Here is a 52,470-nt window from a genome sequence, read left to right on the forward strand (position 1 = left end):
GCACCGCCATGCCCACCGCCTCCACCCCCACCGCCGAGCCCCTCTGGCGAAAGAGGCTAAGGAGGATGATCGGACAGGCGCGGCCCAAAGGCCGCGCCGGTTTCGTACTACCCCTTCGCCCCCAGATTTTTGCCGTGGGCCTGCTAGCTCTCGCGGCGCTGTTGCTGCAACCATCCGTGGCTGCGGCACAGGCAACGCCCGACAGCGTGGCTACGCAGATCAAGGCTTCCGCAGACGGCAAGCTCAGGGACTTTTACAGGACCCGGGGCTATTGGCCGCTTTGGGTGCGCGAGGGCAAGGTAGGACCGGAAGCGGACCGCCTTATTCAACTCATAGAGACTTCCAGGCTGGATAGCCTGGACCCTGGCGACTATGATCTGAAAGACCTGCGCAAATCGCTCGAGGCTGCCCGCAGCGGGACGCCCGCCGCTCTTGCCGCGGCGGAAATGGAGCTTTCCCAGACGCTCGCCAACTATGTGCGCGATCTGCGGCGCCCCTCCACCATCAAGATCAGTTATCTGGATCAGGAATTGATCCCTGTGCGGCCCAGCCAGGCCGATGTGCTGCGCGCCGCCGCCCTTGCCCCTTCCTTTCACGACTATGTCGAAAATGCCGCCTGGATGAGCCCAATCTATGTCCGGCTGCGGGACGCGCTCGCCTCCTACCCCGAGCGCTGGGGCAGGCTTCCCCTGGTCGCGATCCCATCTGGGCCCAAAATGCGGACCGGCAGTAAAGACAGCCGCGTCCGTCTGCTGCGACGGAGGCTCGGCTTTGCCGAAGGGACAAAGTTTGACAAGCCGCTGGCGGCGAAACTGCGCGAATTCCAGGCCGATCATGGACTTCAAGCGGATGGCATTGCCGGTGACACGACCGTTGCAGCGCTCAATCGTGGTCCTGCCTATTATACGGGTTTGCTGCGCCTTAACCTGGAACGCGCAAAGCTGCTGCCCAGCGCCTATACCCGCCATATCGTGGTCAATGCGGCAGCGGCAAGGCTGTGGACCTATGAGAAGGGGAAAGAGCAGGACACGATGAAGGTCATCGTGGGCAAGCCCAACGAACAGACCCCCATGCTGGCCGGCATGATGCGCTATGCCACGCTTAATCCCTATTGGAACGTCCCCTCAGACCTCGTGCGAAATCGAATAGCGCCGAAGGTTCTGAACGGAGCGTCCTTTGCAAAGATGAACTATCAAGCACTTGCCGACTGGAGCACCAACCCGCAGGTCATCGATCCAGTGGCGATAGACTGGAGCGCCGTCGCTCAAGGCCGCCAGAATCTTCGTATCAGGCAGCTTCCGGGCAAGACCAACGCCATGGGGCGAGTGAAGTTCATGTTCCCCAATGATCTTGGCATTTACCTGCACGACACGCCGGACAAGGCGCTGTTCAAGGAAAAGCAGCGTTGGTTCAGCTCTGGCTGCGTGCGGTTGGAGGATGCGCCACGGCTCGGAAAATGGCTGTTCGGCAAGCCGATGGCGGCATCGTCTGACGAACCCGAGCAGCATGTCCCTTTGCCGGACGGGGTTCCAGTCTATCTGACTTACCTCACCGCATCGCCCACCGAATCCGGCATTGAGTTCCTGCAGGACGGCTATGGCCGCGATGCGGCACAGATGCGCCGCATCGCCGGTCGGTGAGGTCACGCCCCCAAGCTGAATGCATTTTTATGGCGCTGCTGAACTCGACGCCATCTGGTCGCGCCGCAAATATTCCTCTATCAGCGCAGGCAACTGCTGCTCGACCCAGTGATGAAATTCGATCTTTTCATCGAGCAGGCGCTGACAGGCCGATGCGACCTGCGCGGCGCCGCACGCATTGGCCGCAGCAATGAGGATGCGGTAAGAGGATATCTGCTATGCCGATGTGCCGCCGCCCGTCGCGGAAGCGATGCGGCGCTCCAGATCGAAGGGGGGGTTTCTTCAATCGGTGCATCCGCGATCGCTTCCGCTTCCGGCGGCTCAACTGAGCTTCAGGCGGCGAGAAGTTCGTCAGCCGGGCCGAAGAACTCGTAATGAATGCGGTCGCTCGGAACGCCCGTCAGGGAAAGTGCCGAAACCAGATTTCTCAGAAATGGGCGCGGCCCACAGAGAAAATAGTCCGCTTCAGTGATAGGCGTGTTGGCGACCAGCCAATCTCCGTCAATCAGTCCCGCCACGTCATAATCGCGGCCCTGAACATCCTCCGCGCGCGGCGATTGGTAGAAGAAGGTGGACTTTCCTCCTGGCTGGTTCCCCACCAGCGTGCGTACATGCCGCCCCATTGCATGGGTCGAGCCGTCAAGCGTCCCATGAGCGAAATGCACCGGAACCTGCGGATGCTGCCTGGCAATGGTTTCCAGCATGGATACCATGGGCGTAAGGCCGACGCCGCCTGAAAGAAGGACCACCGGCCGCTCGGGGTGTTCGGCAAGGAAAAACTCGCCTGCGGGAGGTGCAACCTTCAGCAACGTTCCCGGCTGAGCTTCATCATGCAGCCACCCCGACGCCAGGCCATGAGGTTCGCGCTTCACGGAGATGCGATAGGTCCGGCCATTGGGCGCATCGGAAATCGAGTAGTTCCGCTTTACCGGCGGATGCCCAGGAATCTCGAACCAGAAAGTCAGATACTGCCCCGGCCTGTGCTTCACCACCGGGCGGCCGTCGGCCGTTTGAAGCACGAATGAAGTGATGATGGCGCTTTCCCGCCGGACCTCTTCAACCTCGAAGCTGCGCCAGCCGGTCCAGCCCCCTTCAGCACTGGCGAGATCGTCATAGATGCGCCCCTCGCGGGCAATGAGGATGTTGGCAAGGAACCAATAGGCTTCGCCCCAGGCTGCTAGAACCTCTTCGGTTGCAGCGTCGCCAAGCACCGCTTTGATCGCTCCAAGCAGCGCTTCGGCCACATAGGGATAATGTTCCGGCAGGATCTGAAGGCCTACATGTTTCTGAGCAATCCTTTCCACCGCCGGTGCAAGAGCGCCAAGATTGTCGATATTGCTGGCATAGGCGAGGATAGCCGCGGTAAGCGCCCTTGGCTGGGAGCCCGCGTCTCCATGATGCGATTGATTGAAGAGATCGCGGATCGCGGGATTCTGGAACATGCGGGCATACATTTCCTGCACGATGTCCAGACCATGCGCCTCAAGGGCTGGGACGGTGGCCTTGACGAGCGCGATGGTCTGATCGCTCAAATTCTGCATATATTATCTCCGTGTATTGGGTGGTTATCAGCGCGCCTCAGCCCGGACTGGCGGGGCGGGATCAAGTCTGAAGAACAGCGCGAGCTGCAGGCTTTCGGCAATCCGCTTCGCCTTTTCCTGAAGCGCTGCAGCCTCTTCGCCGGGCAGCAGTTCGGCGGTCGTCCGGTTCCATAAGCTCAACCAGTGGTCGAAGAGTTGCGGCGTGATCCGGTCCCGATGCTTCAGGTGCGCGGCCACGGGATTGCCCTTGTAGCTGCCGGTGCCCAGCATCACGGAGCTCCAGAATGTACTCAGTTTTTCAATATGTTCCGGCCAATCCTTGATGGCGCTATTGAAGATTGGGCCAAGCTCCGCATCCTCCCGCACCCGCTCATAAAAGCGATCGACCACAGGTTTCAAAGCCGCCTCGTCCAGTCCCTTCATGTCAGAATCGCCTTAATCATGTATATGAGATGCATCTATATCGGAAATTTGAATGATGCAAATAAAATGCATATATGGCGCAAAGGAGTTTCGATGCGCCTGACACTGTTCACTGATTATTCGATCCGCGTGCTGCTCTATCTGGGAGCGCGACCGGACCGGCTGTGCTCCATCGCCGAAGTGGCGCGCGGCTATGGCGTATCGCAGAACCACATGATGAAGGTGGTGAACGAACTGGTGCGCTCAGGCTATGTAGAGAGCGTGCGCGGCCGGTTCGGCGGTATTCGCCTTGCCCGCGCACCTGAAGAGATCAATATCGGCACGGTCATACGCCATACCGAAGACGGCTTCGATCTGCTGGACTGCGGTAACTGCGTCATCGCGCCGGCATGCGGCCTTACGGGGGTTCTGAAAGAAGCCGTTGGCGCCTTTCTCAAAGTACTCGACGCCTATTCCTTGGCGGATCTTTTGCAGAGGCGGACGGACATAGCGCAGCTCCTGGGCCCAGTCGCCCCGGCGTCTGCTGTCGCCAAAGCCTGACGCAAAAAAATATGGAACTTCCATTATCGATGGGCGTTCTTATTATCCGCCTGATCGAAAGATGGGCGGGAAGATTTTCGGACGAAAGAAAGAAATCTTCACGGGAGCCCCGCCGCCAATGGCGACGGGGCTTACCTGTTAGGGCCGGTCGAGAGGCCATCCAGGATCGGGCAGTCGGGACGACCATCGCCAGCACAGGCGTCCACCAGCGCGGCCAGGGTTCTTGCCATGGCTTCCAATTCCGCGATCTTGTCACGAATTTCCTGGATGTGGCGTTCCGCCGTTTGCCGCACCTCGGCGCTGGAGCGATGCTTGTCGCGGTACAGCGCCAGCAGGTGACGGCACTGCTCCACTGTGAAGCCGAGTGACCGCGCCCGCGCTATAAAGCGCAGATCATGGATGTCCCGCTCGTCATAATCGCGAAAGCCATTGTCCCGGCGAGGCGGCGCGATGAGGCCAATATCCCCATAATAGCGGATGGTTTTTGCGGGAAGGCCGGACTGCCGGCCGGCTTCGCCAATGTTCATCGACCTGCCTCCAGATCCAGCATCCTTAGCCGCAGCGCATTGCCGATCACTGATACCGACGACAAGCTCATGGCCGCCGCGGCTATCATCGGATTAAGCAGCAGTCCCGCGACAGGATAAAGCAGTCCCGCCGCTATGGGTATCCCCAGCGCATTATAGCCAAAGGCAAAGACCAGATTCTGACGGATGTTCCTCGTTACGGCCCGCGACAGACGGCGGGCACGGACGAGGCCGGTAAGATCGCCCCTGACGAGGGTGACCCCGGCGCTTTCCACCGCGACATCCGCCCCGGTGCCCATGGCAATGCCTATATGCGCGCGGGCAAGCGCGGGGGCATCGTTCACGCCATCGCCGGCCATGGCCACAATGCGTCCTTCCTGCTTCAGCCGGTCGATGACGGCATCCTTGTCCTGCGGCAGGACATCGGCGATCACCTCGTCAATGCCGAGCCGTTTCGCGACGGCTTCCGCTGTCCGCCGATTGTCGCCCGTCAGCATGATCAGGCGCAGCCCCTCTGCATGCAGGCGGGAGATAGCTTGAGGCGTGCTTTGCTTGACCGGATCGGCAACAGCCACAAATCCCGCCACTGTTCCGTCCACCGCAACGAACATCACCGTAGCGCCCTCATTGCGATAGCGGTCGGCAGCCGAAGCGAGCGGGGCGGGATCAGCGCCCTCCTCAGCCATCATCGCGGCGTTGCCGATCGCTGTCCGCCGCCCCTCCACCATCGCCCGCAGACCCTTGCCGCTTATGGAAACGAAATCGACAGCTTCGGAAGGTCGCAATCCTCGGTCCTGAGCACCATCAATCACCGCATGAGCCAGCGGATGAGCGCTCGATTGTTCAAGCGCGGCAGCCAGCCGGATGATCTGCTCGCCCGAAAATCCCTCCCTTGCTTCGACGCCAGCCAGTGCTGGCCTGCCTTCGGTGAGCGTTCCTGTCTTGTCGACTACGAGCGTATCCACGCTGGCAAAGCGCTCCAGCGCCTCGGCGTTCTTGATAAGCACGCCCGACTGCGCGCCCTTGCCCACTCCGACCATGATCGACATGGGCGTGGCAAGCCCAAGCGCGCAGGGGCAAGCGATGATCAGGACCGACACGGCCGCAACCAAGGCAAAGGCCATGGCGGGCGGCGGCGCAGAGAAGGACCAGAAGACGAAAGCAAGCAGCGCAACCACCAGCACCGCAGGCACGAACCAGGCCGCGACCTGATCAACCTTCCGCTGAATGGGCGCCTTGCTGCGCTGGGCTTCGGCGACCATCTGGACGATCCGCGCAAGCATGGTCTCGGCACCCACCCGTTCGGCCAGCATGATGAAGCTGCCCTCCCCATTGATCGCACCGCCGGTTACAGGATCACCGGGCCCCTTTTCCACCGGCAGGGGCTCTCCCGTCAGCATCGATTCATCGAGCGATGAGCGCCCTTCCTCAACCGAACCGTCGACCGGGACAGCCTCGCCCGGCTTCACCCGCAGGCGGTCGCCCACACGCACGTGATCGAGCGGAACTGTCCGCTCCTGTCCATTGCTGAGAAGATGAGCGGTCTTTGGGGAGAGGTCCATCAAAGCCCTTATGGCCGATCCTGTCTGCTCCCGCGCCCGCAATTCCAGAACCTGGCCCAGCAGCACGAGGGTGACGATGACCGCCGCCGCCTCGAAATAGAGCGCCACTTCTCCATGTTCGCCCCGGAAGGCAGGCGGGAATAGCTGAGGAGCAAGGACCGCCATCACGGAATAAAGCCAGGCAACTCCCGTACCGATGGCAATGAGCGTGAACATATTGGGATGGCGATTGCGGACGCTCTGCAATCCGCGCACGAAGAACGGCCATCCGCCCCAAAGCACAACCGGCGTGGCGAGTAGAAGTTCGATCCAGTCCAGCGCGCCATGTGAAACTGCATCTGCCAAAGGCGCCCAGCCATGGCGGAGCATCGCCACCACGACCGCGGGCAGCGACAAGATGGCGGACAGGACGAACCGCCGCCACATGCCGCGATATTCCTCCGACGGACCTTCCGGAAGTGCCGCGCCCTTGGGTTCCAAAGCCATGCCGCAGATGGGGCAAGTCCCCGGCCCCACCTGCTCGATTTCGGGGTGCATGGGACAAGTGTAGATGACGTCCTTGCCGGCCGTAGCTGGCGCGACCTTCCTGGAGGCCGGAACGGCGGTCATGCCATGAGCGTGCGAGCGACTGCAGTGATTCTGTTGCATGAGCCTTTTGTGCAGGTTCCAGTAACTGGAAGGTCAAACACTTATTGCAAGCCTGGTGAAGCGCTCCTATTTTCCGCGCCGTGAGCATCAACCGCCTTCTTTCCATCGTCGCCGCGCTTGCGCTGATGATAGCGCCTGTCGCGATGTTCGGCGGAGGGACGGCATTTGCTGCGCCCATGGCGGAGGCAGAAATGTCCGTGGGCCATTGCGCGGGCATGGACAGCAGTCGTGAAAAGCAAAAACCTGCGGCCTCACATGATTGCGTCGCAGCCTGCTCAGCCATTGCGCCAGCCGCCGCAACGTCTGCGGCGGAACCGACTGACGGTCTCATTCTCTATGACACCCTTCCGTTCGCTGCTTTCCACGGCATCAAATCCAAGGCCGAAACACCCCCTCCGCGATTCTCCTGACGTTTTGAACTCATTCAAACCCTTTCGATCAGGAGAATTGATCATGAAGACCATCTGTTCCGCGGTCGCGCTGGCGATCGCGCTTCCTACCCTCGCATTCGCGCAAACCAATGCACCCGCCACCTCAGAACATGAGGGACATGCGATGCCTGCAATGGATCATGACAAAATGGACCATAAGGACATGGACTGCGAGAAGATGAAGGCTGAAGGCAAGAAAATGGACTGCTGTGATAAGCACGCCAAGGACAAGGACAAAGCCAGTGCCGATGCGCATGCAGGCCATGAAGGGCAGCATTAAGAACTGACCGGCTGTGGCTGGTTTTTGGTGAAATGAGACTTTATTTCCGTCGTTCCTGCCCTTCGACTGCCCGCAGGGCGGGCGCTCAGGATAAACTGCGGCTTTCGGCCGCAGGCAGGGACCCCGCTTCTCTTTGACAGGGTTTAAGAAACAGCGGGGCCCCTGCCGGCGCAGGGGCGACGGCTCAGCTTTTCCTCAACACCGCAAAAACCCACGAGCCCAGCCACACTTAGCGAAACCGCAAGGACATCATTCATGAACCAGTTCCCCCCCTTGGAGCGGCGCGATCTTCTCCGCGCCACGGCGCTCGGCGGCCTGGGCCTGGGCCTTGGCGGCCTTTTCCCGGCCTGGGCTCAGGCCGTCAGCCCCGGCATCGCACCTGACATGCCCACCCTTTCCGGTGAAGAAATCAGGCTCGCCATCGGCCACTCCCGCTTCTCCCTGAACGGCAGGAGCGGCCATGCCGTGACCGTGAACGGCACGCTTCCCGCGCCACTCATCCGTCTGCGCGAGGGGCAGAATATCCGTATCGCCGTTACAAATCATATGGATGAGGACACGTCGATCCACTGGCACGGTCTGATCCTTCCCTTCCATATGGATGGCGTCCCGGGGATCAGCTTCCCCGGAATCAAGCCGCACCAGACCTTCCTCTATGAATTCCCCGTCAAACAGTCCGGCACCTACTGGTATCACAGCCATTCCGGCCTTCAGGAAGCGATCGGCCTTTACGGCCCCATGATCCTTGATCCCAGGGATGCCGATCCGGTCGCCTATGACCGCGAACATGTGGTCATGCTGTCAGACTGGAGCTTCATGCATCCGCACCAGATCATGCGGAAGCTGAAGGAGGAACCCGGCTATTTCAACCGTCAGCGCCAGACGCTGTCGGGCCTCGTCGGCAGGGACGATCCCGAAGACAATATGCCGCTGAAGGACCGGATTATGTGGGGCAAGATGCGCATGGATCCGACCGACATCGCTGATGTCACGGGCGCCACCTACAGCTATCTGGTGAACGGTCATGGGCCGGAGGCGAACTGGACCGGCCTTTTCCGTCCAGGCGAGCGCGTGCGGCTGCGTTTCATCAATGCGTCGGCCATGACTGTCTTCCACGTCCGCATTCCGGGGCTGGAGATGCAGGTGGTCAATTGCGACGGTATGAATGTCCGGCCAGTCGCCACCGATGAGTTCCAGATTTCAGTGGCCGAGACCTATGATGTGATTGTCCAACCCAAGGAAGATCGCGCCTATACGCTAGTAGCCGAAACCGTTGACCGATCCGGCATGGCCCGCGGCACGCTGGCCCCGCGTCCCGGGATGCGAGCCAAGGTTCCCCCGCTCCGCCCCCGTCCCACGCTTTCCATGAAGGACATGGGAATGGGCGCCATGGCGGGGATGGACCATGGCGGCATGGATCATGACATGCGAGACAAGTCCCTGGCTCCCGAAAGCATGAAGCTGGGTCCCGGCGTCGACATGATCGCTCCGATGCCGGTGGACCGCACAGGAGACCCGGGCCTTGGCCTCGAAGATGCGGGTCATCGCGTGCTTACCTATCGGGATCTTGTTTCGCTGGCGCCCAACCCGGACAAGCGCGAACCGTCTCGCTCGCTGGAAATTCACCTCACCGGCAATATGGAGCGTTTCATGTGGTCCTTCGACGGCAGGTCATTGAAGGAGGTGAAGGAGCCGATCCGTTTCCAACGCGATGAGCGGGTTCGCGTCACGCTGGTCAATGATACGATGATGCAGCACCCCATCCACCTGCATGGCCATTTCATTGAGATCGTGAACGGACATTCGGGCTATCACCCAATGAAGCACACTGTGAACGTGCTGCCCGGCGGCAAGGTGACTTTTGACCTTACCGCCGATGCGCCGGGCGACTGGGCGTTCCACTGCCATCTGCTCTTCCACATGCACGCCGGAATGTTCAACATCGTCAGCATCCGCCCGCTTGAGGGAGAAGCAGCATGAACAAGGCCCCGATCATGCTCCTCTGCCTTGCCGCAGCATCGCCCGCGCTCGCCCAGCACCAGGGCCATGACATGGGACAGATGCAGACGGAAGAGCCCAAGTCTGACCCTCATGCCGGTCACGATATGGGCCAGATGCAGCAGGAACCAGCCGATCCTCACGCCGGACATGATATGGGAGACCAGGCGCAACCCGAAAATCCGCCGCCTGGACCCGTTCCCGAAGCAGCGAAATCCGGCCCGGCCCATGCCGCCGACGCCATATACGGTGCTTCGGAGATGGCGGCTGCGCGAAGGCAACTGCATGCCGAAGCCGGAAGCATGGGCATTTACAAGGTCCTCGCCGACCGTCTGGAATATCGGCTTCAGGATGGAAGGGACGGATATGCCTGGGACGTTCAGGGATGGTATGGCGGCGATGTCGATAAGCTCTGGCTGAAGAGCGAAGGCGAAGGCGCCTTTAGGGATAAGCCGGAGAGCGCTGAGGTGCAGGCGCTCTGGAGCCATGCCATCGGCCCCTTTTTCGATCTTCAGGCGGGCATCCGTTACGACTTTCGGCCCGATCCCGAACGTGGTCATCTGGTCCTTGGCGTCCAAGGGCTCGCCCCTTACAAGTTCGAACTGGATGCCGCCGCTTTCCTTTCGGAGGAAGGCGATCTCACTGCCCGTCTCGAAGCTGAATATGACCAGCGCCTGACGCAGCAGCTCATCCTTCAGCCCCGCATCGAAGCCGATATCGCGGCTCAGGATGTTCCGGAACTTGGCATCGGTTCCGGCCTGTCCTCAATTGAGACGGGCTTGCGTCTGCGCTATGAAATTGCCCCCGAATTCGCCCCCTATCTCGGCGTCGAATGGGAACGGAAGATTGGGGCCACCGCCGACTTTGCCCGGACTGCCGGCGAGGAAGTCGAGCTCAGCCGGGCGGTGATCGGCCTGCGTGCCTGGTTTTAGACTCGTTCTCCGTGATTTCCGAGCCGCCAGATAATTCCATCTGGCTCGAAATCATCAGCGCCGCTTGAGCAGGCGTTTGACGGGCGCCTGATAAGGCGTTCCTTCGCCATAGGTGTCCTCCAGGAATTTGCGGATGCCCTCCAGTTCCTGCTCCGTCAGATGCTCGATGCCGATGAATTCATTATGCGCGGGCTCCGTGGCCCGGATAAGCTCGTCGAGCTTCGCCTGAATGGCGCTTGCGTCCCGGTTCTGGGCATTCTGGATGAGGAACACCATCAGGAAGGTGACAATGGTGGTCCCTGTGTTGATGATCAATTGCCAGGTATCGGACCACTGAAAAATGGGGCCCGTAAGCGACCAGATCAAAACAATGGCCAATGCCACCAGGAATGCTTCCGGCCGCCCCACCAGCATTGAGACATTCTGGGCAAAACGGCTGAAGAAATGGTCCATCGCGCATCCTCCTGATCGTGGATGAGATGAGGATGTACCAGTCTCCACCGCTCGGCAAGCCAGGGCGCTACTCCACGACAATCCGGCCTTTCATGCCGAAACCGCTGTGCAGGAAATGGGTGCATTTCAGCTTATATTGTCCCGCGGCCGGGGTGAGGGTCAGATCAACCGTGGCGCCCTTCCTCACTTCCACCTTTCCCTTTCTGATGAGCGGCGCGCTGGCTGGATCAATCTGAGCCTTCTGGAAAAATTCGGGAGCCGAAAAATTATGTCCTCCCGAACCCTGATTGATGAGGCGTAGAGTAACCTTCTCACCTTCATTCAGGCGAATGGTCTTCGGCGAATAGCTGAAGTCCGCCAGCACCACATCGGCATGAGGCGGAGCGGCAGCCTGGACTTGGGCAATCCCACATAGCATCAGCGGAAATGCGGACGCGACGAGCAAAATACGCATGGCCCGGTCCTCCTGCCGCAACATTAGCACGCCCGCGGGAAAACGGCATCATGCCTCGTCGGCTTCTTGCCCTTCCTCAGCCGGCGCACTTACCGGGCGATCCATTCCCGGGCGCTGTCCATTTCATCGAGCCGGAATGTGGCGACCTCGCCCGGCATGACGCCCGACATCGTGTGTACGATGGGCGTGAGCCAAGCTTTGTCAGTGACCACTGCTAGCCGGCCTATGTCCTTCAGATGCCGGAAAGACCAACCGAAATCCTCCCACCAGATGCCGGGGCTGACCCAGCCAATGTCCCTGACGATCTCCAGCACCGATATCTTTCCATGCGCCTCTATCTGGGCGTCCATGTCTTTTACAAGCGCGCGATAGCTTTCACCGTCTGCCGCGCCATCAATGTCGATTTCAACGATGCCCCTGTGCGGATCCAGCCGGTGCGTCAGCATGCTACTCTCCTATAATATTTTTTGCCTTTCGTGCCGATCCCGATTCGCGCGGCAATGTGGTGCAATGACAATTTTATCTTTTATTTACAAAACGTTACTTCGTTGTGCCACGTTAAGGCGATACCATTCAAAATGTCATCGTCGTCGGGGAACAGATTAAACATAATGAAGGGAATATATAATGCGCACTATCATGCTTTCGCTTGCTGCAGCCTCCTTGGCCATACCAGCGGCGGTGGCTTTTCCGTCCAATGACGCGCAGGCGAGGGATTATCGCTACAAGGAATGGCGCGGCCGGGACGGACGGACTTATTGCCGCAAATCCGACGGAACCGTGGGCCTGGTGGTCGGCGGGGTGGCAGGCGCTCTTGTGGGCAGGTCCATCGACACGCGCGGCGATCGCGCCACCGGAACCATCCTGGGCGCCGCAGCAGGCGCACTGGTCGGGAAGGAAATCGACAGCAAGCGCCGCTGCCGCTGAGCTTAACCATGGTGTGGGGTTCAATCCAAGGTACGCAGGTGAGCACCGGCGGGACCAGATATGGATTGCATCCCCACAGTCCAAAAGAAAAGGGCGAACCCCCGGTCCGCCCTTTCGCATCGCTCTGCCACACCCGCGGGTCCGGCAGAGCTATTGCCATGAGGATCAACGCATTGAGAGCTTTGCGCCAGAGGCGGCTCCCCGTGCCTCTTCAAGGCTGAACTTGACATCCAGACCGTTGGATGTGCCTTTCACCTTGCCCTCGCTGACCTTCAGCGAAAATGGGACGCTCCCAGGATAACGGCGACCCGAAATGACCTGACCTTCCCCCTTCTGCGTCACCTTGTAAACATAGGTGTAGCCTTCATGCTTGAAACTTCCCGTTTCGAGCGGTTCAGCGGCGGCCGGAGCGGCCAAAGCGATTTGTGCAGCGGCGGCCAGGATAGGCAGCGTAAAAATGGACAGCATTCGCATAAGATTTCTCCTGTTTGAATGCCAGACAAACACCCCGTCTCTAGTTGTTTGAGCGAAACAATGCTGCGCTGCAAAAATGTGGGCAATCGCAAAATGCGATGAACGAGTTGCAGTTTTTGCAATCAGCATTGCCCAGAAACTTTGCCAAATTTGGACCAGCGCCATATATGGTGAGAAACGAAGGAGATCGCATGGCTGCTGACCTAACTCTCGCCGATGATTTCAAGCTCGCCATGCGCAGGCTCGCAACCACGATTGCGATCATCACCACCGGCAAGCAGGAAAATTGGAGCGGCATGGCTGCCACCGCAGTAATGTCTGTGACATCCGAGCCCCCCACCATATTGGTAGCCGTCAACCGGAACGCCAGCCTCTCCCCCGTGCTCCAGACGGAACAGCGCTTTTGCGTCAACCTCCTCGCTGAGCGTCACCAGGAACTCGTAGGCATATTCAGCGGCGGCAAGAAAGGATTCGCCCGCTTTGAGACAGGAGGGTGGGTCGCATCGGAAGAAGGGTTGCCTGTGCTTCCCGATGCAGTGGCCAGCCTGATCTGCACCACGCAACTGACGCTCGGCGTAGCGACGCATACCCTGTTCGTCGGCCAGGTGCAGCGGATCGTGAATCATCCCACCATCGATCCGCTGATCTGGGTGGATGGCACCTTCGCTTCTGCCCAGCGTATCTGACGGAGGGCCCACAGGCTCCCCCTTGGAAGCGGCCCTCACTGCGCCTAAAGGAAATTCATGGCCAGCCGTGCAGATTTTTCGCGCCAACTTGACGCGCTCGCAGCACGTGGACGATTGCGCCGCCTGATACCGCGTCAGGGACGGGACTTCGCCTCAAACGATTATCTGGGCCTTTCCCACGACACAGCCATTGCGCAAGCCGTCGCTCAGGCCATTGCTCGCGGCGTTCCGGTTGGCTCGGGCGGATCGCGGCTGCTGCGCGGTAATGCGCCGGAACATGAAGCGCTGGAGGAAAAGGCGGCGGACTTTTTCGGCAGCGAAGCCGCGCTCTTTTTTTCGACCGGCTTCGCGGCCAACGCTGCCCTCTTCGCTGCCTTGGCGCAAAAAGGCGACCTGATCCTTGCCGATGAGCTGATTCATGCCAGCGTCCATGACGGGCTGCGAGTGAGCAGGGCGGAGCATCTCTTCATTCGCCACAATGACGTCTCGGCCTTTGAGGAAGCCATCAGGCATTGGCGCGTTCAGGGCGGTAAGGGGCGCGTCTGGATTGCGTTCGAAACCCTGTACAGCATGGACGGCGACATTGCGCCGGTGGCTGACCTCGCCCGCCTCGCCGCCGACGAGGGGGCATGGCTGATCCTGGACGAGGCGCATGCAACCGGCGTTTACGGGCCGCAGGGCAAAGGTCTCGCCGCTGCGCTTGAGGGGCAGGAGAATGTCGTCAGCCTGCACACCTGCGGCAAGGGACTGGGTGTCGAGGGCGCGCTTGTCTGCGCGACGAGGACAATCAAGGATTTTCTTGTCAACCGCGCCCGGCCTTTCATCTTCTCGACTGCCCCCTCCCCGCTTATGGCCGTCGCCGTTTCGGCGGCGCTTGACCGGATCGCGCAAGCAGACGATCTGCGTGATCGTCTCACGAAGTTACGTGTCTATGCCGAAAGGGCGATCTGCGAGCGCTTGGGGTTTCCGCCCTCCGGGAGCCAGATCATCCCCGTCGTCCTGGGCGAGGACAAGCGCACGATGCGCGTTGCGGAGGCGTTGCAGGCAGCGGGTTTCGACATACGCGGCATCCGCCCGCCCACGGTTCCACGGGGCACCTCCCGCTTACGCCTGTCGCTGACACTCAACGTGGACGAAGATGATGTGAGCGCTCTGGCCGACGCCTTGGCGCAAGCGATACAGGACGCGCCATGACCCGCGCGATCATCATTACCGGAACGGACACCGGCATCGGCAAGACCGTCTTCGCGGCTGGACTCGCAGGCGCCCTCGGCGGCCATTATTGGAAACCGGTGCAGGCTGGGGTGGAGGAAGGAACGGACAGCGAAATCGTCGCTCGCCTTTCAGGACTGCCCCGCGAACGGATCCTTACTGAAGCCTACCGGCTGGCAACTCCGGCCTCGCCCCATCTTGCCGCCCGGCTCGACGGCGTGGAGATCGACGCCGCCCGGCTCGCTTTGCCGCAGGTCGATGGCCCCCTGATCGTCGAGGGGGCGGGCGGCATGCTCGTGCCGCTTACCGAAAGCCTGCTCTACGCCGACCTGATGGCGCGCTGGCAGGCTCCAGTGATCATTTGCGCCCGCACTTCATTAGGCACCATCAACCATAGCCTGCTGACCGTGGAGGCGCTTCGCTCTCGCGGCCTGACCATTGCCGGGATCGCGTTCATCGGCGACAAGCACGAGGAGAATGAACGGATCATCCCCAAGCTGGCGAATATCCCTTCCTTGGGAAGGCTGCCGCTGCTTGCAAGGCTGGATGCGAAGACTCTCTCAACGGCCATGCGGCAGAATATTGATCTGGCGGCGGTAAGGGCGGCGCTATGACATCCCCTGTCTGGCACCCCTTTACCCAGCATGGACTGCAGGAGCCCGTCCCCACCGTTATACGGGCCGAAGGCGCCCTCCTCCATTGCGCGGATGGCTCCACCCTTATCGACGCTATTTCGAGTTGGTGGGTGACGACCCATGGCCATTGCCATCCCCGCATCACGGCAGCGATCGCCGCCCAGGCGCAAAAGCTCGATCAGGTCATTTTCGCCGGCTACACGCATGAACCTGCCGAGGAGGTGGCGCGCGGGCTGATCGCCATAGCCCCTTCCGGCCTTAGTCACGTCTTCTTTTCCGACAGCGGATCGACCAGTGTGGAGGTCGCGCTGAAGATGGCCCTTGGCTACTGGCATAACCGGAAGCAGCCGCGCCATCGCATCCTGGTCCTGGAACATAGCTATCATGGCGACACAATAGGAGCGATGTCGGTGGGGGAGCGCGGTGTCTTCAACCGCCCCTATGCGCCCTTATTGTTCGACGTCGGCACCATCCCCTTCCCAGTCGAGGGCCAGGAGCAGGCAACTCTGGACGCACTGGAATCCGCCTGTCGAGGCGAGCAGAAGCCTGCCGCCTTCATAGTTGAGCCGCTGATCCTCGGGGCGGGCGGCATGCTCATATATGGAGCTGGCATCCTGCGTGCGATGCGCGAAATCTGCGCGAGCCATGATGTCCTCTTCATTGCCGATGAGGTCATGACAGGCTGGGGCCGCACTGGTACGCTGTTCGCCTGCGAACAAGCTGGCATATCGCCCGACATTATGTGCCTTTCAAAGGGATTGACCGGGGGGTCTGTGCCGCTGGCGGTCACGCTGGCGAGCACCCCGATTTTCGAGGCGCATTATTCGACCGATCGGGCCGAGCTTTTCTATCATTCCAGCAGCTACACAGCGAACCCCATTGCCTGTGCGGCAGCGGCGGCCAATCTCGCGATCTGGCGGGAGGAGGATGTACTGGGCCGCATCGCCAGCCTGTCGGCCGCCATGGCCGCTCGCCGGGCCGGGCTTGGAAAGGATCAGGCGTTCGAGAAGAGCCGCCAGATCGGTGCCATCGCCGCCATTGACATGAAAACGGCCAATGCGGGCTATCTGTCGGAACTTGCGCCTCAACTTCGCACCTTCTTCCTTGAACGCGGCATCTTGCTCCGGCCGCTCGGCAACACCATCTACGTGATGCCGCCCTATGCAATCACCGAAGATGCGGTGGACATAATATTCAGTGCCATCGCCGAAGCGGCCCAAGCCTTCGCCCTCTGACGAAAGCAGCCTGCACCAGCTTTTCATTTGAATGATTTGGCGCTATGGCGGCGCGATTTTTGATCTTGTTGGGATTCTATGGCGAAAGAAGAATTGCTTGAGATGCGCGGTCAGGTTGTGGAGCTTCTCCCCAACGCGATGTTCCGCGTGAAACTGGAAAACAACCATGAAATTCTTGGCCACACGGCGGGCAAGATGCGCAAGAATCGCATCCGCGTGCTGGTCGGCGACGAAGTTCTTGTCGAACTTACGCCCTATGACCTGACCAAGGGCCGGATCACCTACCGCTTCAAGTGAGGGATTTGGCCGGCATTCGCCTTCTCCTGCCAAAGCAGAAGCCCGCCGGTGCCCTCATATCTGGACTCATGCTCTTGCAGGAACGCGTGACTCCATGCGCCTGATTCTGGCTTCCGCCTCACCTCGCCGCCTCGATCTGCTCGCGCAGATCGGCATCACCCCGAATGCCGTCGACCCTGCGGACATCGACGAGAGCGTCCTTGCGGGTGAGCGGCCGGAGGATCATGCCCGCCGCCTCTCGGCGGAAAAAGCCGAAGCGGTGGCCATGCGCCATTCCGGGGCATTCATTCTGGCGGGCGACACCGTGGTCGCGGTAGGCCGCCGCATTCTGCCCAAGGCCGAAACCGAGGAGCAGGCGCGGCAATGCCTCCAGCTTCTTTCCGGGCGCCGCCACCGCGTCCACAGCGCCATCAGCCTGATCGACGCAAGCGGTAGGGCACATCATCGGCTTTCGACCAGCATCGTCAGCTTCAAACGCCTGCACGGACGCGAGGTCGACGGCTATATCGCGAGCGGCGAGTGGCATGGAAAGGCCGGGGGCTATGCCATTCAGGGGCATGCGGCCGGCCTGATCCGCGGTATTTCCGGCAGCTATAGCGGGATTGTCGGCCTTCCCCTGTACGAGGTTCGCATGCTTCTTCTCGCCTCGGGCTACACCAATGCTTGAATGGCTCTATGAGGAAGGCATAGGCGAAAGCCGGGCCGCGCTCGTCGAGAAAGGCGAAATTCTCGAGGCCTGCATAGAGCGGGAAGGCAAGCAGGCGCTGGCAGGAACAATCGCCTCAGGCCGCCTTGCCCGTACCATCATTCCGCGCCGCCGGGGGATCGTCCGCCTGGACAGCGGGGAAGAAGCGCTGCTGGAGCCCATACCGCCGAAAATTGCCGAGGGCGCCGCCCTGCTTACCGAAGTGCTACGCGAGCGTATCGGCGAAGAAGGGCGCGACAAGCTCGCCAAAGTCCGTCTGGCGCCATCAGGATCGAAGCCACAGCTTGGCCCTTCGCTGTACCAGCGAATGATTGCCACGGGCATACCGGTCTCTCCCTGCCCTGCTCATGGTCCCGACCGGCTGGAGGAGCATGGCTGGGGCGAATTGATGGAAGAGGCGATGAGCGGCGAAGTCGGCTCGGAAAGCGCCTCTTTGCGCATCTTCCTGACGCCTGCCATGACCCTGATCGATGTGGACGGCAGCCTACCGCCCGCCCAGCTCGGCCCAAAGGGCGCGGCGCTTGCCGCGAGGGCAATCCGGCGGATGGGAATAACAGGCTCCATCGGCATCGACCTGCCCACCATGAACAACAAGGACGAGCGGCAAATTGCGGCCAATCTTTTCGACAAACACCTGCCCCAGCCCTTTGAGCGGACGGCGGTCAATGGCTTTGGCTTCCTTCAGGTCATCCGCAAGCGCGAACGGCCGTCCTTGCCGGAAATTCTTCGCGAGGACCCGGAATTGACTGCCGCCCTCGCCCTCCTCCGCCGTGGCGAGCGTCACGGCAATGGAGGCCCGGCAACCCTAGTGGGTGCACCGGCGGTGATTGCGCGTCTTCACAGGGCCAAGCCATGGCTTGCCTTGCTGGAGCGCCGCCGGGGAGGTCCCGTCGCCTTGCGTGCGGACGAAGCGCTCTCCATATCCGGCTGCTATGCAGAATAGGAAATCCAGATCCAGCGCCTGCCCGGTCTGCGGGAAACCGCAAACCGCGGAATTCCATCCTTTCTGCAGCCGCGGCTGCCGTGACCGCGACCTGCTCAACTGGCTGGGCGAAGGTTACAAAGTGCCTGGACAGCCAACTGATGAAGATAGAGAAACAACCGGAGAAAATGGGGTGGACAAAGTCCCATAGCCCCGCCTATAGGCACGGCTCCCGACGCGCTCGCGGATTCACGCGAAGGCGCTTCTAGCCCGGGTAGCTCAGTTGGTAGAGCATGCGACTGAAAATCGCAGTGTCGGTGGTTCGATTCCGCCCCCGGGCACCATTTTGCTGTATGATGGCGTTGCCCTCCGTCTTTACTAAGCGCGGTTTTCTGCGGTAAATCAGGCACCCCCTGTTTGTTGCCGTTGCTTGGCGTATGCCTGTAACACGGCATCGATGGGGGCCAGTTTGGGGGCTAAAATGGCTTGGCCCCCTGCCGCAGGAAGGATGGCCCCCAGTGGCGCTGACGGATACCGCAATCAAAGCCGCGAAGGCGAAGGACAAACCCTACAAGCTCGGGGACTCCGGCGGCCTGTTCCTTTTGGTGCAGCCGACCGGCGGAAAACTCTGGCGCCTGAAATACAGAGTCGACCGCAAAGAGAAGAAACTGGGTCTCGGCACCTACCCGGAAGTCAGCTTGGCCGACGCCCGCAAGCGCCGCGACGCTGCAAAGGCGGAACTGGCAGCCGGCAAAGATCCGGGCGTGGAGAAGGTGCGGCGGAAAGTTCAAAGCCGCATGGCCGCTGGCAACAGCTTTTCGACTGTGGCGGCTGAGTTTATCAACAAGCGGACAAAAGAGGGGTGGGCGGCTTCGACCCAAGGGAAGGCCGACTTTTTCCTGAGCTACCTAAACCCCGTAATCGGCAAGATGCCAGTTTCGGAGATAGCGCCCGCTGATTTGCTGCCCATCTTCAAGCGCGCTGAGGCGAAAGGAAATCTAGAAACTGCTCGCAGGCTGCTGCAATTCTCCAGCCAAGTTTTCCGGTATGCCGTCGCGACAACTCGCCTTGCGTCCGACCCGACGCGGGATCTTCGCGGCGCCCTTATCGCGCCTAAGCCAAAGCATCATGGCGCCATCATAGAATCCGTGAAAGTGGGCGAACTGCTACGGGCGATCGACGGCTATACCGGCCATTACATCACCCTGTACGCGTTGAAGCTGGCGCCACACCTCTTTGTGCGGCCGGGCGAACTCCGATTCGCGGAATGGGCTGAGATCGACCTTGATGCAGCGGTATGGGCGATTCCAAGCTCCCGCATGAAGATGCGCCGACCGCATCACGTTCCCCTCTCTCGGCAGGCGGTGGAGTTGTTCAGAGGGCTGCGGGAACTGGCTGGCGATCGACCGGGCTATGTGTTCCCGTCCATCCGCTCAACGGCGCGCGCCATGTCGGAAAACACGTTGAATGCTGCGCTGCGCCGAATGGGCTATACCGGCGACGAGATGACGGCCCATGGCTTCCGCGCGATGGCGTCGACGCTGCTTAACGAAAGCGGCAAATGGCACCCTGACGAGATTGAACGCGCGCTGGCGCACCAGGACAGCGACAACGTGCGCGCTGCCTATCATCGTGGCGCGCATTGGAAGGAGCGCGTTGAGATGGCTCAATGGTGGAGCGATCACCTTGATTTGCTTCGCAAGGGCGGTGACATCGTGCCGTTCCCTGGCAGCGGGCAGGTGGCATGACGATCGAAATTGAAGCGGCGCTGCTGCGTCAGTTCATTCGGTTCGGAATACCGCCCATGCCGCGCGACTGTGTCGCTCGACGCTATCAGCATGAAAACGACTTGGAGGCGCTCCACGAACGCAATTCACGGCCGAGCGGAACAAACGGCGCCCTAACCGTCAGTGAGTTCGAAGCTGAATTGAAGCGGCTGGAACGCGAATTTGAATCCGACATACTCCGCTTGCTGGCAGATCCGCATAGCTATCGTTATTGGAAGCCGACCGCCGAGAACTGGCGCAGATTAGCGATCTGTCAGGCGATGTACGCGCATAAATCCAGCACTGCCGAGCCGTCGCTGCTCGTGCCCTTACCTCGCAAAGGCCGCGGCCGACCAAAGGCTGATTTGTGGCATCGTGCGCACTATGTATATTCTGCGCGGGCGATCTTGGCGAAGGAAAAAAAGATACCAGTTCGCGAAGTTTCGCAGAAGGCGGCATCCGAAAAGGCAGCAAAGCTGATTGCTGAGGCCGCGCGCGCTGGTCATTGGAGGGGGAAGGTCCCCAGCGCTACTACCATAGAGGAGGCTTGGAGCGACCTTTACATCGATGATGAGCAGAAATCGCCCGACCTACCTGCTTGGATGATGGCGCGGCGCGATATTCAGGACCATCTGAAGCGCATAGAGGCCGCCGCCGATTGTCTCGGTCTACAAAGTCAGATGGCCCCCGATCTTCATGATTTTCTCGCCTGGCTTGCCGGACAAATCACTGCAGATGAGCAGTTAGCTGCAACCCCCAGCGATTGGGCTGAGTATCACCAGCAGCTTGGCGACCTTCCCGTCGCAACGCAGACTAAGTTTCAAGCGGCTATGGAGGATTACCTGAAGCTACTCAGTTAGGGAAATTCCGCCAGCGGCGATTATTTTAGCCTAACCGCGAATCGCTGAAAAAGGACCTCCGAAGCGGAAGCAGATGGAGGTCTAATGACTACGAAACCCTGGGCGGATGTGCCTGCAACTGGGCCGCTGTTACGGCCGGCGCAGGCCGCTGAATTTCTCGGCTTCAAAAGCCGCAGCCACTATTATCGACTCGCTGAGCAGGGGCGCGTCCCCTCACCTATCCATGTAGGTGGCAGGGCGGCGGGCATTCCCCTTGCGTGGCTGCAGGCAGTAATTGCGGCGGCTGCGGCATGATGAGCACCATAGAGGAAGCGCGCAACGCGTTCGCAGCGATCGATGCTGCCCGCGCGAAGGTTGCGGTAGAACGCGACAAGCTCGCAGCGCTGCAACAGCGGAAGGCTGCGGAAGACGCGGAACGCACCCAACTTCGTGAAGCCATAGAATCAGAAGCGGCACGCCGCATCATCGATGGCAATGAAGAGGAGGAGGGCGCATGACATCGGCCCCCAAAACCCGCAGCAATGCTAACCGCCGCGCCGAACGTCGTAGAAAACTCGACGAAAATGCGCCGGCGCTGATCGCTGCGATCAAGCTCCAGCAAGGCGTCATCGCGAAGGCCGAAGCTGCAATCCCGCCGCTCCAAGTTCCCCTAGCTGCGGCGTCGCTTCGCCTTATCGCGGAAGTGCAGGGTGACGCCCTTAATGAGACCCGAAAGGGCATCGAGCAACTAGCACCAGCTCTCGCGCGGCTGATCGCTGCTGATCACGTCATGGCGGGCACCGTCGGCACGAGCGGATTCCCAGTTCCGCCTGGCGCACCTCTACCCATCAAAGGTTCACTGCTTGTGGAAAGGCTGATCAAGGCCATTCCTGACGCGCTGATGCCTGACGCGCTGAAAGCAGAAAACTTGGCGGCAGCGGCACGCGCGATTTCTGCGCCAATCATTTCGAAGGTGAAAGGAACAAAGAATGACTGAATTGTTGTTTGCCGTCCATCGCTTGGGCGTCAGTGACCCCGATGTGGAAATGGTCGCCACCGGCGAATGGAATGCGGACGGAAGCCCCGTCATGAAGAAATCGACCAAGCGCATCGATGCCGGCACGCTGTTTCCCGCCAGCCTGCTTGAAGGTGGCCCGGCAGAGATTCGGCGGCTGATCGACCTGGGGGCCATCCGCTACCCCGACGCCACAGAGTTGGCGCTGTTCGAACGCGACCAGGTGGAGGGCTGACCATGAGCGCAGGCAATCCGCAAAATCGCGCCGCCAGCATCGTAGCGGCAGCGCAGAAACAGGCCGGTCAACACCAGGCGAACAGCGCCGCCAAAGCTGATGACCAAGATGTCCTGGCATCACTGCAGTCTATGGGGGCGATCAGCGCCGAACAGCCGGACACCAGCCGGGCCGATCGCCTGAAGGAACTTGCCGGCCGCGTGCGTCTCAAAGGCTTCGAACAGGAAACTGCGAAGCAGAAACCCGCGTCAGAGAGCGAAGTTATCGCGTCGCTCAAAGCGATGGGCATCATTGGCGACGAGGGCGGGCAATGACCGATAATCAGGCCTGTTGGCACCGCCGCATCCATAGGAGCTGACATGTATTCGGTTCCCTATGTACGCCCGAACTCCTTTCCGCGTCGCAGGGCGCAGATAAGCAGCCGACGGTTTCGGGCTGAGATGCCGCCCATAACGCCGAAATCGCAGCTCGCGACGGAACTGCGCCTCGCTGAGCAGGCCGGCGAGAGTGTCGATATAATCGGAGCACGGTTGCTCGGCAGGCTGCTACCCTGATGGAGCACGTAAACCTCAAAGGCTGGAAACAGTGGTGGCGCCGCAGGCGTCGTGAGCTCCGCGCTTCCTCGGTGCTGGATCTATCCACATGCTCCCGTCTTGCGCTTCACGAGGCGCGCGTCAGGGCCAGAATCGCCAAAATCCTAGGCAAGCCCGCAGCGCTCGCATTCCGATTTCTGCCTTGCGAAGTCGGGGACGATCACAGCCTAGAATTCGGCTTTTTGCTGCGCGACAAGATCGACCGAGCAACCCGGCGGAAGCTGGAACACGTTCCCGGCCTCCTCCTGCCGCTCGGAGCCGTCTGACGCAGCTAACTAATAACGGGAGGTTTCCAAAAACCAAACGCCGACCGGAAGGGGTATTCCGATCGACGCCCGGCTTCAATGTAAAAGACGACAGGTATCCAGATACCACGTTGACGGCCGGTTGCCAAGGTTGACGACTAATGACGCTTTCCGGACCGACCGATGATTTCGACGGCCTCCTATCAACACCTGAATTAGATTGTTCCCAGGCACCCACTAATGCCTCCGTCGCAGCCGGTCTAGCGGCCCAAGGCTTCGCCGTGTTTCCCATCCGCGATTGGAAGAACATCGGGCGGTGGACTCCTATTAGTGGGTTCCTCACAGAAGCATCCGCCGACGCGCGTAAGGTTGCCCAATGGTGGCAACAATGGCCTGATGCCCGCGTCGGACTCCTATGCGGTGAGCGAAACGGCATCAGCGTTCTGGATCTCGACCGAAAAGGCGGGAAGGACGGCATTGCGGCGCTAGCAGAACTCGGCTTTTCGGACTTAGCGGCCTTGGCACCACAGCGGAGTCAGACCCCATCCGACGGGCTACATCTGTTTTTCCGCTTCGATCCTCGCCTAAAGAACTGGGTCTCCAAAATTGGCGACGGCATAGACGTTCGCACCTCCGGCGGTTTCGTCGTCGCCCCCGGTTCGTACAAGGATGGCGTCTGTTATCGCCTCATCGGCGGCCCGCTCAACCGAGACCTTCTCCCGGCCTTTCCGGAGGCGCTTATCCCGCCGCCTGCGCCAGATCGCGATCCTGTTGCGTTGGAAACCGACGCATCCGAAGAACAGCGGGAATGGGCGCGCGAGTATCTATGCGGCCGCGCTGACAAGATCGCTGCCATGGAAAAGGACAGCGGCAGGAACGTCGCGCTAAATGATGCGAGCTTTTGGGCCGGCGGCGCAGCGGCGCACGGTTTCATCGATCACGACGACGCTGAAGCGATACTTTGGAAGGGTGCGGAAGCCTGCGGAATCAGGCGGCGGGAATTTAGGGATACTTTCCGTAGCGGATGGAAGGGTGGCCTGAAGAATCCCATCTCGGACTATCCAGGCAAGCCGACAACATCAGACGAGTTTGACACCCTTGATGATGACGATGAGTCGGCCGCCACTGATGCAACAGACCCCAAGGCAGAAACGCCGCGGCTGCGCTTCCTGTCGCCTGGTGAATGTGCTGACGCGCCGGCGCGTGGCTATGTCGTTAAAGGGCTGATCGCACCCGGCGACGTTGGTTGTATCTATGGCGCACCCGGCGCCGGTAAGTCGCTCATATCGCCGCATCTGGGTTATGCGGTTGCGCAGGGTCGCAGTGCCTTCGCTATGCGCACCAAGCCGGGCCGCGTGTTCTATGTGGCGGCAGAAGATCCTAACGGGATGCGCGGCCGCGTGTCGGCGCTCAAACGGCGCCACGGTGATGCTGATCAGTTTACGTTGGTGGAAGGCGTCTCCGACTTGCTGGCCAAGGACAGCGCCGACTTTGTGGCACTGCGCCGCGCCGTCAAAGAGCAGCGGCCTTCGCTCGTCTTCATCGATACCTTGGCTATGGCGTTTCCCGGTTTGGAGGAAAACAGCGCGGAAGAGATGGGCCGCGTCGTGGCAATCTCCCGTAAGCTGGCATCCTATGGCTCTGCGGTTGTCCTTATTCATCACGACGCGAAAAGTGGCGCACCGACTCCCCGCGGCCACTCTCTGCTAAACGGCGCGCTTGACGTTGCTCTGCAGCTCTTCGCCCGTGATGAGCAGGGAATCGTCAGGGGGAAGCTGTCAAAAAACCGTAACGGCCCATGTGATCGGGATATCGCCTTCCGCATCGCGACAGAGACAATGGGCGTTGATGACGACGGCGATGTCATCACCTGCGCCTTGGTTGACGAGATGGACCCTGGCACGGCCAAAGCCCGCCCGAAACTAACAGCCAGCGAACAGGCCGCGCTTAAAATCCTGAAGGACATGGTGCAGAGGTCCGCCGGACGTTCGGTCGCTGAGGATGAATGGCGAACAGCTTGCATCGATGCGCGTACCGTTTCCGCGTCAGATGACAGGGAAAGCCGTCGAAAGGCAACGCAGCGCGCATTCCAAGGACTCACGCGAAAATCAGCCGTTTCGCTCGCAAATAGGACAGCATCACTGCCGGACATTTTTGATTTTTCGGAGTGGGACAGCGGCGACGCCTTTGACGACTTCGCGGACGCCGCAGCGGCATGACCGGACATCGGCAAATGTCCCACCGCACGCGAGAAAATCGGCAGAATTCCGTCAGTTTCAAGGTTGCGGGACATTGCCGGACATTAACCGGACATCGCCCAATGTCTGATTTGCAAAACGTCGCCGCAGACCGGACAGACAGGACATTTGCCTATAGGCAATGTCCGTGTCCGGCTGCCGATGCCGCAGGGTGGAAAATAGATGATCGATGGGCAGCAGACCGACGCGAAAACCGCAGATGCACGCAGCCTGTCGCCGCTTCCTCCCACGCACCAACCCGCCTAAAACAACCGCGGGTCCCATTCCCCTTATTCATGCTGCTGCGGGAGCCGCGGAGGCGCGGAAACTGAGTCAGTTGAAAGTAGCTCTAGGGGCTGACGCAATTTTGCTGGAAACACTGCCATGAGGCAGACGCAATAATTCTGTCGTCCTGATTTCGCTTATTCAAAATCAATATTTTCGTGATTTATGCCAAGCGTATGTTGATTGTCGCACAAGCTATTTTCGGCAGGAAAAGGATTTGGATGCTTGCCGCCATGCCGCTATTATTTAGCTGCGGGCTAATAGGACCCGCTGCGGCGCGGAGTCCGACCGATGTGCGCAGACCTTGAATTCTGGAAGCTCAAAGCCGTGGTGCAAAAATGCGGGCTGAGCAAAACTGAAATCTACCGTCGCATTGCAGAAGGTCGCTTCCCCGCAGCCCATTCATATGGAGGCGAAGGTGCGCGCAGGTTCTGGCTGTCAACGGAGATAGAAGAGTGGCAGCGGCAGATCCTTGCCGGCGAAACGCCGACCTACACGCCCGAATAGCAACCATGGGCGAGAAGTCGGCGCCGTTTTCATCTTGCCGAAAACCAGGTGGTCCAGCCTGTTTTCTAGAACCGCGACCGCCGATAGGAGTCCACCGTTTCCAGCAACGCGGCGACCTCAGCAGGATTCATTGCGTCATCCCATACCGCGCCCTGCCCTTGAAAGCGCATCCGCCACATTCGCGGATCTGCTGCAATCTCTCGCAGCGTCGTTTCAGGGATGTCGATCGAGACTGTCTCTTCGAACTGGCAACTGACATAGCAGTTATCCACCCGCCGCTGCGTTCGAAGCTGCCCACTGACAGGCCCGCTGGGCCGGGCGTAGGTGCCGCGGCTGTAGAAGCGCCATCCGCCAATGTAGCGAGTGAAGCCGACGAGCTGATACACGGTACGTCCCGTTTGCTTGTCTATACCCGCCATCATCCAGGTATCGGCCTCGCCCTTCGATTTGTATGCTGATTTTGTGGTGATGACGGCGACCGTTTCCACGCTGTCATCCTGGATGGCAACCGCATTGCGGAAATCGCCCGCCGACATGGCAGCCATCCTGGCCGTGTTTTTCTCCAGCGCCGTCGCGCCATGGGCGGGTTGCAGGCTGGTGGCTATCAAAAGCCCGAGCGCAATCTTTCTCATAGATCCCCCTCGATTGGATGGCCGCTTACATCGCAGCCAAGCTGATTTCATAAGTGAAACCAATTTCAAAGGCTGCCCATTCTCCCGCTTCGATTGCCTGGCCGAGCGCGCCCTTGATCAGGAGCGGGTTGTCTGCCTCGCGTGCCAGCTTCAGCAATTCTGCGCCTGCGTTGCGGCCGGCTGCCAGATCACTTGCATAATCCCCCGTCCGAATGGGCAACCACGAAAAGCGCGATTCAATCTCCACCTCGAAGGAATCGGCTTGCGTCGTCATAATGTTCATGAATTATCCCCCGATACACGAAGACGACTCGCCGCCTCCGAGGTGAAAAGTTCCATCACTTCAGAGTGGAGTCAAACTAAAAATAACACCATACGGACCCATACCGTATCAAATAGTCCAACAGCGTCACCAATTTCGTGATAGTTGATCAACATAATCGTGATTTTACACGAATCCGGTTGTTTGGTATTGATCGGTAAACGGGAGAAGATTGGAGACGACAACCAATGGCTTACCCCGTTACCCCGCAGCAACTCGTACGATTGCTGGATAGCTTCCCTGATGCCGCGCAGCAGATTGCCGCCAGCGATCAGTCTGCCAATGGGCCGCTAATCGAGACGATCACCCGCATCATCTTTGAGAATTCCGAGTTGGTGCGACACCTCGCATCAATTGGGCGAGGCGTCTCTGTCGATGAGGTTCAGCCCGGCGGTATGATGAATATGATTGCTGCCATGGGTTGCATCGAAGCCACCAGCCGCAGCCCTCATATTCTTGAACTGGTGTAGATCGCAGCCCGCCGCCTGGCCCCCGCTACTCCTGCTGCTGCAACGCCTCATCTGACGCTGGTGGGGAGCAACGATCAATGAGCAGCCGGTCTAAAGACGTTCAACTCGTCATCCGCGCCCGTGACGAGGCGCAGAAAACCATCGATGCCGTAGCGGGTGCCCTGAATAAGCTATACGGCATCCAGAATAAGGTCTCCGATTCTGCGGAAGACACTGGCGAGAATATCAGCCAGCTCGCAACGGTACTCAACACGCTGGATAAGGCTTATTCCGCCCTTGCCGGTGGGGCCGAACGGGCGGAAACCGCCTTCACTAAGCAGAAAGCCGCAATCGCTGGACAACGGCAGGAACTGCAGGCGCTACAGGCTCAGGCCAGCGCAGCCGAGGCGGCAATGCAGCGCCTTAATGGGGCTGATGCCATTGTATCCGCCGGGCGCGACCAATCCGGCCGCCTATCGCAAATCAAGCTGGTTGCTGCCGAATATGATCGATTGAATGGGCAGATCGATAAACTCGCCCGGTCAATCGCGACGCAGGAAGCCGGGCTGAACAGCAGCGCATCATCGCTGCAGAAAGTTAGCAGCACGGCGAACGCGGTGGAGGCCGCAGTATCCGCCGCACGCCGCGAAATCGAATTGCAGACAAAGGCGCTACGCGACCAGGCAGCGGTCGCGCAGACCGCCGCAAACGTCCAGCGCGTTACCGGCACGGGCCGCACCACCGCAACCGACAACGGCGCCGGCTTCGAAGCGCTCGCCCGTCGCGAGATCCAGCTTCAGGAACTTCGCGCAGCCGCAGCCCGAGACGCGGCCGCTGCGGTGGCGGAATCGGTGCGCCGCGCAACTGGCATCGGCAATGGGCGTGCTACCGATAACGGCGCATCGTTCCAGGCGCTGGCAGCACGTGAAGAGGCTGCGGCGCTGAGGGAAGCTGCGGTTGCGCATCAGATGTTTGAAGCCCGCGTGAAGCAGGGCGCCGCTGCCATGGCGGATGCTGCCGCGGAAGAGCGCGCTATGGCTGATGCGGCCGCTCGATTACGGGCGCAGCTTGATCCGGTCGCCGCGATCGAAGCACGGCTATCGGCCGAACAGGCGAAACTGAACAACCTCTTCAAGCAGGGGAAAATCTCTGCTGAGGAACTTAGCGCCGGCCTGAAGCTGCTGGACGGCGACGCCAAGCGCGCGCTGAAGGCATTCGGGCAATCCGGCAGCAGGCCCGCTCTGTTTGGCCTCCAACCGCACGAACTGACGAATCTCAGCTACCAGGTGAATGACGTGGTGACGCAGCTCGCCAGTGGCACGTCGCTCGCTCAAACCTTGGGACAGCAAGGCGGGCAGATCCTGCAGCTATTCCCCCGCGTCGGGGCAGCGGTTTTCGGTGCCTTGTCGTCAGGTCCTGCAATCGCCTTCGGCGCAATCCTAGCCGGCATCGTCGTCACGCTGAAGGATGCCTATGACCGCGCCGAGCGCATCCGGCAGCTTGGCGGCCTGCTTGCCCTTGATGCGGACGGCGGACTCAACACGGCAGCCGGACTAAACGCCGCCGCTGAGGCGCTCGACCAATATGGGTTGTCGGCAGAAAACGCGCTGAAGGTTGTTCGCGTCCTGATGAAGGATGGCTTTGACGAGAGCCAGATTGTCGAGCTGGGCAAAGCCGCGCAGGACCTTGCTGACATCCTCGGCATCGATGTAGCCGACGCAGCCAAGCAGGTGGGCGACGCCTTCTCCGGCGGATGGGATGCCGTGAAGAAGCTGGACGATGCAACCAACGTCTATACTGCGTCTCAGCGCGAACAGATCCAGGCGCTATATGAAGTCGGCCGCGCGGAAGAGGCGCGGTCGCTTGCCCGTGACATCGCGACACGGAAGCTGGACGAAGTAGCCGACAAGGCAAATGGGCCGTGGACTCGGGCTGCGCGAAATCTCGAGTCAGCTTGGGATAAGGCCCTTGCGGGGCTGTCGAACAGCCAGCCGGTGCGGGCATTGGGCGAGTTGTTCGATACGCTTGCCGAGAAAGTGGATGGCCTGGCCAGCTCCCTGCAAAATCTCAGCGCAAAAGATGTTTTCGATCTGCTGACCTTTGCCGTTAACCCGTCGCTAATCGGAACGGCGATTGGCAACCGAATAGGCGGCGCCATTAACGGCGGCAACGGCGCTCCGGCGTTTCCGAACAGCCTGACGCGTGGGCGCGCCACGAATATCGATCCCGCCACGTTCAGGCAGTCCAGCGGCAGCGCGTCGCCTGTCATGACGGAAGCGCAGAAGAAAGCCGCGCAGGATATTGCTGATGCGATTGAGCGGCAGGCGGTTGCCGCTGGAAAGGTCACCAGCGAAGCCGTTATCCAGAATAAGCTCGCTGCGAAGCGCAAGGAACTGGAGTTGGAAGCCGCGGAACGCTTCCCGCGCGCAACCGCTGGCGACCGCGCCGATTTCGTGAATGCCGGCGTGACGCAGGAGCGGCTTCGCCTGGAGGAACAGCTCACCCAATATAAGAAGCAGCAGGCCGATGCCGCCGAACGCGCCCAAAAGGCGGCCATGGCGTTTCCCGCGCAGGCGATGTCACTGCTGAAGCAGTTCGAAGGCTTCCAATCTACCGCGAAATGGGACCGCAATGCCCTGCGTCTAGGCTTTGGGTCCAGCACGATCACCAATCCAGACGGTTCGTTCCGGAAAGTGGTGGCCGGTGACACTGTCACCCGCGAGGGCGCCACGCGCGACCTGGAACGCCGAATCCAGGAATTCACGAACGTCGTTAAACAGCAGATCGGTGGCGAACGCTTTGCGCAGTTCTCGCCGTCGCAACAGGCAGCGCTAACTTCGATCGCGTACAATTACGGCAGCCTGCCAGATCGCATCATCGGCGCGGTCAAGGCTGGTACGAATGAGCAGATCGCGTCGGCCGTTCGCGGCCTAGCCGGCGATAACAAAGGCATCAACGCGCGCCGCCGCAACCTTGAAGCCGATATGCTGGGTTCTCCGAACCTGGCAGTGGATCAGGGCGCGGCGCAGGTGGCAGCCGATCTGCAGGCGAAGCAGGATGCGTTCAATCGGTCACTGAGGGAAGAAGCAGCGGCGCGCCAGCGGAATATCGATGCTGCCAACGCCCAACGCGGACTCAGTGGTGAGGCGCTAATTGATGCCCAACGCGAAGCTGAGGTGCAGAAGGCTATCGCTGATGCTCGGGAGAAGGCTGGCAAGGATGGGCTGAAGTTTAGTGAGGAGCAGGCTGCCGCCATCAGGCAGCAGGTGGAACTAGAATATGAGGCCGTCAAAGGCATAGAGGCACGAGCGAAGGCCGCGCGCGATGCTGTAGATAACCCCGTGAACGACCTAACGGCCCAACGGAATGCGCTTCAAAGCCAGATCACGTTTCAGCGAGAACAGGGCAACGGCGGCGCGGCCGATGCGCTCCTGCCACAACTAGATAGTGTGAATGCCCGGCTGCAGGAGGCGATCGGAAACGCCATCGCGTTCTATCAGGCGCTTGACCCCGCTAACAATAACCTGGGCCTTACCGCCGACCAGATTGCCACCATCGTTTCCGGCCTGCAGATGGCTGAACAATCGACGCAGCGCTGGGTCTCCGTTCTAGGCGTGACAGGGCAGCAGATCGCGGAGACGTTCAAAAACACTGCTACAGGCGCGCTGGACCGATTTGCGCAGGCGCTTGCTGAGGGTAAAAACGCCTTCACATCACTGAAGAACGCCTTTCTGGATTTCGCGGCTAACTTCCTGCGGCAGATGGCGCAGATGATCCAGCAACAGCTCATCTTAAATCTGATCAGCGGCCTGGTGCGTGCTGGCACGGGATCTGCGGCCGGGGGTGGCCTTGGTGGATCTGCCAACGGCTTCGGGGCTGTCGGTGGTATGCAAGCGCATGACGGCGGGATCATCGGTGGAGCAGGGCCGATTCCTCGTGCTGTGAACCCCGATTGGTTCTCCAGAGCCGCACGGTATCACAATGGCGGCATCGCTGGGTTGCGTCCTGATGAGGTCCCCGCCATCCTGCAGAAGGGCGAGGAGGTGCTGACGGCATCAGATCCGCGGCATCGCGCCAATGGTGGTTTCGGCAGCGATGGACAGTCTATCAAGATCGTGAACAGCTTCGATCCGGATGAGGCTGCGCAGGCGATCATGAACACCCGAAGCGGTGAAAAGGCGATGTTGAATTTCGTAACCCGTAACCGCCGCGCGTTTCAGGATGCGCTTAGCCGATAGGATCTGGAAACAGAGAACCCCCAAGCCTTGCGACTTGGGGGTTAGATCTGGGCTACGCTATGGCTTGTTATCGCCCGGCAGCGTAGCTGCCTCCGAAGAGGTCTTGAGGCTCAGCGAGCATGCTCCTGAGCAATCTTGGCCTATATGATTCGGCAGGTGGCCAATGTCAACCACCGAGGCCGAGCGCGTACCTAACTGTTTCTTTTACCAGTTCAAAATTCTGGTCGCTTACACGTAAGTTACTAAGATATTTACGCTTTCCATACTGATCTCGCGTAGTCTGGAAAAGGTCCAGCCGATCTAGGCCCACGGTGCAGACCATATCCGCCTTGATCCACCAGACCCGCTCGTCAAACGGAGGGGGCAGCGCCTCATCTAGTTCGACCCGGCAGTGGTATCGCTTGCTTTCCTCAGATTCAGTTCCGCTCATCGGAACAACCGTGTGAAGATTGTTGCGACCAGGTAAAGCGCCAACCAACACGATGGCCGGGCGCTTTTTGACCATCTCAGGAGGCCGAAAGCCTCCCGCGCTATAGTCGCACAGCAAGATAGTTTTTGGCTTTACCGGATACTTCAAGGAACGCCCCCGTTAGGGCGGGCTGTTTAGCCACTTACCTGGTGGCTTGCCAATCCCTTAGGGCTGTATGGAGCGGGGCATGATTCGCGCTGCTGAGACCTCCCCAACGGGGCCAGCAAAATCTTTTGGGGGCCACATAGGGGGCCACGGTTAAGAACTGCACGCGAAAACTCGCCTTAAACCGCCGTTTTCTATTCGTTTTTCGACTCCGCCCCCGGCACCACTTCCGTTCTCTTGAAGTTGAAGTGGGCACTTATCCCCATTCGGACTGAACTTATCGGAACCCTTCAAGGATGGCCTGTAAGGCAGCGGGGTCCCTGCCCGCGTGCGTGCCTACGCGAACTTTTGGTAAGGCCGTATCTTCGGGGCACTCGCCGTCCCTGCGCAGGCAGGGACCCGCCGCCTTATAACGAAACGAGATATTGGCCTGCCGCGAACGCTCTTCTAATCGCGTTAATAATCATAGTCCCGGTAATAACGGTCGCCGCGGTCCCGATCTGACGCAATTGCGGCGCCAAGGGCGAGGCCGATTATGCCGGCGGCAATGATGGCGCCATCGTCGTCATAATCCCGGTAATAGACCCTCGGGTAGCCGCGATAGCCGTAATAGCCGCGGGGATAATTGCGGTAATGGCGGCGGTCCCAATAGCCATAGCGGTCATGGCGCCGGTAATCGCGCCAGCCATGATCGCGATAACGGTGATGACCGTGCTTCCACCGATGCTCCCGATAATCCCGGTAGCCGTCATGCCGCGCCTGCGCCGGAACAGCCGCCGTCAAAGCGCCAGCAATGGTCAGCGCACCTATGATTGATTTGAAGATGCCCTTCATGGCCCTTCTCCCGCCGCCTTGGCCCGTATGGAAAACGGGCCGCACCATATCAGGGCGACTCATACGCTGCCTGACATGAACCGAAGCCGAACGTCCTGGGCAGCAAGCCGATCCGGGGACGAGGTAATGACTAGGGCAACTCAGAGCCGGGTCAATCGCACAAATCCAACATGATAGGTTGCCCGTGCCCCCGCCTCTTCAAAAACCCGCGCCACGCGCCGCAGTTGAGCGGCCGAGAGGGGGATGCGGCCCTCAGTAGCAACCGTCGCTCCTATGCCCTTGAGATGCTGGAGGAAGGCACGGGCGCTGCCAAACTCCACGACATAGTCTTCATCAAACGCCGCGCCGTCGGGATAGCCCGCCGCCAGCGACCTGAGCGCACCAAGGGAGGGATAGTCCGGCGTCCCTGCCGTCAATCCCTGCGCTGCATGCGCCGCTCTCCATTCCGCAAAGCTACGCTTTGCCATGGTAGAAAAGATGAGACTCCCGCCCGGCCGGAGAAGCGCGAACAGCCGCTCCAGCGCGGCGGGAAGGTCCTCGAACCATTGAAAGGCAAGGCTGGACAGGATGAGGTCGAACCACTGTCCTTCAAAGCAGGGCCATTCGCCATCCATCGTGAAGAAGGAGGCGGACAGCATTGGGTTACGCGCTGCCTGCCGCACCATTTCGGGCGCAAGATCGCTGACCGCAAGCTCTGCATCGGCCCATTGCGCACGGATATGGCGGGTGAGGAAGCCCGTGCCGCAACCGACCTCCAATATGCGCGCGCCGGCGCCAAGGCGGCGCTGGGCAGCGAGCTTCGCGACCGTTTCCGCGACGATCCGCTGGACGCCCGCGCTATCCTCATAACCTTCCGCCGCCGCGCCGAAAGCTTGTCTGATACGCTCTGTCCGCTTGTTCGCCATGATCCGTCCATGACCCAATTTGCCGCGCTTTTCCAGTAACAGCCCTTTCCCCTTCCCCTCCGCAAGGCTACGAGCAGGCAATGCACGATCCCGCCCGTCTCTTGACGCTCGACGCCATGCGCGGATTTGCGGTGATGGGCATCGTGCTGATGAACATCATCGCCTTTTCCATGCCCGATCTTGCCTATATAAACCCGCTCTTCTGGGGCGGGGAGACAGTGACGGCCTATGCCGTGTGGGCGGCCAATTTCATCCTTGTCGATGGCAAGATGCGCGGCCTGTTCTCCCTGCTCTTTGGAGCAAGCACGCTCCTCATCTACCAAAGGTCATCCGCGCGTGGAGAAGGGCTGACGCCGCTCTATCGCCGCTTTTTCTGGCTCTTTCTGCTCGGCCTTGTCCATTATATCTTCATCTGGTGGGGCGATATTCTGAGGCTTTATGCGATCGCCGGGGTCTTCCTGCTGCTCTTCGTCCGGAAGGAAGCGAGCGAGATCGTGGCTGCCTCCATCTTCTTTTTTCTGGTACAATTTGCCGTCCTCGCCGCCCTTTCGGTGGCGATGATCCTTTCCGATGGCGGAGGGATGGAAGACGCCCTTGCTCAGGACGTGAGGCTGCATCAGGGGAGTTATTGGCCCATCGTTGAAGAGCGGCTTGGTCATTTACTGAGTGACCAGCCCGCCTTGCTGATCCTGTCCGGCTTCGAGGCGCTGGGTTTCATGCTGCTGGGCATGAGTCTGATGCAGAACGGCTTCCTGACCGGAGAGTGGGGGCCCGGCCGCTATTTGCGTGTGGCCGCGATCGGCTACCTCGCGGGCGGCGTTCCCATGCTCGGCCTTGCCGCCTGGTGCTGGGCAAGCGGCTTTGACCCGATCGTCACCTTCAACGCGGTGATAAGCTGGTCCTTGCCCTTTCGCCTGCCACTTACATTGGCCCATGCGGCGCTGTTGATGTGGCTGATTCTCCGCTTTTCCCAGGCGCGCCTTCTGCATAGGGTCGCCGCTGCCGGGCGGACAGCCTTTACCAATTATGTGGGCACCAGCATCCTGATGACGACGCTGTTCTATGGTTACGGCCTTGACCTGTACGGCACGGTTGACCGTGCGTCCGTCTATGCTTTTGTGCCGCTTGCCTGGGTGCTGATGCTGCTCTGGCCGCTCCCCTGGCTCAAGCGCTTTCGTTATGGCCCATTTGAATGGGTGTGGCGCAGCCTGACGCAGCAGCGATGGGAGCCTATGAGACGAGGCTAATGAGCGCTGGCGCTTTCCTGCGCCGGAGGCACTGGTTGAACGCGGGCGGTCAGCATGCTGCGCAGATCCGCCACCGGCACGATATGCAATTGCCTCGTGCCCCTGTCCATATGGCCGAGCGGCCGTCCCTCGCGATCATAAGTGCGGCTTTCATAAAGGCCGGGCGCGACCTCGACATAGATCCAGCACAGCCGCGGCGTCTCCGTCCTGCTGAGCGCAGTCCAGGTCGAAAAGGCAGCGCCTTCAACCGCTCCATCCTGTTCGGAAGTCTCGTCATATGGCTGCTTCGCATCGCGATATAATGTCATTTGGTCAGCCGGAGCCGACGCCCCCGAGGCCGGGCAAAAGCCGTTGCCGAGAGCCTCCACCGCCTCCTGCGACACCAGGAGATGTGCGGGCGTCACCGCCAAAGCCGTGGCGAAGCGCATTCCATCCGCCTTTGCGAAACCCCGGTCCGCCAGCGGTCGCCATTCGGAAGCGAGGCGCTGCAGAACCGACGCATCGAGCGCGTGTATGCTCGGTCCTTCCGGGCTATCGCTGTAAAGCACATTGGCCGCGGCGCCCCCCGGCGCTTTCGCCAGCAGCGCAGCCATGTCCACCCCATGCTTCGCCCAGTCGCGATCAGCAGGCCCGGTCGGCGCAAAAAGCCTGGAGCGTTCCTTATCGATTTCGGGTTTGAGATCGCTCCAAACCGAATCGGCCTGGACCTCCATCGCGGACCAGACTGCATCCAGAGGCGAAGCCATCTGCAGGCCGGCCGCCGGCAATTCATTGAGGTCGCTCTGCCGCGCCTGTGCGACATTCCCGGCAAGCAATCCCAGCGCTGTAGTGGCCAGCAGAATCGATTCGCGCAGCATTCACCCTCCCCTGATTTTTCTCCTCCACTGGCATAAGGCGAAAGTCGGGGCGGTTAAATATGCGTTAACCTTCAAAAGCTTGGGGCCCGCACGCACCGCAAGTTTTACTATTGCGACCTATTATCATTAACGCTATAGCAGACCTTAAGGAGAGCGTGATGGTTGTGTGCATCTGCAATGCGATTCGCGAAAAGGAACTGCGCCACGCGGTTCGTGAAGGCGCGCATGATCCATGCACCGCTTATGCCCGGTTCGGCCGCCGTCCCAAATGCGGCCAATGCGTACCTTATGCAAAAAGCATTATCGCTTCGGAGCGTGCGACTGCTTAGCAATATCGCGCGAAAAAAGCCAGCTTTTCTGCGGCTTTGCGGCTTAACATCCCGGAAAAAGGGTCTATAATCTGCGTCGTTCTGACGATGGAGAAGACCCCATGAAGGGCGACGAAAAAGTACTCGAGTTCCTCAACGCCGCGCTCAAGAATGAGCTCACGGCGATCAACCAATATTTCCTTCACTACCGCATGCTGGAACATTGGGGCGTGAAGAAACTCGCCAAGATGGAATATGAGGAATCCATCGACGAGATGAAGCACGCCGACAAGCTGGCGGAGCGCATCCTCTTTCTGGACGGCCTGCCTAATTTCCAGATGCTCGGCCGCCTGAAGATCGGCGAAACCGTCGAGGAGATTCTCAAGGCAGACCTGGAACTGGAACATGAGGCACTCCCCCTGCTCCGCGACGCAATTGCGCATTGCGAATCGGTGCGGGACTTCGTCAGCCGCGACCTGCTCCTGCAAATCCTCGAAAGCGAGGAAGATCATGTGGACAAGCTGGAAACGCAGTTCGAAATGATCGAGCGCATGGGCCTGGAAAACTATATCCAGCTAAATTCCAAGGCTGAGGAAGAGTGACTCGGGTGCGGGGCCGGGGTGATCAAGGTCCCGCACTGATTCTGACCTATCGGTAAAAGGCTGAGGGACCCTGCGTCCGTCGCGCCTCTTCGTGAACAATAATCCGCAAGATGGCGCTGTGTGGCGCGCCCCTCGCCCGTCGCCCCTGCGCACGCAGGGACGACGGTTTTCTTCCGCACAGCAAAGAAGCCTGCTGAATCATCGAAAAAGAAGCGAAGGCATGGTGCAGCAAAAACAGCACCACTTTCCGTTTGCCCTGAGCCTGTCGAAGGGCTTTGCTTCTCTTCAAGAAAGGTTGGCTTCGACGAGCTCAGCCGAACGGAGGGCAGTTGATTCCAATTTAAGGCACTTCGGCTAAAGAGCGCGGCGTCCGAATGTCGGGCGGCGTGCCACCAACGGATTGGATTCTTTTTCCAGAAGCTGCAGCGTTTCTTCAAAGGCCGGACGAAGCGCTACGACCTGCTCGATCAGTTCTTCCGGCGATTCATGATATTCGACGCAGCGGCGGGCAACCGTTTCGATCTCTTCCGCCATCAGCGAAAGCCGTTCGGCCCCGAACTGACGCGATTCCCCCTTCAACGTGTGCGCCGGGATCACCAGCGCGGCTGCATTGCGCGAGCGCATCGCTTCCTCGATCGCTGCGACCGACTTGATGCCATCTTCCCGGAAATAGCCCAGAATACGAACGAAACCCGCACCCAATTCCCGGCGCGCCTGAGCAAAGTCAGTCCAGTTCACAAGTGCATTTTGCAAGTGGGCCACCAGCCTCACTCCTTATTCCGTCCATGGTTCCCCGCACCCCCGCTCTTAGCGGGAAAAGGGTAAATAGAGCGTATATGGAGCCGCCCTTTGACGGGCTATCGGCGGATCAGAAATGCAGCGCCGCCATCAGCAGCCTTTTCGGCAAAGGTCCAGCCATTTTGCTGCGCAAGGCTCTTGAGTTCAGCCGGTGCGGCAGGATCATCGGCCAGGATCACTATCTCGCTGGACTGACGAAGCTGCCGGGCGGCGCGCAGGGCTGGCCAGGGGCAGCGCATGCCCCGGGCATCGACCAGCACTGGTTTATTTTCCATAGGGATTTTTGGCACTGCGTAGAGTCAGCCGGACAGGAACCGCGCCGAATCCAAGCTCCTTGCGAATGCCGTTCACCAGATAGCGGCGATAGCTTTCCGGCAACTGATCCACCCTCGTGCCGAATAATATGAAACCCGGCGGGCGTGTCTTCGCTTGCGTCAGATAACGCAGCTTGATCCGCTTCCCGCCCGGCGCAGGGGGCGGATTGGCTTCCAATGCGCGTTCAAACCAACGGTTGAGCGCGCCGGTGGTGACGCGGCGCGACCATGCCTCCCGCGTTTCAAATGCCACCTGAAGCAACAGGTCTATGCCCTTTCCAGTCGCGCCGGATAGGGTGATCAGCGGTACGCCTTTGACCTGCGCCAGACCTTCTTCCAGTGCCTTGCGCACGCCCTGGTAAAGCGCGCTGCCATTCTCCGCCACGTCCCATTTGTTAAGCGCGATGACAAGGGCACGGCCTTCTTCCAGCACCCTATCGGCGATCTTCAGGTCCTGGGCCTCCAGGCCCTTGGTCGCATCGAGCAGCAGCACGACGACTTCGGCGAAGTTGACTGCATGGAAGGCGTCAGCAACGGAGAGCTTTTCGAGCTTGTCCTGCACGCGCGCGCGTTTACGCATACCCGCGGTGTCGATGAGCCGCACATCCCGCGGCTGGCCTTCTGCATCGGTCCACTGCCAATCAATGGCGATGCTGTCCCGGGTGATCCCGGCCTCAGGGCCGGTGATGAGGCGATCCTGCCCCACGATCTTATTGATGAGGGTGGATTTTCCTGCATTGGGGCGTCCGACGATGGCAAGCTTCAGGACGGCATCGGAACCTTCCTCTGCATCCTGGTCCTCCTCATCCTCGTCGCGTTCGACATGGGGAAGCAGAGCCTGGAAAAGGTCCGCCATGCCCTGCCCATGTTCGGCGCTGACCTGAACGGGTTCCCCCAGGCCGAGCGAATAGGATTCGAGAAGCCCAGCTTCCGCCGCCCTCCCCTCGGCCTTGTTGGCCACCAGAATGACAGGGGTTTCCCCCTCCCGCAGCCAGCGGGCGATTTCTTCGTCGAGCGGGGTGATGCCAGCGCGCGCGTCGATCAGGAACAGTGCAGCGTCGGCAGAGGCCACGGCGGCTTCCGTCTGCGCCCGCATCCGGCCGGGAAGCGTGCGAGGATCCTCATCCTCATAGCCTGCCGTGTCCATGACGCGGAATTTGAGCCCGAGCAGTTCTGCATCCCCCTCGCGCCGGTCGCGCGTGACGCCAGGCTGGTCGTCGACCAGCGCCAGCCGCTTGCCGACGAGCCGGTTGAACAGGGTGGACTTGCCGACATTGGGCCGCCCGATAATGGCAACTACGGGCAGCATATGGGCCTGCCTACCTCCTCAAATACCGTTTCATCCGCATCGCTCAGCGATAGGCCGTCAAGCGGCCGTCATCGTCGAGGACGTACAGCATGTTGTTCGCGACCACCGGCGACAGCGAAATGCCTGACCCGAGTTCCTGCGTCGCCAGCACCGAGCCGTCGACGGGGTTCGCATAGACCAGATCGCCTTCGGAGGACACCAATATCAAGCGCCCCCCCGCCAGGACCGGGCCTGTCCAGCTGATCGGATCCAGCTTCTTCTTTTCCTTGCGGTAGCGTTTCAGTTGGCTCACCCAGCGGACTTTCCCGGTGGCGCGCGCAATGCAGAGCAGCTTTGCCTCGTCCGTCACTACGAACAGCCATTCGCCAGCCACCCAGGGCGTCGAAATACCAGCCGCGTTGATTTCCCAAAGCCGCTGGCCAGTGACCAATTCATAGGACGCCATGCGCCCGCCCTGACCCACTGCATAGACGCGCCCGCGGTCGATGACCGGATCAGCATCGATGTCCGAAAGTGAAGCGACAGAGGTTGAAATGCTGGTCCTGGAAAGCGCGTCGCCCCACAAGCCCCTGCCATTTTCATAGCGATAGGCACTGAGTTCGCCAGAGCTATAGCCTGCGATCACCGTGCCTTGCCCGGCTGCTGGAGCCGCGACACCGAAAACGCCGGTAACTTCCAGCGTGCCCGATTCGGTCCAGACCAGATCGCCATTTGTAGCGTTGAGGGCGAAGATCTGATTGTCCTGCGACATCACATAGACATTGCCGTTGGAAAGCGTCGGCGCGCCACGAAGCGGTCCGCCGGGCCGCTTCTTCCAGACGATGCTGCCATCCGAAGCGTTCAAAGCAGCGACATCGCCAACGCCATTGGTGGCATAGACACGATCGCCTTCCACGCTGACGCCGCCACCAAAGAGCGCGCCGCCATTGCCTTTGGAGTCAAAATCGACTGACCAGACCGGAGAACCACTGCTCGCGTCGAATGCCCTGATCCGTGCGTCGGTGCCTATGACGTAAAGCCGCCCGCCGCTCACCACGGGGGCCGAGGCCAAGCGAGCCTTCTTGCCGCCGCCTGCGATGGTGGCGGACCAGACCTTCTGCGGCGCGTTGCCAAGAGCAAGATGCCCCATGGACTTGGCCGCATTGCCGCCAGGCTGGCTCCATTCGCTGTTGGTCTCCGAGGCAGGCAGCACCACTTCCACATCGGCCAGCGAAGGATCGACCTCTACACCGGATTCAGATGTAAGGATGGGAATACGTTCCCCCAGGACTGGCGTTTTAGGTCCCGCTTTCCCCTTGAAGATGCCGCAGCCCGAAAGAAGAGCGACAGCCGCAACCGCGGCCGTCAGCCGATAAACCTTATTCACCTTCATTCATCCCCGCTTCCGGCCGATGCTCCGGCCACCTGCTCGCGGTCGGTACGGACCGCATCCACCCCCAATAACCCGGCCATCTGAACCGCACGTGTCCGGATGCTCTCTGGAACGCCGCGATCCTTCGACATGGCCGCAAATAGCGGTCCCGCCAGGTCAGGCTTGCGCATCTTCATATAGGCGATCGCCACCATCTCGCCTGCACTGCCGAACCAGGGACCGCCCTCGACCGCGAGCGGCTTCAGCCGGTCCACCACCTGCTGCGGCTGAAGTGTGTCGAACTCAAGGGCGGTCTGCCGGATCAGGGCCAGGTCCCTGTAGGGCTGCGCCAGCTTCTCGTCCGCGACAATGGCCCTATATTGAGCAATGGCGGCTTTGTTGTCGCCGCCTTCAAGGGCGATGGCCGCCTTGATCAGCTTGGCGGCGGCTCGATAGCCGGGCTGATCGGCATTCACCAGGGCGTCGGCCTGTTTGGCTGCTTCCGCCCTGTTGCCTCCTTCGAGGGTGTCGAACGTCTTTGCCAGTTCCTCGCCACGCAGACCCGCCTTCTGCTCCGCCTGATGGTTCCACCAGAGCCAGCCGCCGAAGGCGACCAGCCCAAGCACGATCAGCACGATCAGCAAACGGCCATAGCGGGTCCAGAAGCTGGTGAGCTGATCCTGACGCAGAGCGTCATCGACTTCCCGGAAAAAAGCTTCATTATCTTGGGGCGTAACGGCCAAAACGCGTCTCCGAAGGGTATGCCAAGTCGCTGCGCGCGGACCTTAGCGGCGGAAGTACATTAGGAAAATCACTTTTTGGGCCGGTAGACCTGATCCGTGGTCGGAAAGGCACGGCTGCGGACGTCGGCAGCATATTGGGCGACAGCCGTGGAGATCGTATCGGCGGCGTTCCCATAGCGCTTCACAAAGCGGGGCACGCGTTCGAACATGCCCAGCATGTCGTCGATCACCAGCACCTGGCCGTCACAATTGGCGGACGCGCCAATGCCGATCGTCGGGCAGGATGTCGATGCGGTCACCTCATTCGCGATGTCTTCCATCACTCCTTCGATCACCAGCATGAAGCAGCCCGCCTGCTCCACCGCCTTGGCGTCGCGCAGGATCTTCTCCGCTTCGGCCTGGCTTCGTCCACGCGCACCATAGCCGCCCAATGCGTTCACCGCCTGTGGCGTCAGGCCCACATGGGCACAGACGGGGATGCCCCGCGCGGAAAGGAACTCAATGGTTTCCGCCATTGCCTCCCCGCCCTCCAGCTTGACGCCGGCAGCGCCGCTTTCCCGCAATATCCGCGCCGCATTTTCGAACGCCTGCGCCGGAGAAGCTTCATAGCTGCCAAAGGGCATGTCGACGATGACAAGGCTATGATAGCTACCCCGTACTACCGCCGCGCCATGATTGCACATCATGTCGAGCGTCACCGGAATCGTCGAGGGCAGACCGTAGATCACCTGGCCCAGGCTGTCGCCGACCAGCAGAACGTCGCAATGCGGGTCAAGCAACTGCGCCATGCGGGCGGTGTATGCCGTCAGCATGACGATGGGTTCGGCCGTCTGCCCGTTGATCTTGCGCTGCCGCAGGGCAGGAACAGTAAGCCGCTTCATCGGCGCGGGCGTAGGATGCGCACGGGAAGTGGACGTGTCGATGGTGAAGGTCGTGGACATGGACTATCTTCTAACGATCCTTCCAGCGCTTAGCCAGTGCCGGGTGGTTCTTTGGCATTTCCATGTCTTCGTCCCGGCAGGAACAACGGCCAATGTCATGTGACGGCCGCGACCAAATAGCCGCCAATTCACGCCCGGCGAAGGGCGGTTACCTCCACCTCGAACTTCATCTCGGGCTTCACAAGGCCACAGACGATGCAACTCGCGGCCGGGCGGATGTCTCCGAAGACTGCGCCCAGAACGGGTCCGACCTCGTCCCAATAGGACATGTCAGTGATATAATAAGTCGCACGAACCACATCGGCGAGCGCGAAGCCCCCCTCCGCCAGCGCCTTTTCAACGACCGCCAGAGCGTTGCGCGCTTGCGCCTTCACATCTTCGGGCATTTCGCGGGTTTCAGGATCATAGCCCGTCGTACCGGCAACAAAGCACCAGTCCCCCTGCACCACGGCGCGGCTGTAGCCGACAGTCTTTTCAAAAGGCGAGCCGGAGGAAATGAGGGTGCGTGCCATCGAGCGGGGATCCTGCGTCAGAAGGGAAGAAATTTGTTCAGGCGGTTGCCAGCGCTTGCTCATATTGATCGGCCTTGAAACCGACAAGCAGTTTTCCATCGACGTCAAGCACCGGTCGCTTGATCATCGAAGGCTGTGCAATCATTAGCGCCTTGGCCTTTGCCGCATCAATATCCGTTTTGTCAGCGTCGGGCAGCTTCTTGAACGTGGTGCCAGCCTTGTTGAGGAGCGGTTCCCAACCGACCTGGCCGATCCAGCTATCCAGGGTGGCGGCGTCGACGCCCGCAACCTTATAGTCATGAAAGGCGTAAGGCACGCCCCTCCCCTCAAGCCATGTCCGGGCCTTCTTGATCGTATCGCAATTCTTGATCCCGTACATGGTGATGGTCATGGATGCTCCCAGGAAGAAAGGCGGCAGCGCTAACGCTCCTTATTACAGTTCACTCCCACTCAATGGTGCCGGGAGGCTTTGAGGTATAATCGTAAACCACGCGGTTGATGCCCTTCACTTCATTGACGATCCGCGTGGCCGTTCGGGTCAGAAAAGTGGAATCGAATGGATAGACGTCAGCAGTCATGCCGTCCGTCGAGGTCACCGCGCGCAGAGCACAGACGCTGTCATAGGTACGCCCATCGCCCATAACTCCGACCGTGCGAACGGGGAGAAGAACAGCGAAGGCCTGCCAGATCGCATCATAAAGGCCCGCATTCCGGATTTCCTCAAGGTAGATCGCGTCTGCCTTGCGGAGGATGTCGCAGCGTTCGCGGGTGACTTCGCCCGGAATGCGGATGGCAAGGCCCGGCCCCGGAAAGGGATGGCGGCCGACGAAATGTTCGGGGAGCCCAAGCTCGCGGCCCAATTCGCGGACTTCATCCTTGAACAGCTCGCGCAACGGCTCGACCAGCTTCATGTTCATCCGCTCGGGCAGGCCGCCGACATTATGGTGGCTTTTGATGGTGACCGAGGGACCGCCGGTGAAGCTGACGCTCTCGATGACATCCGGGTAAAGCGTTCCCTGCGCCAGGAAATCGGCTCCGCCAATCTTGCGCGCTTCTTCCTCGAAGACATCGATAAAGGTCTTCCCGATGAACTTGCGCTTTGCCTCTGGGTCAGTGACACCTTCCAGGCCGTTGAGGAACAGCGTTTCCGCATTCACATGCACGAGCGGAATATTGTAGGCGCCCCGGAAAAGGCTCACGACCTGCTCCGCCTCGCCCTGGCGCATCAGGCCGTGGTCGACGAAGACACAGGTCAGTTGATCGCCAATGGCTTCGTGGATGAGGACAGCGGCAACCGCGCTGTCGACGCCACCGGATAGACCGCAGATCACCTTCCCTTTGCCGACCTGCTGACGGATTTCGGCGATCTTGGTGGCGCGAAACTCGGCCATTGTCCAATCGCCTGCCAGGCCACAGACATGACGGGCGAAATTGGCGATCAGCTTTGCGCCATCGGGGGTGTGGACGACCTCCGGGTGAAACTGCATGCCATAGAATTTGCGCGTCTCGTCCGCGATGATCGCGAAGGGCGCGCCATCGGTGACCGCCACGACTTTGAATCCCGGAGCGAAGGCCGTGACCTTGTCGCCATGGCTCATCCACACCTGATGCTTCTCGCCTTCCTTCCAAAGACCGTCGAAGAGAGTGCAGCTATCGGACACTTCGATAAAGGCGCGGCCGAACTCGCCGCTCTCGCCGCCTTCAACCTTGCCGCCGAGCTGCGCGGTCATCACTTGCTGGCCATAGCAGATGCCGAGGATAGGGATGCCCGCCTCGAAAAGCTGCTGCGGCGCGCGGGGACTGCCTTCATCAGTCACGGACGCGGGACCACCGGAGAGAATGATCCCCTTCGGCTTCATCCGCTCAAAGGCCTCTGCAGCCATGCTGAAGGGGGCAATTTCGCTATACACGCCGGCTTCGCGGACGCGGCGGGCAATGAGCTGAGTCACTTGGCTGCCGAAGTCGACGATCAGGATGGATTCGTGGCCCGGAACAGTCATGGATTCGCCTTCTTCACCTTGGGATCAACGCGCCGGTTAATGCAGTTTCAAGCGGGTTGGAACCTTATTTTGTGAAAATCCGAACGGGGACATGCTGTGACGCTGTGTTTCCCAAGGGAGCTCATTCTGCGCAACGCCAAGCTCTGACCACTTGCTTACTGCTCATTCCACCAGTCTAGCGAACCGCCGTTCGGGCAGAGCTTGTCGAAGTCCCCTTTTTTCTTCAGAAGAAAGAATATGCCCCCGGCGCCGACTGGCGGCATCGCTCTGGTCAGGCTTCGACAGCTCAAGGCCAACGATTGCTCAGATTGAAGGTTCGCCGCTGCAAGGCGGTTTGAGGGGATGGAGCACGGCGAGCCGGTGGAAAGGCGCCGTGAGTTGTTGCGTTTTGTGCAACTGCAATAATTTTTTTGCGTTTGCGAACGTTCTCTCGGCGGCATAGGGCCGCGATGCAAGAAAACTGCAAGGAGCAATTGAAATGCGCATCGCGCTCTACGGGGCGGTGGGCCTGGTAACGGTGGCAGTCAACGTACTGACCTACTCTACCGTCCTCTTCGCCTGATTTGAACGACCGCCCCGGGCCTAAAGCCAGAGGGGCGGTTTTCATTTTTGGGCAATTGTTTCAGCAGTTTTCCGAACTTGCCTGTCTCAGGCTGTATTGGTGCTCCGGCGGAGGCAAGCCCCCTCATCCTTCGCAGTGTCAACCCGGGATCATGTTGTCGGCCAGGCGTCGCTTGTCGAGGCGCCTTCAGCTCTCCTCGACAAGCCCAATCCACAAACAGGGTCCCTCTCAGCAGCCCTCGAGTATGGCCCCGATCGCGGACGACACTTCCTTCATATCGGCCATACCATCCACCCGGCTGACAATTCCCCGCGCTTCGTAGATCGGGAGGATCGGCGCTGTTTTAGCGCGATATTCCGCCATGCGGGTACGAACCGTCTCCTCGTTGTCGTCCGGCCGGCGTTTGAAATCCGTCCCCCCGCATTTGTCGCAGACGCCTTCTTTCGCGGGCAGCTTGAACTTGTCGTGATAACCCTCGCCGCAGGCCGCACAAGTGAAGCGGCCGGTAATTCGCTCGACCAGCGCATCCTCATCCACCGCCAGTTCAATGACATGATCAAGTGTCCGGCCGCGGTCGGCAAGAATCTGATCCAGGGATTCGGCCTGGGCGGCGGTCCGGGGATAACCGTCAAAGATGACGCCGGTGTCAGCGCCCAATTCGTCCAGGCGGTCGCCGATGATACCTGACACGATCTCGTCGGAAACCAGTTCTCCTGCGTCCATGACGGCTTTTGCCTTGAGGCCGATCGGCGTTCCTGCCTTCACTGCCGCCCGCAGCATATCCCCCGTTGAAAGCTGGACCATTCCGCGCTCCGCCTCAAGACGGCTCGCCTGGGTGCCCTTTCCTGCGCCCGGAGGCCCCAGTAAAATTATGTTCATGAGTGGCTTACTCCCCTGTAAGAAGCCAGTTTAACGCAGGCGTCCGCCCTTTAGCTTCGCCTTCTTGATGAGGTCCCCATATTGATGGGCCAAGAGATGGCTCTGAATCTGCGTCACCGTGTCTACTGTAACGTTCACGACGATCAACAGACTGGTTCCTCCAAGATAGAAGGGAATGCCCGCGCGAGCGATCAGAAATTCCGGCACAAGGCAGATAAACGCCAGATAGGCTGCGCCGATCACCGTGATGCGGGTGAGCACATAATCCAGATAGGTTTCGGTATTCTTGCCCGGCCGGATACCCGGAATGAAGCCGCCATTGCGCTTCAGATTCTCGGCGGTTTCCTCGGGATTGAAGACAACAGCCGTGTAGAAGAAGCAGAAGAACACAATGCCAAGGCCATAGAGCGCCATGTAAACCGGGGTGCCATGGGCGAGCCACTGGTTGAGCTCAATAATGAAATCACCCCAGGCGCTTTCACCCGCGACACGATTGCCCGCGAACTGAGAGATGGTAAGCGGCATCAGCAGCAGCGATGAGGCAAAGATGGGGGGAATAACGCCCGCCGTGTTGACCTTTAGCGGCAAGTGACTGCGGTCCGCCTGCATGATGCCCTGACGCGTCTGGCGCTTGGGATATTGGATCAGCACGCGGCGTTGCGCCCGCTCCATGAAGCAGATGAAGGCGATGAGGCCCAGCGCCAGCACTATGACCCCCATGATGAGCAGGCCGGAGATCGAACCTTCCCGGCCGCTCTGAAACAAATTGGTGAGGGTCACCGGAAGCTGTGCAACAATGCCCGCCATGATGATCAGCGACACGCCATTGCCGATGCCCCGGCTGGTGATCTGCTCGCCCAGCCACATCAGGAACATGGTGCCCCCGATCAGCGAGACGACGGCCGCGACGCGGAACAGCATGCCGGGCTCGACCACCGCTTGCAGTCCCGATTGCGCCCCATAGCTTTCAAGACCGACGGCAATGAAGTAGCCCTGAATGGCGGTCAGGCCGACCGTGCCATAGCGGGTATATTGGTTGAGCTTCTTACGCCCGCTTTCGCCTTCCTTCTTGATGGCGGCGAGCGTTGGCGAGAGAGATGCCGCGAGCTGCACCACGATGGACGCGGTAATATAGGGCATGACACCCAGCGCAATGAGGCTCATGCGCTCCAGCGAACCACCCGAAAAGGTGTTGAAGATATCGAGAACACCGCCCTTGGTCTGGGCATAAAGCTGCGAAAGCACTGTCGGATCGATACCCGGCAGCGGAACGAAGCTCAAGAAGCGGAACACGATCAGCGCACCCAGGGTGAACCAGAGGCGCTTCTTGAGGTCAGTGGCCTGGGAAAATTTCGCCAGGCTCAGATTGGATGCAAGCTGGTCGGCTCTCGATGCCATATTTGCCTTAAACCTCGATCATATTCATGCGCCGGGAAGCGTTTGATGGAATCCCTTAGCGGGCTGCGTGCGGGAAGTCGAATGCCTTTCATCATTCCCGCGAAAGCAGGAATCCATCTCCTGCGCCGTCCGATAGCCACAACGCCGGGAGATGGGTCCGTCCGGCAACTAGGTTAGCCAGAAACATGACGACCCCGCTGCACCATTTGGGCAGGCGGGGTCGTTCACGCAACTATCCGGCCGATGCTTATTCCGCTGCAGCCTTCGCCTTGGCAAGGATCTCGACCTTGCCGCCAGCCTTTTCCACCGCCTCGACGGCTGCCTTGGAAGCGCCGGCAACAGCGAAGCTGACCTTCGCCTTGAAGTCGCCCTTGGCGAGCAGACGGACACCATTCTTCCCGCCGCGCACCAGGCCAGCGGCCTTCAGCGCCGCCTGATCGACGGTCGCCGACGCATCGAGCTTGCCAGCATCGATCGCCTTCTGCACCGCGCCCAGATTGGCTTCAGCATAGTCCTTGCGGAAGATATTGTTGAAGCCGCGTTTCGGCAGGCGCATGTGGAGCGGCATCTGACCGCCCTCGAAGCCGTTGATCGAAACGCCAGAACGCGCTTTCGCACCCTTCTGACCGCGACCGGCGGTTTTGCCCTTGCCCGAGCCGATGCCCCGGCCGACGCGCATGCGGCCCTTGCGCGCGCCTGCATTATCGGAAATGTCGTTCAGTTTCATATTTTTGCACTCGCTTTCGCTATGTTCGCGCTAACTTCCCTCTCCCCTGAAGGAGAGGGGCCTGCCGGGTTTATTCAACCACCTCGACCATGTGACGCACCGCCTGGATCATGCCCCGGATTTCCGGCGTATCTTCATGTTCCACGACCCGGTGCAGCTTGTTCAGGCCAAGGCCGACCAGCACCTTGCGCTGGGCTTCAGGGCGGCGGATGGGCGAGCCCGTCTGCTTGATCTTGATCTTCGCCATGGGGGCTTACTCCACAATCGCTTCAGCGTCAGCCTGCGCAACCGCTTCGGAAGCGCCGCCACGGCGCAGCAGGTCGGCAACCTTCTTGCCGCGACGCTGGGCCACCGACTTGGGGCTGGTCTGTTCACCAAGCGCCGAGAAGGTCGCCCGGATCATGTTATAGGGGTTGGAGGTGCCGACCGACTTGGTCACCACATCCGCAACGCCCAGGCTCTCGAACACAGCGCGCATCGGACCGCCCGCAATGATGCCCGTACCGGCCGGAGCCGAACGCAGCGTCACCTTGCCGGCGCCGAAATGGCCCTTGCCATCATGATGCAGCGTGCGGCCTTCCTTCAGCGGCACGCGAACCATCTTCTTCTTGGCCGAAGCAGTCGCCTTGGAAATCGCCTCGGGCACTTCGCGAGCCTTGCCATGGCCGAAGCCCGCACGGCCCTTGCCATCGCCGACAACCACGAGCGCGGCAAAACCGAAGCGCTTACCGCCCTTCACCGTCTTCGAAACGCGGTTGATGTGGACGAGCTTTTCGATCAGCTCTTCGCCCTGCTCCTCCTCGCGGGGACGACGGTCGTCGCGACGGCCACGGCCGCCACGCTCGCCGCGTTCTCCGCCACGGCCACCGCGTCCGCGACGGCCCCGGCCTTCCTGCTGGGGCGCTTCGCCTTCAACGCCAATGACGGCTTCGGCTTCGATGTTGTTTTCTTCTGCCATGATCAGAACTCCAATCCGCCTTCACGCGCGGCATCCGCCAGCGCCTTGACGCGTCCGTGGAAAAGAAAGCCGCCGCGGTCGAAAACGACCTTGGTCACGCCGGCCTTGGTGGCGGCTGCAGCAACGCGCTTGCCGACTTCGGCAGCAGCGGCCGCATTGGCGCCCGACGTGCCGCGCAGATCCTTATCCAGGGTCGACGCTGCGGCAACGGTCTTGCCCTCCGCATCGTCAATGACCTGGGCATAGATATGCTTGCCAGAGCGGTGGATGGACAGACGCGCCTTGCCACCCGCGCGGCTCCTGAGGGCGGTGCGAACGCGGCGACGGCGCCGTTCAAAGAGAGAGAGTTTCGCCATGGCTTACTTCTTCTTGCCTTCTTTGCGGAAGATAAACTCGCCGCGATATTTGATGCCCTTGCCCTTATAAGGCTCCGGCTTGCGCCAGCGGCGGATTTCAGCCGCGACTTGGCCCACCTTCTGCTTGTCGGTGCCTGAGATTTCGACCGTCGTGTTGTCCGGGGTCTTGATCTCGATGCCTTCGGGGATGGCGAAATCGACATCGTGGCTGTAGCCGAGCTGCAGCTTCAGGTTCTTGCCCTGCGCATTGGCACGGTACCCGACGCCGGTGATTTCCAGCACCTTGCTGAAGCCCTCGGTGACACCCGTCACCAGGTTCTGCACCAACGTACGCTGCATGCCCCAATAGGAGCGGGCACGCTTGGTGGCATTGGCTGGCTGGACCGAAATCGCGCCATCCTCGATGGCATAGGTGACTTCGTCAGCGAGCGGCAGGGTGAGCGTGCCCTTGGGTCCTTTGACCGAGAGCAGGCCGCCTTCAATGGTCGCGGTAACCCCGGCAGGGATGGCGACCGGACGTTTTCCGATGCGTGACATGGTCAGAATACCTCCGCCAGGACTTCGCCGCCGACATTTTGGTCACGCGCTTCCTGATCGGACAGCACGCCCTTGGGCGTCGAAACGATGGTGATGCCAAGGCCGTTGCGGACCACGGGCAGTTCCTTCGAACCGGAATAGACGCGGCGGCCGGGCTTCGACACGCGCGCGACATGCTGGATCGCGGGCTGGCCTTCGAAATATTTCAGCTCGATGCGCAGGCCCTTGTGCTTGCCAAGATCTTCCTCGGCATAGCCGCGGATATAGCCTTCGCGCTGCAGCACGTCGAGGACGCGCACGCGGAGCTTCGATGCAGGGCTCACGACGCTGTCCTTGCGCGCCTGCTGGCCGTTGCGGATGCGGGTGAGCATATCACCCAGAGGATCGGTCAATGCCATCTATCTTATCCTTACCAGCTCGACTTGGTGACGCCGGGGATCAGGCCCTTGTTGGCCAGATCGCGGAGCTGCACACGGCACAGCCGGAACTTGCGGTAATAGGCGCGCGGACGGCCCGTCACTTCGCAACGGTTGCGGACACGGGTGGGATTTCCGTTGCGGGGAATTTCCGCCAGCTTCAGGCGCGCGATCAGACGCTCGGTTTCATCCAGGCTTTCATCCGCCGCAACTGCCTTCAGCTTCGCATATTTGTTGGCATACTTCTTCACCAACTTCTTGCGACGCTCATTCTTGTTGATCGAACTCAGTTTCGCCATGACTTAAGTTCTCTTCCTTTTCCTGTAAGGAAGCAGCACCGCTTACGCGGCCTGCTTCTCTGCCTCTGCGGGGAACGGGAAACCGAACAGGCGCAGCAGTTCGCGGGCCTCGTCGTCCGTCTTCGCGGTGGTGGTTACGATGATGTCCATGCCGCGCACCTTGTCGATGCGGTCATAGTTGATTTCCGGAAAGATGATCTGTTCCTTGATGCCGAAAGCATAGTTGCCACGGCCGTCGAAGCTCTTAGGGTTCAGACCACGGAAGTCGCGGATGCGGGGCATCGCGATCGTCACCAGACGGTCGAGGAACTCGTACATCCGCTCGCGGCGCAGAGTCACCTTGGCACCGATCGGCATGCCTTCGCGCAGCTTGAACTGGGCGATCGACTTCTTGGCCTTGGTGATGACCGGCTTCTGGCCAGCGATCAATTCCATTTCCTCAGCCGCCGAGGTGACCTTCTTCTTGTCCTGGGTGGCTTCGCCAACGCCCATGTTCAGAACGATCTTCTCGATCTTCGGAACTTCCATGACGTTCTTGTAGCCGAACTTCTCGGTCATCGTCTTGGCGATCTTCTCGTCATAGACGGTCTTCAGCCGAGGCACATATTTGTCAGCCATCGATGGTCTCCCCGGACTTTACGGCCACGCGGACCTTCTTCCCGTCCTTTTCCTCGAAACGGACGCGGGTCGGCTTGCCGTCCTTCGGATCGGCAATAGCCACCTTGGAAATATGCAGCGGCGCTTCCGAACGCTCGATGCCGCCCTGCGGGTTGAGCTGGGTCGGCTTGCGGTGGCGCGCAGCGATGTTGACACCCTCGACGACCAGCTTGCCGTCCTTGGGCAGAACCTTCACGACATTGCCGGTGCGGCCCTTGTCCTTACCGGACAGGACAACCACCTTGTCGCCCTTCTTGATCTTGGCAGCGGACATTACAGTACCTCCGGAGCCAGGCTGATGATCTTCATGTGCTTCTTCGCGCGCAGTTCGCGCACGACCGGGCCGAAGATGCGGGTGCCGATGGGCTCGTCATTCTTGCCCACCAGAACGGCGGCGTTGCCGTCGAAGCGGATGACCGAACCGTCGGGACGGCGGACGTCCTTGGCGGTGCGGACGATGACGGCACGGTGCACGTCGCCCTTTTTCACGCGACCGCGGG

At 60.4% G+C, this 52,470-nt stretch carries 65 protein-coding genes and 1 tRNA gene (1 of these 66 only partly in view); 30 read left to right on the plus strand and 36 right to left on the minus strand.

Annotated elements, in window-relative coordinates; all coding sequences use genetic code 11:
- Positions 1–8 precede the first annotated feature (8 nt).
- Complete coding sequence (locus tag VJS46_RS04355; protein WP_414707965.1) at positions 9–1,640, plus strand: L,D-transpeptidase family protein; 1,632 nt, start codon at positions 9–11, stop codon at positions 1,638–1,640.
- A 27-nt stretch (positions 1,641–1,667) separates the two neighbouring features.
- On the opposite strand, the gene VJS46_RS14225 is transcribed toward VJS46_RS04355, so the two are convergent.
- From VJS46_RS14225 to VJS46_RS04365, 3 genes are all read right to left on the minus strand, one after another.
- Positions 1,668–1,853 carry a DUF892 family protein gene (locus tag VJS46_RS14225; RefSeq protein ID WP_414707966.1) on the minus strand — a complete coding sequence of 62 codons (186 nt, stop codon included), beginning with the start codon at positions 1,851–1,853 and terminating at the stop codon, positions 1,668–1,670.
- 119 nt (positions 1,854–1,972) lie between these two features.
- On the minus strand, positions 1,973–3,181 hold the full coding sequence (gene hmpA / locus VJS46_RS04360; protein ID WP_324058126.1) for an NO-inducible flavohemoprotein: 1,209 nt from the start codon (positions 3,179–3,181) through the stop codon (positions 1,973–1,975).
- Positions 3,182–3,208: 27 nt separating this feature from the next.
- Positions 3,209–3,604: a group III truncated hemoglobin gene (locus VJS46_RS04365; RefSeq protein ID WP_324058127.1), complete on the minus strand. Its 396-nt coding sequence runs from the start codon at positions 3,602–3,604 to the stop codon at positions 3,209–3,211.
- A gap of 93 nt (positions 3,605–3,697) precedes the next feature.
- Here VJS46_RS04365 and VJS46_RS04370 point away from each other — a divergent pair, with 93 nt between their 5' ends.
- Entirely contained in the window at positions 3,698–4,144 is a 447-nt protein-coding gene (locus VJS46_RS04370; RefSeq protein ID WP_324058128.1) for an Rrf2 family transcriptional regulator, read from the plus strand.
- Between the two features lie 131 nt (positions 4,145–4,275).
- Here the strand turns inward: VJS46_RS04370 and cueR are convergent, their stop codons facing one another.
- Positions 4,276–4,671, minus strand: coding sequence for a Cu(I)-responsive transcriptional regulator (cueR, locus tag VJS46_RS04375; RefSeq protein ID WP_324058129.1), 396 nt, complete (start codon positions 4,669–4,671; stop codon positions 4,276–4,278).
- Positions 4,668–6,881 (minus strand): copper-transporting P-type ATPase, encoded by a 2,214-nt coding sequence (locus tag VJS46_RS04380; RefSeq protein ID WP_414707964.1) that lies wholly within the window; start codon positions 6,879–6,881, stop codon positions 4,668–4,670. Before VJS46_RS04380 ends, cueR begins: the two co-directional genes overlap by 4 nt.
- An 80-nt stretch (positions 6,882–6,961) precedes the next feature.
- On the opposite strand from VJS46_RS04380, the gene VJS46_RS04385 reads away from it, so the two are divergent.
- The 4 genes from VJS46_RS04385 to VJS46_RS04400 all read left to right on the plus strand — a co-directional run bounded on the left by VJS46_RS04385 (position 6,962) and on the right by VJS46_RS04400 (position 10,522).
- A complete protein-coding gene (locus tag VJS46_RS04385) occupies positions 6,962–7,291 on the plus strand; it encodes a hypothetical protein (RefSeq protein ID WP_324058131.1) in 330 nt (109 codons plus the stop codon).
- A 43-nt stretch (positions 7,292–7,334) separates the two neighbouring features.
- The gene (locus tag VJS46_RS04390) at positions 7,335–7,592 is read left to right on the plus strand and encodes a hypothetical protein (RefSeq protein ID WP_324058132.1); all 258 of its coding nucleotides are present in this window, start codon (positions 7,335–7,337) and stop codon (positions 7,590–7,592) included.
- Between the two features lie 255 nt (positions 7,593–7,847).
- A complete protein-coding gene (locus tag VJS46_RS04395) occupies positions 7,848–9,572 on the plus strand; it encodes a copper resistance system multicopper oxidase (RefSeq protein WP_324058133.1) in 1,725 nt (574 codons plus the stop codon).
- Entirely contained in the window at positions 9,569–10,522 is a 954-nt protein-coding gene (locus tag VJS46_RS04400) for a copper resistance protein B (protein WP_324058134.1), read from the plus strand. The genes VJS46_RS04395 and VJS46_RS04400 overlap by 4 nt, the downstream gene beginning before the upstream one ends.
- Positions 10,523–10,576: 54 nt before the next feature.
- Here the strand turns inward: VJS46_RS04400 and VJS46_RS04405 are convergent, their stop codons facing one another.
- The 3 genes from VJS46_RS04405 to VJS46_RS04415 form a co-directional block, all read right to left on the minus strand.
- Positions 10,577–10,975, minus strand: a complete 399-nt coding sequence (locus tag VJS46_RS04405; protein ID WP_324058135.1) for a low affinity iron permease family protein — start codon at positions 10,973–10,975, stop codon at positions 10,577–10,579.
- 67 nt (positions 10,976–11,042) lie between these two features.
- Positions 11,043–11,429: a cupredoxin domain-containing protein gene (locus VJS46_RS04410; RefSeq protein ID WP_324058136.1), complete on the minus strand. Its 387-nt coding sequence runs from the start codon at positions 11,427–11,429 to the stop codon at positions 11,043–11,045.
- Between the two features lie 89 nt (positions 11,430–11,518).
- The gene (locus VJS46_RS04415) at positions 11,519–11,875 is read right to left on the minus strand and encodes an STAS/SEC14 domain-containing protein (protein WP_324058137.1); all 357 of its coding nucleotides are present in this window, start codon (positions 11,873–11,875) and stop codon (positions 11,519–11,521) included.
- Positions 11,876–12,056: 181 nt separating this feature from the next.
- On the opposite strand from VJS46_RS04415, the gene VJS46_RS04420 reads away from it, so the two are divergent.
- On the plus strand, positions 12,057–12,356 hold the full coding sequence (locus tag VJS46_RS04420) for a glycine zipper 2TM domain-containing protein (RefSeq protein ID WP_324058138.1): 300 nt from the start codon (positions 12,057–12,059) through the stop codon (positions 12,354–12,356).
- Positions 12,357–12,521: 165 nt separating this feature from the next.
- On the opposite strand, the gene VJS46_RS04425 is transcribed toward VJS46_RS04420, so the two are convergent.
- Complete coding sequence (locus VJS46_RS04425; protein WP_324058139.1) at positions 12,522–12,995, minus strand: hypothetical protein; 474 nt, start codon at positions 12,993–12,995, stop codon at positions 12,522–12,524.
- Positions 12,996–13,021: 26 nt separating this feature from the next.
- On the opposite strand from VJS46_RS04425, the gene VJS46_RS04430 reads away from it, so the two are divergent.
- The 18 genes from VJS46_RS04430 (at position 13,022) to VJS46_RS04515 (ending at position 26,245) form a co-directional block, all read left to right on the plus strand.
- Complete coding sequence (locus VJS46_RS04430; RefSeq protein ID WP_324058140.1) at positions 13,022–13,516, plus strand: flavin reductase family protein; 495 nt, start codon at positions 13,022–13,024, stop codon at positions 13,514–13,516.
- A 57-nt stretch (positions 13,517–13,573) separates the two neighbouring features.
- Positions 13,574–14,710 (plus strand): 8-amino-7-oxononanoate synthase, encoded by a 1,137-nt coding sequence (locus VJS46_RS04435; RefSeq protein ID WP_324058141.1) that lies wholly within the window; start codon positions 13,574–13,576, stop codon positions 14,708–14,710.
- Complete coding sequence (gene bioD, locus VJS46_RS04440) at positions 14,707–15,342, plus strand: dethiobiotin synthase (RefSeq protein ID WP_324058142.1); 636 nt, start codon at positions 14,707–14,709, stop codon at positions 15,340–15,342. Before VJS46_RS04435 ends, bioD begins: the two co-directional genes overlap by 4 nt.
- Positions 15,339–16,598 (plus strand): adenosylmethionine--8-amino-7-oxononanoate transaminase, encoded by a 1,260-nt coding sequence (locus tag VJS46_RS04445; RefSeq protein ID WP_324058143.1) that lies wholly within the window; start codon positions 15,339–15,341, stop codon positions 16,596–16,598. Before bioD ends, VJS46_RS04445 begins: the two co-directional genes overlap by 4 nt.
- Before the next feature lie 78 nt (positions 16,599–16,676).
- Positions 16,677–16,895 (plus strand): translation initiation factor IF-1, encoded by a 219-nt coding sequence (gene infA / locus VJS46_RS04450; RefSeq protein ID WP_120216844.1) that lies wholly within the window; start codon positions 16,677–16,679, stop codon positions 16,893–16,895.
- Positions 16,896–16,989: 94 nt separating this feature from the next.
- Positions 16,990–17,562 (plus strand): nucleoside triphosphate pyrophosphatase, encoded by a 573-nt coding sequence (locus tag VJS46_RS04455; RefSeq protein ID WP_324058144.1) that lies wholly within the window; start codon positions 16,990–16,992, stop codon positions 17,560–17,562.
- Complete coding sequence (locus VJS46_RS04460) at positions 17,555–18,544, plus strand: ribonuclease (RefSeq protein WP_324058145.1); 990 nt, start codon at positions 17,555–17,557, stop codon at positions 18,542–18,544. Before VJS46_RS04455 ends, VJS46_RS04460 begins: the two co-directional genes overlap by 8 nt.
- Positions 18,534–18,734, plus strand: coding sequence for a DNA gyrase inhibitor YacG (locus VJS46_RS04465; RefSeq protein WP_324058146.1), 201 nt, complete (start codon positions 18,534–18,536; stop codon positions 18,732–18,734). Before VJS46_RS04460 ends, VJS46_RS04465 begins: the two co-directional genes overlap by 11 nt.
- A 57-nt stretch (positions 18,735–18,791) precedes the next feature.
- Positions 18,792–18,867, plus strand: a tRNA-Phe gene (locus VJS46_RS04470).
- Between the two features lie 174 nt (positions 18,868–19,041).
- On the plus strand, positions 19,042–20,271 hold the full coding sequence (locus tag VJS46_RS04475; protein ID WP_324058147.1) for a tyrosine-type recombinase/integrase: 1,230 nt from the start codon (positions 19,042–19,044) through the stop codon (positions 20,269–20,271).
- Positions 20,268–21,149, plus strand: a complete 882-nt coding sequence (locus VJS46_RS04480; RefSeq protein ID WP_324058148.1) for a hypothetical protein — start codon at positions 20,268–20,270, stop codon at positions 21,147–21,149. The genes VJS46_RS04475 and VJS46_RS04480 overlap by 4 nt, the downstream gene beginning before the upstream one ends.
- Positions 21,150–21,233: 84 nt before the next feature.
- Positions 21,234–21,443: a helix-turn-helix transcriptional regulator gene (locus VJS46_RS04485; RefSeq protein ID WP_324058149.1), complete on the plus strand. Its 210-nt coding sequence runs from the start codon at positions 21,234–21,236 to the stop codon at positions 21,441–21,443.
- Positions 21,440–21,646 carry a hypothetical protein gene (locus VJS46_RS04490; protein ID WP_324058150.1) on the plus strand — a complete coding sequence of 69 codons (207 nt, stop codon included), beginning with the start codon at positions 21,440–21,442 and terminating at the stop codon, positions 21,644–21,646. Before VJS46_RS04485 ends, VJS46_RS04490 begins: the two co-directional genes overlap by 4 nt.
- Positions 21,643–22,125 (plus strand): hypothetical protein, encoded by a 483-nt coding sequence (locus VJS46_RS04495; protein ID WP_324058151.1) that lies wholly within the window; start codon positions 21,643–21,645, stop codon positions 22,123–22,125. The genes VJS46_RS04490 and VJS46_RS04495 overlap by 4 nt, the downstream gene beginning before the upstream one ends.
- On the plus strand, positions 22,118–22,378 hold the full coding sequence (locus VJS46_RS04500; protein WP_324058152.1) for a hypothetical protein: 261 nt from the start codon (positions 22,118–22,120) through the stop codon (positions 22,376–22,378). The genes VJS46_RS04495 and VJS46_RS04500 overlap by 8 nt, the downstream gene beginning before the upstream one ends.
- 2 nt (positions 22,379–22,380) lie before the next feature.
- Complete coding sequence (locus VJS46_RS04505; RefSeq protein WP_324058153.1) at positions 22,381–22,692, plus strand: hypothetical protein; 312 nt, start codon at positions 22,381–22,383, stop codon at positions 22,690–22,692.
- Positions 22,693–23,377: 685 nt separating this feature from the next.
- Positions 23,378–25,435 (plus strand): AAA family ATPase, encoded by a 2,058-nt coding sequence (locus VJS46_RS04510; protein ID WP_324058154.1) that lies wholly within the window; start codon positions 23,378–23,380, stop codon positions 25,433–25,435.
- A gap of 594 nt (positions 25,436–26,029) precedes the next feature.
- Positions 26,030–26,245 carry a helix-turn-helix transcriptional regulator gene (locus tag VJS46_RS04515; RefSeq protein ID WP_324058155.1) on the plus strand — a complete coding sequence of 72 codons (216 nt, stop codon included), beginning with the start codon at positions 26,030–26,032 and terminating at the stop codon, positions 26,243–26,245.
- A gap of 65 nt (positions 26,246–26,310) precedes the next feature.
- On the opposite strand, the gene VJS46_RS04520 is transcribed toward VJS46_RS04515, so the two are convergent.
- Positions 26,311–26,877: a hypothetical protein gene (locus tag VJS46_RS04520; protein WP_324058156.1), complete on the minus strand. Its 567-nt coding sequence runs from the start codon at positions 26,875–26,877 to the stop codon at positions 26,311–26,313.
- A 25-nt stretch (positions 26,878–26,902) separates the two neighbouring features.
- Positions 26,903–27,160, minus strand: coding sequence for a hypothetical protein (locus VJS46_RS04525; RefSeq protein WP_324058157.1), 258 nt, complete (start codon positions 27,158–27,160; stop codon positions 26,903–26,905).
- Positions 27,161–27,387: 227 nt separating this feature from the next.
- On the opposite strand from VJS46_RS04525, the gene VJS46_RS04530 reads away from it, so the two are divergent.
- Both VJS46_RS04530 and VJS46_RS04535 read left to right on the plus strand, forming a co-directional pair.
- A complete protein-coding gene (locus tag VJS46_RS04530; protein WP_324058158.1) occupies positions 27,388–27,669 on the plus strand; it encodes a hypothetical protein in 282 nt (93 codons plus the stop codon).
- A gap of 77 nt (positions 27,670–27,746) precedes the next feature.
- Entirely contained in the window at positions 27,747–31,886 is a 4,140-nt protein-coding gene (locus VJS46_RS04535; protein WP_324058159.1) for a phage tail length tape measure family protein, read from the plus strand.
- Positions 31,887–32,052: 166 nt separating this feature from the next.
- Here VJS46_RS04535 and VJS46_RS04540 read toward each other — a convergent pair whose 3' ends face one another.
- The 3 genes from VJS46_RS04540 to VJS46_RS04550 all read right to left on the minus strand — a co-directional run bounded on the left by VJS46_RS04540 (position 32,053) and on the right by VJS46_RS04550 (position 34,199).
- On the minus strand, positions 32,053–32,463 hold the full coding sequence (locus tag VJS46_RS04540; RefSeq protein ID WP_324058160.1) for a type II toxin-antitoxin system PemK/MazF family toxin: 411 nt from the start codon (positions 32,461–32,463) through the stop codon (positions 32,053–32,055).
- 453 nt (positions 32,464–32,916) lie between these two features.
- Positions 32,917–33,294: a hypothetical protein gene (locus tag VJS46_RS04545; RefSeq protein ID WP_324058161.1), complete on the minus strand. Its 378-nt coding sequence runs from the start codon at positions 33,292–33,294 to the stop codon at positions 32,917–32,919.
- Between the two features lie 140 nt (positions 33,295–33,434).
- A complete protein-coding gene (locus VJS46_RS04550) occupies positions 33,435–34,199 on the minus strand; it encodes a methyltransferase domain-containing protein (RefSeq protein WP_414707967.1) in 765 nt (254 codons plus the stop codon).
- A gap of 80 nt (positions 34,200–34,279) precedes the next feature.
- Between VJS46_RS04550 and VJS46_RS04555 the strand changes: the two genes are divergently transcribed.
- Positions 34,280–35,446 (plus strand): DUF418 domain-containing protein, encoded by a 1,167-nt coding sequence (locus VJS46_RS04555; protein ID WP_324058163.1) that lies wholly within the window; start codon positions 34,280–34,282, stop codon positions 35,444–35,446.
- On the opposite strand, the gene VJS46_RS04560 is transcribed toward VJS46_RS04555, so the two are convergent.
- Positions 35,443–36,303: a hypothetical protein gene (locus VJS46_RS04560; protein WP_324058164.1), complete on the minus strand. Its 861-nt coding sequence runs from the start codon at positions 36,301–36,303 to the stop codon at positions 35,443–35,445. The two genes, VJS46_RS04555 and VJS46_RS04560, sit on opposite strands and share 4 nt — an antisense overlap.
- Positions 36,304–36,461: 158 nt before the next feature.
- On the opposite strand from VJS46_RS04560, the gene VJS46_RS04565 reads away from it, so the two are divergent.
- Together VJS46_RS04565 and bfr are read left to right on the plus strand one after the other, a co-directional pair.
- A complete protein-coding gene (locus tag VJS46_RS04565) occupies positions 36,462–36,632 on the plus strand; it encodes a (2Fe-2S)-binding protein (RefSeq protein WP_324058165.1) in 171 nt (56 codons plus the stop codon).
- Positions 36,633–36,733: 101 nt separating this feature from the next.
- The gene (bfr, locus tag VJS46_RS04570) at positions 36,734–37,213 is read left to right on the plus strand and encodes a bacterioferritin (protein ID WP_324058166.1); all 480 of its coding nucleotides are present in this window, start codon (positions 36,734–36,736) and stop codon (positions 37,211–37,213) included.
- Positions 37,214–37,567: 354 nt separating this feature from the next.
- Here bfr and VJS46_RS04575 read toward each other — a convergent pair whose 3' ends face one another.
- From VJS46_RS04575 to rplN, 21 genes are all read right to left on the minus strand, one after another.
- Entirely contained in the window at positions 37,568–37,975 is a 408-nt protein-coding gene (locus VJS46_RS04575) for an Hpt domain-containing protein (protein WP_324058167.1), read from the minus strand.
- A gap of 95 nt (positions 37,976–38,070) precedes the next feature.
- Entirely contained in the window at positions 38,071–38,286 is a 216-nt protein-coding gene (locus VJS46_RS04580) for a sulfurtransferase TusA family protein (protein WP_324058168.1), read from the minus strand.
- Positions 38,276–39,634: a ribosome biogenesis GTPase Der gene (gene der, locus VJS46_RS04585; RefSeq protein WP_324058169.1), complete on the minus strand. Its 1,359-nt coding sequence runs from the start codon at positions 39,632–39,634 to the stop codon at positions 38,276–38,278. The genes VJS46_RS04580 and der overlap by 11 nt, the downstream gene beginning before the upstream one ends.
- 43 nt (positions 39,635–39,677) lie before the next feature.
- Positions 39,678–41,006 carry a PQQ-binding-like beta-propeller repeat protein gene (locus VJS46_RS04590; protein WP_324058170.1) on the minus strand — a complete coding sequence of 443 codons (1,329 nt, stop codon included), beginning with the start codon at positions 41,004–41,006 and terminating at the stop codon, positions 39,678–39,680.
- Positions 41,003–41,728, minus strand: a complete 726-nt coding sequence (locus VJS46_RS04595; protein WP_324058171.1) for a tetratricopeptide repeat protein — start codon at positions 41,726–41,728, stop codon at positions 41,003–41,005. The genes VJS46_RS04590 and VJS46_RS04595 overlap by 4 nt, the downstream gene beginning before the upstream one ends.
- 68 nt (positions 41,729–41,796) lie before the next feature.
- Positions 41,797–42,669: a 3-methyl-2-oxobutanoate hydroxymethyltransferase gene (gene panB / locus VJS46_RS04600; RefSeq protein WP_324058172.1), complete on the minus strand. Its 873-nt coding sequence runs from the start codon at positions 42,667–42,669 to the stop codon at positions 41,797–41,799.
- Between the two features lie 128 nt (positions 42,670–42,797).
- Positions 42,798–43,181, minus strand: a complete 384-nt coding sequence (locus VJS46_RS04605) for a RidA family protein (RefSeq protein WP_324058173.1) — start codon at positions 43,179–43,181, stop codon at positions 42,798–42,800.
- A gap of 37 nt (positions 43,182–43,218) precedes the next feature.
- Positions 43,219–43,572, minus strand: coding sequence for an ArsC family reductase (locus VJS46_RS04610; RefSeq protein ID WP_324058174.1), 354 nt, complete (start codon positions 43,570–43,572; stop codon positions 43,219–43,221).
- Between the two features lie 49 nt (positions 43,573–43,621).
- Positions 43,622–45,181, minus strand: coding sequence for a glutamine-hydrolyzing GMP synthase (gene guaA / locus VJS46_RS04615; protein ID WP_324058175.1), 1,560 nt, complete (start codon positions 45,179–45,181; stop codon positions 43,622–43,624).
- Positions 45,182–45,971: 790 nt separating this feature from the next.
- Positions 45,972–46,622 carry an adenylate kinase gene (locus tag VJS46_RS04620; protein WP_324058176.1) on the minus strand — a complete coding sequence of 217 codons (651 nt, stop codon included), beginning with the start codon at positions 46,620–46,622 and terminating at the stop codon, positions 45,972–45,974.
- A gap of 30 nt (positions 46,623–46,652) precedes the next feature.
- Positions 46,653–48,020, minus strand: coding sequence for a preprotein translocase subunit SecY (gene secY, locus VJS46_RS04625; protein WP_324058177.1), 1,368 nt, complete (start codon positions 48,018–48,020; stop codon positions 46,653–46,655).
- A 247-nt stretch (positions 48,021–48,267) separates the two neighbouring features.
- Positions 48,268–48,747 carry a 50S ribosomal protein L15 gene (gene rplO / locus VJS46_RS04630; RefSeq protein WP_324058178.1) on the minus strand — a complete coding sequence of 160 codons (480 nt, stop codon included), beginning with the start codon at positions 48,745–48,747 and terminating at the stop codon, positions 48,268–48,270.
- A gap of 70 nt (positions 48,748–48,817) precedes the next feature.
- Positions 48,818–48,994, minus strand: a complete 177-nt coding sequence (rpmD, locus tag VJS46_RS04635; protein WP_324058179.1) for a 50S ribosomal protein L30 — start codon at positions 48,992–48,994, stop codon at positions 48,818–48,820.
- 6 nt (positions 48,995–49,000) lie between these two features.
- Positions 49,001–49,705 carry a 30S ribosomal protein S5 gene (gene rpsE / locus VJS46_RS04640; RefSeq protein ID WP_324058180.1) on the minus strand — a complete coding sequence of 235 codons (705 nt, stop codon included), beginning with the start codon at positions 49,703–49,705 and terminating at the stop codon, positions 49,001–49,003.
- A gap of 2 nt (positions 49,706–49,707) precedes the next feature.
- Positions 49,708–50,061 (minus strand): 50S ribosomal protein L18, encoded by a 354-nt coding sequence (gene rplR, locus VJS46_RS04645; RefSeq protein WP_324058181.1) that lies wholly within the window; start codon positions 50,059–50,061, stop codon positions 49,708–49,710.
- A gap of 3 nt (positions 50,062–50,064) precedes the next feature.
- Positions 50,065–50,598 carry a 50S ribosomal protein L6 gene (gene rplF / locus VJS46_RS04650; protein ID WP_324058182.1) on the minus strand — a complete coding sequence of 178 codons (534 nt, stop codon included), beginning with the start codon at positions 50,596–50,598 and terminating at the stop codon, positions 50,065–50,067.
- A 2-nt stretch (positions 50,599–50,600) separates the two neighbouring features.
- Complete coding sequence (gene rpsH / locus VJS46_RS04655; RefSeq protein ID WP_324058183.1) at positions 50,601–50,996, minus strand: 30S ribosomal protein S8; 396 nt, start codon at positions 50,994–50,996, stop codon at positions 50,601–50,603.
- Positions 50,997–51,007: 11 nt separating this feature from the next.
- Entirely contained in the window at positions 51,008–51,313 is a 306-nt protein-coding gene (rpsN, locus tag VJS46_RS04660; RefSeq protein WP_324058184.1) for a 30S ribosomal protein S14, read from the minus strand.
- 42 nt (positions 51,314–51,355) lie between these two features.
- A complete protein-coding gene (rplE, locus tag VJS46_RS04665; protein WP_324058185.1) occupies positions 51,356–51,931 on the minus strand; it encodes a 50S ribosomal protein L5 in 576 nt (191 codons plus the stop codon).
- Positions 51,924–52,244: a 50S ribosomal protein L24 gene (gene rplX / locus VJS46_RS04670; protein ID WP_324058186.1), complete on the minus strand. Its 321-nt coding sequence runs from the start codon at positions 52,242–52,244 to the stop codon at positions 51,924–51,926. Before rplX ends, rplE begins: the two co-directional genes overlap by 8 nt.
- On the minus strand, positions 52,244–52,470 hold the 3' portion of the coding sequence (rplN, locus tag VJS46_RS04675) for a 50S ribosomal protein L14 (RefSeq protein ID WP_324058187.1). It continues 142 nt past the right edge of the window; the window shows 227 of its 369 coding nt (coding positions 143–369); the start codon falls outside the window, past its right edge; its stop codon occupies positions 52,244–52,246. The genes rplX and rplN overlap by 1 nt, the downstream gene beginning before the upstream one ends.

It is taken from the genome of Rhizorhapis sp. (assembly GCF_035276005.1).
Lineage (GTDB): Bacteria > Pseudomonadota > Alphaproteobacteria > Sphingomonadales > Sphingomonadaceae > Rhizorhapis.

Coding starts and splice junctions, on each gene's coding strand:
- VJS46_RS04355 (WP_414707965.1), top strand. CDS start 9: ATGCCCACCGCCTCCACCCCCACCGCCGAGCCCCTCTGGCGAAAGAGG.
- hmpA (WP_324058126.1), bottom strand. CDS start 3,181: ATGCAGAATTTGAGCGATCAGACCATCGCGCTCGTCAAGGCCACCGTC.
- VJS46_RS04365 (WP_324058127.1), bottom strand. CDS start 3,604: ATGAAGGGACTGGACGAGGCGGCTTTGAAACCTGTGGTCGATCGCTTT.
- VJS46_RS04370 (WP_324058128.1), top strand. CDS start 3,698: ATGCGCCTGACACTGTTCACTGATTATTCGATCCGCGTGCTGCTCTAT.
- cueR (WP_324058129.1), bottom strand. CDS start 4,671: ATGAACATTGGCGAAGCCGGCCGGCAGTCCGGCCTTCCCGCAAAAACC.
- VJS46_RS04380 (WP_414707964.1), bottom strand. CDS start 6,881: ATGCAACAGAATCACTGCAGTCGCTCGCACGCTCATGGCATGACCGCC.
- VJS46_RS04390 (WP_324058132.1), top strand. CDS start 7,335: ATGAAGACCATCTGTTCCGCGGTCGCGCTGGCGATCGCGCTTCCTACC.
- VJS46_RS04395 (WP_324058133.1), top strand. CDS start 7,848: ATGAACCAGTTCCCCCCCTTGGAGCGGCGCGATCTTCTCCGCGCCACG.
- VJS46_RS04400 (WP_324058134.1), top strand. CDS start 9,569: ATGAACAAGGCCCCGATCATGCTCCTCTGCCTTGCCGCAGCATCGCCC.
- VJS46_RS04405 (WP_324058135.1), bottom strand. CDS start 10,975: ATGGACCATTTCTTCAGCCGTTTTGCCCAGAATGTCTCAATGCTGGTG.
- VJS46_RS04410 (WP_324058136.1), bottom strand. CDS start 11,429: ATGCGTATTTTGCTCGTCGCGTCCGCATTTCCGCTGATGCTATGTGGG.
- VJS46_RS04415 (WP_324058137.1), bottom strand. CDS start 11,875: ATGCTGACGCACCGGCTGGATCCGCACAGGGGCATCGTTGAAATCGAC.
- VJS46_RS04420 (WP_324058138.1), top strand. CDS start 12,057: ATGCGCACTATCATGCTTTCGCTTGCTGCAGCCTCCTTGGCCATACCA.
- VJS46_RS04425 (WP_324058139.1), bottom strand. CDS start 12,995: ATGGCGCTGGTCCAAATTTGGCAAAGTTTCTGGGCAATGCTGATTGCA.
- VJS46_RS04430 (WP_324058140.1), top strand. CDS start 13,022: ATGGCTGCTGACCTAACTCTCGCCGATGATTTCAAGCTCGCCATGCGC.
- VJS46_RS04435 (WP_324058141.1), top strand. CDS start 13,574: ATGGCCAGCCGTGCAGATTTTTCGCGCCAACTTGACGCGCTCGCAGCA.
- bioD (WP_324058142.1), top strand. CDS start 14,707: ATGACCCGCGCGATCATCATTACCGGAACGGACACCGGCATCGGCAAG.
- VJS46_RS04445 (WP_324058143.1), top strand. CDS start 15,339: ATGACATCCCCTGTCTGGCACCCCTTTACCCAGCATGGACTGCAGGAG.
- infA (WP_120216844.1), top strand. CDS start 16,677: ATGGCGAAAGAAGAATTGCTTGAGATGCGCGGTCAGGTTGTGGAGCTT.
- VJS46_RS04455 (WP_324058144.1), top strand. CDS start 16,990: ATGCGCCTGATTCTGGCTTCCGCCTCACCTCGCCGCCTCGATCTGCTC.
- VJS46_RS04460 (WP_324058145.1), top strand. CDS start 17,555: ATGCTTGAATGGCTCTATGAGGAAGGCATAGGCGAAAGCCGGGCCGCG.
- VJS46_RS04465 (WP_324058146.1), top strand. CDS start 18,534: ATGCAGAATAGGAAATCCAGATCCAGCGCCTGCCCGGTCTGCGGGAAA.
- VJS46_RS04480 (WP_324058148.1), top strand. CDS start 20,268: ATGACGATCGAAATTGAAGCGGCGCTGCTGCGTCAGTTCATTCGGTTC.
- VJS46_RS04485 (WP_324058149.1), top strand. CDS start 21,234: ATGACTACGAAACCCTGGGCGGATGTGCCTGCAACTGGGCCGCTGTTA.
- VJS46_RS04490 (WP_324058150.1), top strand. CDS start 21,440: ATGATGAGCACCATAGAGGAAGCGCGCAACGCGTTCGCAGCGATCGAT.
- VJS46_RS04495 (WP_324058151.1), top strand. CDS start 21,643: ATGACATCGGCCCCCAAAACCCGCAGCAATGCTAACCGCCGCGCCGAA.
- VJS46_RS04500 (WP_324058152.1), top strand. CDS start 22,118: ATGACTGAATTGTTGTTTGCCGTCCATCGCTTGGGCGTCAGTGACCCC.
- VJS46_RS04505 (WP_324058153.1), top strand. CDS start 22,381: ATGAGCGCAGGCAATCCGCAAAATCGCGCCGCCAGCATCGTAGCGGCA.
- VJS46_RS04510 (WP_324058154.1), top strand. CDS start 23,378: ATGACGCTTTCCGGACCGACCGATGATTTCGACGGCCTCCTATCAACA.
- VJS46_RS04515 (WP_324058155.1), top strand. CDS start 26,030: ATGTGCGCAGACCTTGAATTCTGGAAGCTCAAAGCCGTGGTGCAAAAA.
- VJS46_RS04520 (WP_324058156.1), bottom strand. CDS start 26,877: ATGAGAAAGATTGCGCTCGGGCTTTTGATAGCCACCAGCCTGCAACCC.
- VJS46_RS04525 (WP_324058157.1), bottom strand. CDS start 27,160: ATGAACATTATGACGACGCAAGCCGATTCCTTCGAGGTGGAGATTGAA.
- VJS46_RS04530 (WP_324058158.1), top strand. CDS start 27,388: ATGGCTTACCCCGTTACCCCGCAGCAACTCGTACGATTGCTGGATAGC.
- VJS46_RS04535 (WP_324058159.1), top strand. CDS start 27,747: ATGAGCAGCCGGTCTAAAGACGTTCAACTCGTCATCCGCGCCCGTGAC.
- VJS46_RS04545 (WP_324058161.1), bottom strand. CDS start 33,294: ATGAAGGGCATCTTCAAATCAATCATAGGTGCGCTGACCATTGCTGGC.
- VJS46_RS04550 (WP_414707967.1), bottom strand. CDS start 34,199: ATGGCGAACAAGCGGACAGAGCGTATCAGACAAGCTTTCGGCGCGGCG.
- VJS46_RS04555 (WP_324058163.1), top strand. CDS start 34,280: ATGCACGATCCCGCCCGTCTCTTGACGCTCGACGCCATGCGCGGATTT.
- VJS46_RS04560 (WP_324058164.1), bottom strand. CDS start 36,303: ATGCTGCGCGAATCGATTCTGCTGGCCACTACAGCGCTGGGATTGCTT.
- VJS46_RS04565 (WP_324058165.1), top strand. CDS start 36,462: ATGGTTGTGTGCATCTGCAATGCGATTCGCGAAAAGGAACTGCGCCAC.
- bfr (WP_324058166.1), top strand. CDS start 36,734: ATGAAGGGCGACGAAAAAGTACTCGAGTTCCTCAACGCCGCGCTCAAG.
- VJS46_RS04580 (WP_324058168.1), bottom strand. CDS start 38,286: ATGGAAAATAAACCAGTGCTGGTCGATGCCCGGGGCATGCGCTGCCCC.
- der (WP_324058169.1), bottom strand. CDS start 39,634: ATGCTGCCCGTAGTTGCCATTATCGGGCGGCCCAATGTCGGCAAGTCC.
- VJS46_RS04590 (WP_324058170.1), bottom strand. CDS start 41,006: ATGAAGGTGAATAAGGTTTATCGGCTGACGGCCGCGGTTGCGGCTGTC.
- panB (WP_324058172.1), bottom strand. CDS start 42,669: ATGTCCACGACCTTCACCATCGACACGTCCACTTCCCGTGCGCATCCT.
- VJS46_RS04605 (WP_324058173.1), bottom strand. CDS start 43,181: ATGGCACGCACCCTCATTTCCTCCGGCTCGCCTTTTGAAAAGACTGTC.
- VJS46_RS04610 (WP_324058174.1), bottom strand. CDS start 43,572: ATGACCATCACCATGTACGGGATCAAGAATTGCGATACGATCAAGAAG.
- guaA (WP_324058175.1), bottom strand. CDS start 45,181: ATGACTGTTCCGGGCCACGAATCCATCCTGATCGTCGACTTCGGCAGC.
- VJS46_RS04620 (WP_324058176.1), bottom strand. CDS start 46,622: ATGAACATAATTTTACTGGGGCCTCCGGGCGCAGGAAAGGGCACCCAG.
- secY (WP_324058177.1), bottom strand. CDS start 48,020: ATGGCATCGAGAGCCGACCAGCTTGCATCCAATCTGAGCCTGGCGAAA.
- rplO (WP_324058178.1), bottom strand. CDS start 48,747: ATGAAACTGAACGACATTTCCGATAATGCAGGCGCGCGCAAGGGCCGC.
- rpmD (WP_324058179.1), bottom strand. CDS start 48,994: ATGGCGAAGATCAAGATCAAGCAGACGGGCTCGCCCATCCGCCGCCCT.
- rpsE (WP_324058180.1), bottom strand. CDS start 49,705: ATGGCAGAAGAAAACAACATCGAAGCCGAAGCCGTCATTGGCGTTGAA.
- rplR (WP_324058181.1), bottom strand. CDS start 50,061: ATGGCGAAACTCTCTCTCTTTGAACGGCGCCGTCGCCGCGTTCGCACC.
- rplF (WP_324058182.1), bottom strand. CDS start 50,598: ATGTCACGCATCGGAAAACGTCCGGTCGCCATCCCTGCCGGGGTTACC.
- rpsH (WP_324058183.1), bottom strand. CDS start 50,996: ATGGCATTGACCGATCCTCTGGGTGATATGCTCACCCGCATCCGCAAC.
- rpsN (WP_324058184.1), bottom strand. CDS start 51,313: ATGGCGAAACTGAGTTCGATCAACAAGAATGAGCGTCGCAAGAAGTTG.
- rplE (WP_324058185.1), bottom strand. CDS start 51,931: ATGGCTGACAAATATGTGCCTCGGCTGAAGACCGTCTATGACGAGAAG.
- rplX (WP_324058186.1), bottom strand. CDS start 52,244: ATGTCCGCTGCCAAGATCAAGAAGGGCGACAAGGTGGTTGTCCTGTCC.